The sequence below is a fragment of the Rhodovarius lipocyclicus genome (assembly GCF_009900765.1).
GTDB classification, from domain to species: Bacteria; Pseudomonadota; Alphaproteobacteria; order Acetobacterales; family Acetobacteraceae; genus Rhodovarius; species Rhodovarius lipocyclicus.
Genome location: NZ_JAAABL010000002.1, coordinates 393,234 through 448,592 on the forward strand (window position 1 = coordinate 393,234; position 55,359 = coordinate 448,592).

At 71.1% G+C, this 55,359-nt stretch carries 53 protein-coding genes (2 of these 53 running past the window's edge); 28 read left to right on the forward strand and 25 right to left on the reverse strand.

The features are described from left to right. The 4 genes in view from tssL to GT007_RS04700 are tightly spaced (at most 1 nt apart) and all read left to right on the forward strand, a layout consistent with a single transcriptional unit that may run on beyond the window. A protein-coding gene (gene tssL, locus GT007_RS04685; protein WP_160120389.1) for a type VI secretion system protein TssL, long form crosses the window boundary here: on the forward strand, positions 1-882 show its 3' portion. The gene continues 516 nt to the left of window position 1, outside the view; 882 of the gene's 1,398 nt are visible here — the last part of the coding sequence; its start codon lies off the left edge, out of view; the stop codon is at positions 880-882. Between the two features lies 1 nt (position 883). Continuing rightward, a complete protein-coding gene (tssM, locus tag GT007_RS04690; protein WP_160120390.1) occupies positions 884-4,351 on the forward strand; it encodes a type VI secretion system membrane subunit TssM in 3,468 nt (1,155 codons plus the stop codon). Continuing rightward, a complete protein-coding gene (tagF, locus tag GT007_RS04695) occupies positions 4,348-4,830 on the forward strand; it encodes a type VI secretion system-associated protein TagF (protein WP_160120391.1) in 483 nt (160 codons plus the stop codon). Before tssM ends, tagF begins: the two co-directional genes overlap by 4 nt. Then, positions 4,815-5,522: a PP2C family protein-serine/threonine phosphatase gene (locus tag GT007_RS04700; RefSeq protein WP_160120392.1), complete on the forward strand. Its 708-nt coding sequence runs from the start codon at positions 4,815-4,817 to the stop codon at positions 5,520-5,522. Before tagF ends, GT007_RS04700 begins: the two co-directional genes overlap by 16 nt. Here the strand turns inward: GT007_RS04700 and GT007_RS04705 are convergent. The 4 genes from GT007_RS04705 to GT007_RS04720 all read right to left on the reverse strand — a co-directional run bounded on the left by GT007_RS04705 (position 5,497) and on the right by GT007_RS04720 (position 8,823). After that, positions 5,497-6,759 (reverse strand): AmpG family muropeptide MFS transporter, encoded by a 1,263-nt coding sequence (locus GT007_RS04705; protein WP_160120393.1) that lies wholly within the window; start codon positions 6,757-6,759, stop codon positions 5,497-5,499. The genes GT007_RS04700 and GT007_RS04705 overlap by 26 nt on opposite strands. Before the next feature lie 37 nt (positions 6,760-6,796). Then, positions 6,797-7,303, reverse strand: coding sequence for a hypothetical protein (locus GT007_RS04710; protein WP_160120394.1), 507 nt, complete (start codon positions 7,301-7,303; stop codon positions 6,797-6,799). A gap of 84 nt (positions 7,304-7,387) precedes the next feature. Continuing rightward, complete coding sequence (locus tag GT007_RS04715; RefSeq protein WP_160120395.1) at positions 7,388-7,936, reverse strand: lipocalin family protein; 549 nt, start codon at positions 7,934-7,936, stop codon at positions 7,388-7,390. Further along, complete coding sequence (locus GT007_RS04720; protein WP_160120396.1) at positions 7,933-8,823, reverse strand: polysaccharide deacetylase family protein; 891 nt, start codon at positions 8,821-8,823, stop codon at positions 7,933-7,935. Before GT007_RS04720 ends, GT007_RS04715 begins: the two co-directional genes overlap by 4 nt. An 82-nt stretch (positions 8,824-8,905) precedes the next feature. Here GT007_RS04720 and cydD point away from each other — a divergent pair, with 82 nt between their 5' ends. The 5 genes from cydD to GT007_RS04745 all read left to right on the forward strand — a co-directional run bounded on the left by cydD (position 8,906) and on the right by GT007_RS04745 (position 15,578). Next, entirely contained in the window at positions 8,906-10,585 is a 1,680-nt protein-coding gene (gene cydD / locus GT007_RS04725; RefSeq protein ID WP_236571516.1) for a thiol reductant ABC exporter subunit CydD, read from the forward strand. Positions 10,586-10,588: 3 nt separating this feature from the next. Continuing rightward, complete coding sequence (cydC, locus tag GT007_RS04730) at positions 10,589-12,226, forward strand: thiol reductant ABC exporter subunit CydC (protein WP_160120397.1); 1,638 nt, start codon at positions 10,589-10,591, stop codon at positions 12,224-12,226. A gap of 82 nt (positions 12,227-12,308) precedes the next feature. Continuing rightward, the gene (locus GT007_RS04735) at positions 12,309-12,716 is read left to right on the forward strand and encodes an OmpA family protein (RefSeq protein ID WP_160120398.1); all 408 of its coding nucleotides are present in this window, start codon (positions 12,309-12,311) and stop codon (positions 12,714-12,716) included. Positions 12,717-12,719: 3 nt separating this feature from the next. Further along, a complete protein-coding gene (recQ, locus tag GT007_RS04740; protein WP_160120512.1) occupies positions 12,720-14,516 on the forward strand; it encodes a DNA helicase RecQ in 1,797 nt (598 codons plus the stop codon). 90 nt (positions 14,517-14,606) lie between these two features. Beyond that, complete coding sequence (locus tag GT007_RS04745; RefSeq protein WP_236571506.1) at positions 14,607-15,578, forward strand: MBL fold metallo-hydrolase; 972 nt, start codon at positions 14,607-14,609, stop codon at positions 15,576-15,578. 3 nt (positions 15,579-15,581) lie between these two features. On the opposite strand, the gene GT007_RS04750 is transcribed toward GT007_RS04745, so the two are convergent. Further along, positions 15,582-16,094: a MarR family winged helix-turn-helix transcriptional regulator gene (locus GT007_RS04750; protein ID WP_160120400.1), complete on the reverse strand. Its 513-nt coding sequence runs from the start codon at positions 16,092-16,094 to the stop codon at positions 15,582-15,584. A gap of 133 nt (positions 16,095-16,227) precedes the next feature. Here GT007_RS04750 and GT007_RS04755 point away from each other — a divergent pair, with 133 nt between their 5' ends. Beyond that, entirely contained in the window at positions 16,228-16,944 is a 717-nt protein-coding gene (locus GT007_RS04755) for a hypothetical protein (RefSeq protein WP_160120401.1), read from the forward strand. 32 nt (positions 16,945-16,976) lie between these two features. On the opposite strand, the gene GT007_RS04760 is transcribed toward GT007_RS04755, so the two are convergent. From GT007_RS04760 to GT007_RS04770, 3 genes are read right to left on the reverse strand one after another with little or no spacing between them, the layout of a single operon-like run. Continuing rightward, positions 16,977-18,887, reverse strand: a complete 1,911-nt coding sequence (locus GT007_RS04760) for a serine/threonine-protein kinase (RefSeq protein WP_160120402.1) — start codon at positions 18,885-18,887, stop codon at positions 16,977-16,979. Further along, positions 18,884-19,780: a hypothetical protein gene (locus GT007_RS04765; protein ID WP_160120403.1), complete on the reverse strand. Its 897-nt coding sequence runs from the start codon at positions 19,778-19,780 to the stop codon at positions 18,884-18,886. The genes GT007_RS04760 and GT007_RS04765 overlap by 4 nt, the downstream gene beginning before the upstream one ends. Further along, positions 19,777-20,739 (reverse strand): OmpA family protein, encoded by a 963-nt coding sequence (locus tag GT007_RS04770; protein WP_160120404.1) that lies wholly within the window; start codon positions 20,737-20,739, stop codon positions 19,777-19,779. Before GT007_RS04770 ends, GT007_RS04765 begins: the two co-directional genes overlap by 4 nt. A gap of 199 nt (positions 20,740-20,938) precedes the next feature. Here GT007_RS04770 and GT007_RS04775 point away from each other — a divergent pair, with 199 nt between their 5' ends. After that, positions 20,939-21,325, forward strand: coding sequence for a carboxymuconolactone decarboxylase family protein (locus GT007_RS04775; protein WP_160120405.1), 387 nt, complete (start codon positions 20,939-20,941; stop codon positions 21,323-21,325). Then, positions 21,322-22,161 carry an aromatic amino acid exporter YddG gene (gene yddG, locus GT007_RS04780; RefSeq protein ID WP_236571507.1) on the forward strand — a complete coding sequence of 280 codons (840 nt, stop codon included), beginning with the start codon at positions 21,322-21,324 and terminating at the stop codon, positions 22,159-22,161. The genes GT007_RS04775 and yddG overlap by 4 nt, the downstream gene beginning before the upstream one ends. Before the next feature lie 271 nt (positions 22,162-22,432). Here yddG and GT007_RS04785 read toward each other — a convergent pair whose 3' ends face one another. Then, positions 22,433-23,602 (reverse strand): M20 aminoacylase family protein, encoded by a 1,170-nt coding sequence (locus tag GT007_RS04785; RefSeq protein ID WP_160120406.1) that lies wholly within the window; start codon positions 23,600-23,602, stop codon positions 22,433-22,435. Positions 23,603-23,687: 85 nt separating this feature from the next. Here GT007_RS04785 and glpK point away from each other — a divergent pair, with 85 nt between their 5' ends. Then, a complete protein-coding gene (glpK, locus tag GT007_RS04790) occupies positions 23,688-25,154 on the forward strand; it encodes a glycerol kinase GlpK (protein WP_160120407.1) in 1,467 nt (488 codons plus the stop codon). Here glpK and GT007_RS04795 read toward each other — a convergent pair. From GT007_RS04795 to pip, 4 genes are all read right to left on the reverse strand, one after another. Further along, positions 25,138-26,148 (reverse strand): tripartite tricarboxylate transporter substrate binding protein, encoded by a 1,011-nt coding sequence (locus GT007_RS04795; protein WP_160120408.1) that lies wholly within the window; start codon positions 26,146-26,148, stop codon positions 25,138-25,140. The genes glpK and GT007_RS04795 overlap by 17 nt on opposite strands. Positions 26,149-26,257: 109 nt before the next feature. After that, positions 26,258-26,875 (reverse strand): hypothetical protein, encoded by a 618-nt coding sequence (locus tag GT007_RS04800; protein WP_160120409.1) that lies wholly within the window; start codon positions 26,873-26,875, stop codon positions 26,258-26,260. Then, positions 26,875-27,375: a prolyl-tRNA synthetase associated domain-containing protein gene (locus tag GT007_RS04805; RefSeq protein WP_160120410.1), complete on the reverse strand. Its 501-nt coding sequence runs from the start codon at positions 27,373-27,375 to the stop codon at positions 26,875-26,877. The genes GT007_RS04800 and GT007_RS04805 overlap by 1 nt, the downstream gene beginning before the upstream one ends. Next, positions 27,375-28,322: a prolyl aminopeptidase gene (pip, locus tag GT007_RS04810; RefSeq protein ID WP_160120411.1), complete on the reverse strand. Its 948-nt coding sequence runs from the start codon at positions 28,320-28,322 to the stop codon at positions 27,375-27,377. The genes GT007_RS04805 and pip overlap by 1 nt, the downstream gene beginning before the upstream one ends. A gap of 81 nt (positions 28,323-28,403) precedes the next feature. Between pip and GT007_RS04815 the strand changes: the two genes are divergently transcribed. Further along, complete coding sequence (locus GT007_RS04815) at positions 28,404-29,180, forward strand: hypothetical protein (protein WP_160120412.1); 777 nt, start codon at positions 28,404-28,406, stop codon at positions 29,178-29,180. Between the two features lie 27 nt (positions 29,181-29,207). Here the strand turns inward: GT007_RS04815 and GT007_RS04820 are convergent, their stop codons facing one another. Next, entirely contained in the window at positions 29,208-30,203 is a 996-nt protein-coding gene (locus GT007_RS04820) for a CarD family transcriptional regulator (protein WP_236571508.1), read from the reverse strand. Positions 30,204-30,713: 510 nt separating this feature from the next. On the opposite strand from GT007_RS04820, the gene phnC reads away from it, so the two are divergent. Genes phnC through phnE (GT007_RS04840) form a run of 4 tightly spaced genes read left to right on the forward strand, consistent with a single transcriptional unit; the run spans position 30,714 to position 34,296 of the window. Next, entirely contained in the window at positions 30,714-31,535 is an 822-nt protein-coding gene (phnC, locus tag GT007_RS04825) for a phosphonate ABC transporter ATP-binding protein (RefSeq protein WP_160120413.1), read from the forward strand. 19 nt (positions 31,536-31,554) lie between these two features. Next, complete coding sequence (phnD, locus tag GT007_RS04830; RefSeq protein WP_160120414.1) at positions 31,555-32,565, forward strand: phosphate/phosphite/phosphonate ABC transporter substrate-binding protein; 1,011 nt, start codon at positions 31,555-31,557, stop codon at positions 32,563-32,565. A gap of 4 nt (positions 32,566-32,569) precedes the next feature. After that, entirely contained in the window at positions 32,570-33,469 is a 900-nt protein-coding gene (phnE, locus tag GT007_RS04835) for a phosphonate ABC transporter, permease protein PhnE (protein WP_160120415.1), read from the forward strand. Beyond that, positions 33,466-34,296 carry a phosphonate ABC transporter, permease protein PhnE gene (phnE, locus tag GT007_RS04840; RefSeq protein WP_160120416.1) on the forward strand — a complete coding sequence of 277 codons (831 nt, stop codon included), beginning with the start codon at positions 33,466-33,468 and terminating at the stop codon, positions 34,294-34,296. Before phnE (GT007_RS04835) ends, phnE (GT007_RS04840) begins: the two co-directional genes overlap by 4 nt. A 265-nt stretch (positions 34,297-34,561) precedes the next feature. Here the strand turns inward: phnE (GT007_RS04840) and GT007_RS04845 are convergent, their stop codons facing one another. From GT007_RS04845 to GT007_RS04855, 3 genes are read right to left on the reverse strand one after another with little or no spacing between them, the layout of a single operon-like run. After that, positions 34,562-35,113, reverse strand: a complete 552-nt coding sequence (locus GT007_RS04845; protein WP_160120417.1) for a pyridoxamine 5'-phosphate oxidase family protein — start codon at positions 35,111-35,113, stop codon at positions 34,562-34,564. After that, the gene (locus tag GT007_RS04850; RefSeq protein ID WP_160120418.1) at positions 35,113-36,039 is read right to left on the reverse strand and encodes a beta-keto acid cleavage family enzyme; all 927 of its coding nucleotides are present in this window, start codon (positions 36,037-36,039) and stop codon (positions 35,113-35,115) included. Before GT007_RS04850 ends, GT007_RS04845 begins: the two co-directional genes overlap by 1 nt. 57 nt (positions 36,040-36,096) lie before the next feature. Further along, positions 36,097-38,139, reverse strand: a complete 2,043-nt coding sequence (locus tag GT007_RS04855; RefSeq protein WP_160120419.1) for an NAD(+) synthase — start codon at positions 38,137-38,139, stop codon at positions 36,097-36,099. Positions 38,140-38,482: 343 nt separating this feature from the next. On the opposite strand from GT007_RS04855, the gene GT007_RS04860 reads away from it, so the two are divergent. From GT007_RS04860 to GT007_RS04880, 5 genes are all read left to right on the forward strand, one after another. Further along, entirely contained in the window at positions 38,483-39,307 is an 825-nt protein-coding gene (locus tag GT007_RS04860) for a TauD/TfdA dioxygenase family protein (RefSeq protein ID WP_160120420.1), read from the forward strand. Positions 39,308-39,440: 133 nt separating this feature from the next. Continuing rightward, positions 39,441-40,541, forward strand: a complete 1,101-nt coding sequence (locus GT007_RS04865) for a S1C family serine protease (protein WP_160120421.1) — start codon at positions 39,441-39,443, stop codon at positions 40,539-40,541. Positions 40,542-40,655: 114 nt separating this feature from the next. After that, positions 40,656-41,336 carry a winged helix-turn-helix domain-containing protein gene (locus GT007_RS04870; RefSeq protein ID WP_160120422.1) on the forward strand — a complete coding sequence of 227 codons (681 nt, stop codon included), beginning with the start codon at positions 40,656-40,658 and terminating at the stop codon, positions 41,334-41,336. 7 nt (positions 41,337-41,343) lie between these two features. Then, on the forward strand, positions 41,344-42,777 hold the full coding sequence (locus GT007_RS04875) for a sensor histidine kinase (protein ID WP_236571509.1): 1,434 nt from the start codon (positions 41,344-41,346) through the stop codon (positions 42,775-42,777). A gap of 122 nt (positions 42,778-42,899) precedes the next feature. Then, positions 42,900-43,211, forward strand: a complete 312-nt coding sequence (locus GT007_RS04880; RefSeq protein ID WP_160120423.1) for a hypothetical protein — start codon at positions 42,900-42,902, stop codon at positions 43,209-43,211. Position 43,212: 1 nt separating this feature from the next. Here GT007_RS04880 and GT007_RS04885 read toward each other — a convergent pair whose 3' ends face one another. Further along, positions 43,213-43,656 (reverse strand): MmcB family DNA repair protein, encoded by a 444-nt coding sequence (locus tag GT007_RS04885; RefSeq protein ID WP_160120424.1) that lies wholly within the window; start codon positions 43,654-43,656, stop codon positions 43,213-43,215. After that, positions 43,653-43,940: a 4a-hydroxytetrahydrobiopterin dehydratase gene (locus GT007_RS04890; protein ID WP_160120425.1), complete on the reverse strand. Its 288-nt coding sequence runs from the start codon at positions 43,938-43,940 to the stop codon at positions 43,653-43,655. Before GT007_RS04890 ends, GT007_RS04885 begins: the two co-directional genes overlap by 4 nt. A 25-nt stretch (positions 43,941-43,965) precedes the next feature. Between GT007_RS04890 and GT007_RS04895 the strand changes: the two genes are divergently transcribed. Continuing rightward, on the forward strand, positions 43,966-44,355 hold the full coding sequence (locus GT007_RS04895; RefSeq protein ID WP_160120426.1) for a metallopeptidase family protein: 390 nt from the start codon (positions 43,966-43,968) through the stop codon (positions 44,353-44,355). Positions 44,356-44,359: 4 nt separating this feature from the next. Here GT007_RS04895 and GT007_RS04900 read toward each other — a convergent pair whose 3' ends face one another. The 5 genes from GT007_RS04900 to GT007_RS04920 all read right to left on the reverse strand — a co-directional run bounded on the left by GT007_RS04900 (position 44,360) and on the right by GT007_RS04920 (position 48,119). Then, a complete protein-coding gene (locus tag GT007_RS04900; protein WP_160120427.1) occupies positions 44,360-44,773 on the reverse strand; it encodes a DUF4149 domain-containing protein in 414 nt (137 codons plus the stop codon). A gap of 136 nt (positions 44,774-44,909) precedes the next feature. Beyond that, complete coding sequence (gene ahcY / locus GT007_RS04905) at positions 44,910-46,313, reverse strand: adenosylhomocysteinase (RefSeq protein ID WP_160120428.1); 1,404 nt, start codon at positions 46,311-46,313, stop codon at positions 44,910-44,912. A 404-nt stretch (positions 46,314-46,717) separates the two neighbouring features. Further along, a complete protein-coding gene (locus GT007_RS04910) occupies positions 46,718-47,074 on the reverse strand; it encodes a gamma-butyrobetaine hydroxylase family protein (RefSeq protein WP_160120429.1) in 357 nt (118 codons plus the stop codon). Next, positions 47,075-47,272, reverse strand: coding sequence for a Trm112 family protein (locus GT007_RS04915; RefSeq protein WP_160120430.1), 198 nt, complete (start codon positions 47,270-47,272; stop codon positions 47,075-47,077). Positions 47,273-47,315: 43 nt separating this feature from the next. Beyond that, the gene (locus GT007_RS04920) at positions 47,316-48,119 is read right to left on the reverse strand and encodes a universal stress protein (RefSeq protein ID WP_160120431.1); all 804 of its coding nucleotides are present in this window, start codon (positions 48,117-48,119) and stop codon (positions 47,316-47,318) included. A 230-nt stretch (positions 48,120-48,349) separates the two neighbouring features. Between GT007_RS04920 and GT007_RS04925 the strand changes: the two genes are divergently transcribed. The 4 genes from GT007_RS04925 (at position 48,350) to GT007_RS04940 (ending at position 54,395) form a co-directional block, all read left to right on the forward strand. Then, positions 48,350-50,167 (forward strand): cellulose biosynthesis cyclic di-GMP-binding regulatory protein BcsB, encoded by a 1,818-nt coding sequence (locus tag GT007_RS04925; protein WP_160120432.1) that lies wholly within the window; start codon positions 48,350-48,352, stop codon positions 50,165-50,167. A gap of 4 nt (positions 50,168-50,171) precedes the next feature. Further along, positions 50,172-52,067, forward strand: coding sequence for a glycosyltransferase (locus tag GT007_RS04930; RefSeq protein ID WP_160120433.1), 1,896 nt, complete (start codon positions 50,172-50,174; stop codon positions 52,065-52,067). Beyond that, complete coding sequence (locus tag GT007_RS04935) at positions 52,064-53,227, forward strand: hypothetical protein (protein ID WP_160120434.1); 1,164 nt, start codon at positions 52,064-52,066, stop codon at positions 53,225-53,227. The genes GT007_RS04930 and GT007_RS04935 overlap by 4 nt, the downstream gene beginning before the upstream one ends. A gap of 79 nt (positions 53,228-53,306) precedes the next feature. Continuing rightward, positions 53,307-54,395: a TRAP transporter substrate-binding protein gene (locus GT007_RS04940; protein ID WP_160120435.1), complete on the forward strand. Its 1,089-nt coding sequence runs from the start codon at positions 53,307-53,309 to the stop codon at positions 54,393-54,395. A 239-nt stretch (positions 54,396-54,634) separates the two neighbouring features. On the opposite strand, the gene GT007_RS04945 is transcribed toward GT007_RS04940, so the two are convergent. After that, a protein-coding gene (locus tag GT007_RS04945) for a hypothetical protein (RefSeq protein WP_160120436.1) crosses the window boundary here: on the reverse strand, positions 54,635-55,359 show its 3' portion. 76 nt of this gene lie beyond the right edge of the window; only the last 725 of its 801 coding nucleotides appear in the window; its start codon lies beyond the right edge, outside the window; the stop codon is at positions 54,635-54,637.

The following is a 55,359-nucleotide window of genomic DNA, read 5'->3' on the forward strand; positions in this document are numbered from 1 at the left end:
AAGGACCCCGGCCGCTTCCGGGGCGCGCTGGAGGTGATGTACCTCGCCATCTCCTTGGGGTTGCAGGGCAAGTACCGGCTGATGCAGCGCGGCCCGGCGGAGCTGGACCGCGTGCGGGAGGGGCTGTTCGAGCTGCTGCGCCAGCTGCGCGGCGAGTATGAGCGCGAACTGTCGCCGCATTGGCGCGGGGTGGACGCCCCGCATCGCGGCCCGGGGCGGCAGGTGCCGGGCTGGGTGGGCCTCGTGCTGGCGGCCTTCCTGCTCGGCGGCGGCTGGTATTACGTGGCGTCCTCGCTCAGTGCTTCCTCCGAGGGGCTGTATGAGCGCATGGCGGCGCTGCCGCCCGGGGCGCTGCCCGCCATCGACCGCAGCGCGCCGCCGGTGCCGCCCGCGCCGCCGCCGCCCCTTCCGCCGCCCCCGCCCAACACGCCGCCGCGCCCGGATGCGCTGGCCACGCTGCGGCAGTTCCTGGCGCCCGAGATCCAGCAGAACCTGGTGACGGTCGAGGGCGACGCCCAGCGCATCCTGGTGCGCATCAAGGGCAGCGGCATGTTCCCGTCGGCGTCGGCGACGCTGGACCCGCGCTTCAACGACCTGATGCGCCGCATCGGCGAGGCCCTGCGCACCGAGCCCGGCCGGGTGCAGGTGCTGGGCCATTCGGACAACCAGCCGATCCGTTCCGCGCGGTTCCCGACCAATTTCGCGCTGTCCCAGGCGCGCGCGGAATCGGCCATGGCCATGATCGTGGCGGCCAATGGCACGCCCGCGCGCTTCTCCGCCCAGGGCAAGGCGGACAGCGATCCGGTGGCGAGCAACGCCACCGCGGAGGGCCGGGAGCAGAACCGGCGCATCGAAGTGCTGCTGCTGCGGGAGGGCCGCTGAGATGCGCGCTTTCGTTTCCATCCCCGCCTTGGCCTCGCTGGTCGCGGTCATCCTGATCGGCGTGCTGCTGTGGCTGTTCCTGCCCCTGTTGGGTGAGGCCTTCGACGCCATCTGGCTGCGCGCGGTCATCATCGCGGTGCCGGTCATCGTCTGGGCGCTGGTGTTCTGGCTGATCGGCCGCAAGCGGGAGCAGCGCGACGAGGCGCTGGTGGAGGCCGCCGCCGCGCCCCCCAACCGCCGCGAGGAAGCCACCGCCGAGGAGGACGCCCAGCTGCGCCAGCGCCTGAGCGAGGCGCTGACCAAGCTGAAGGCCGTGGCCAGCAAGAAGGGCAACCACCTGTATGAGCTGCCCTGGTACGCCATCATCGGCCCGCCGGGTTCGGGCAAGACCACGGCGCTGCTGAATTCCGGCCTGGAATTCCCGCTGGCGGAGGGCAAGATCTCCGGCGTCGGCGGCACCCGTTTCTGCGACTGGTGGCTGACCGAGCGCGCGGTGCTGATCGACACTGCCGGTCGCTACACCACCCAGGACAGCGACGCGGAGGCCGACCGCGCGGGCTGGGAGCGCTTCCTCGACCTGCTGCGCACCAACCGGCCGCGCCAGCCGCTGAACGGCGTGCTGGTGGCCTTCGGCATCGACATGCTCTCGAAGCTGGACGACGCCCAGCGGCAGGAACACGCCCGCACCATCCGCCGCCGCGTCAAGGAGCTGGAGACGAAGCTCGGCCAGCGGCTGCCGGTGTATTTCCTGGTGACCAAGGCCGACCTGCTGCCCGGCTTCACCGAGTATTTCGACGATCTGGACAAGACCCAGCGCGACCAAGTCTGGGGCTTCACCTTCCCCATCACCGACAAGCCCGAGGGCCCGATGCCGGGCTTCGAGGGCGAGTTCACCGCGCTGATCGAGCGCCTGATCTCCCGCCTGCCGGACCGGTTGCAGGCCGAGCGCGGCCAGACCCAGCGCGCGGCGCTGGCGGGTTTCCCCAGCCAGTTCGCCTCGGTGCAGGAGGCCTTGCAGGGCTTCGCGCAGCTGGCCTTCGGGGGTTCGCGCATGGAGCCCGCGCCGATGCTGCGCGGTGTCTACTTCACCTCCGGCACGCAGGAGGGCACGCCGCTGGACCGGCTGGCGGGCGCGCTGTCGCGCAGCTTCGGCCTGGATGCCGCCCGCCCCGCCCGCGCGATGGCGCAGAAGGGCCGGGCCTATTTCCTCGGCGGGCTGCTGCGCAACGTGGTGTTCAATGAGGCGCGGCTGGCCGCCAATGACCGGGGCCGTGAGCGCCAATGGCTGATGCTGCGGGTGGGCTGCTGGCTGCTGGCGCTGCTGGTGCTGCTGGGCGGCGGCGCCTGGGGCTGGACCGCCATGCACGCCGAGCAGCTGCGGGCCGAACGGCTGGCCGCCGCCATCGCCCAGGCCGAGCAGGCCGCGCGCGGCGCCCCGCTGGATAGGGTGCAGAGCCCCGATCTGGCCTCGGTGCTGGCCTATCTGGAGACCACCCGCGCCCTGCCGCCCGCCGTGGGCCAGGACCAGGGCGCGCTGGGCATGAGCCAGGAGGAGATCCTGGCCGCCGGCGCCGACAGCGCCTATCGCCGCGCGCTGGACCGCGTGCTGCTGCCCCGCCTGCTGGCGCGGCTGGAAGCGCAGATCCGCGAGGGGCTGCAACGCCCGGATTTCCTGTATGAGGCGGTGCGCGTCTATCTGATGCTCGGCCGCCAGGGCCCGCTGGACAAGGCGCTGGTGCGCGAATGGTTCGTGCTGGACTGGCAGGCGGCCTTCCCGGGCGCCGTGAACCAGCCGGGGCGCGACGCGCTGGCCCGGCATCTGGATGCGCTGCTGGATGGGCCGCTGGTGGCCTATCCGCTGGATGGCGCGCTGGTGGATTCCGCGCGGCGCATCTTCTCCCGCCTGCCGCAGGCCCAGCGCAGCTATGCGCGCCTGCGCGCCATGCCCAATGAGGCCCCGGGCTGGACCCCCGCCCAGGCGCTGGGCCCGGCAGGGCAGCGGTATTTCGTCCGCCCCTCCGGCCGCGCGATGACCGAGGGCGTGCCCGGCCTCTACACCATCGAGGGTCTGTATGGCGGCGTGCTGCCGCGCCTGTCCCAGGCGGTGCGGGAGGCCGCGAGCGAAGCCTGGGTGCTGGGCCCCGAGGCCGCCCTGGCCCAGGCCGCCGACCCGCGCCAGCTGGAACGCGACATCCTGTCCCTCTACGCCCAGGAATACATCCGGGTGTGGGAGGCGATGTTGCAGGATCTGGTGCTGCCGCCCTTCCCGAACATGAACGCGGCGGCCGAGGGGCTGAACCTGCTCGGTGCGCCGAATTCGCCGATGAAGGAGCTGCTGCGCAGCATCGCCCGCCAGCTTTCCGTGGGCACGGCGCCGGAGGGTTCGGCCCCCGCCGCCGTCCAGGGTGCCGCCGGTGCGGCCGCCGCGGCGGCGCAGGGGGCCGCTGGCCGCTTGCAGGCCGCGCTGGGCGTTTCCGCCGCCAACCCGGCGGCCACCGTGGCCCAGCTGGTGGAGGCCCGCTTCCAGCCGCTGCGCGACGCGGCGGGCCAGCCGATCGACGGCATCCTGGCCATCCTGAACGACCTGTATGTGCAGGTGGCGCGGCTGGCCAACGCCCCCCCGGGCACCGTGCTGCCGCCGAGCCCCGGCCTGGACCCGGGCCAGCGCCTGCTGGCGGAGGCCCAGCGCCAGCCGCAGCCGCTGCAATCCTGGCTGCAGGCCATGGCGCAATCCGTGAACCGCGTGCGCGCGGGCGGTGCCGCGGCGGCGATCGCTGCGGCGGGCGGGCAGGCCATGGGCCCGCTGTGCCGAGGGCTGGAGACGCGCTTCCCCTTCCGCCGCACCCAGACCGCGACGGATATGCCGGCGGATGACTTCATCCGGCTGTTCGCCCCGGGCGGGGTGATGGACAGTTTCTTCGCCCAGCACATCCGCCCCTATGCCGACACCACCCAGCGCCCTTGGCGCCCCGTGGCGACGGATGGGCTGCCGCCGCCGATCTCCTCGGCGGATCTGGTGCAGTTCCAGCGGGCGCAGGCGATCCGCGACGCTTTCTTCCCCTCCGGCACCGCCAGCGGCTTCCGCTTCCAGCTGATCCCGCAGGGGCTGGGGGTGGGGGCGAATGGCGCGACGCTGGAGGCGATGGGCGCCCGCAACGCCCTGATGCCCGGTGGCGGCGGCCGGCCCATCGAGATGATGTTCCCCGCCCTGCACCCCGTCACCTTCACCTTCGACCCGGCCTCCAGCCGGGGGGACCTTGCTTATGACGGGGCGTGGTCCACGCTGAAGCTGGTGTTCCTGGGGCGGCTGGTGGCCACCCCGGCGCCGGACCGCTTCCGCCTGACCGTGACCCAGGGCGAGCGCAGCGCGGAATTCATCCTGCAGGCCGCCAGCAGCGTGAACCCCTTCGCGCTGCGGGAATTGTCCGAGTTCCGCTGCCCCACCCTGCAACCGCCCGCCCCGGGATGAGCGGGGCGCCGGGCCTGTTCGGCAAGCTGCCGGCGCATGGCGATTTCGTGCGGCGGAACCTGCCGCGCGACTTCGTTGCCGCCTGGGATGCCTGGCTGAGCGAGGGCATCCTGGCCCTGGACGGCGCGCTGGTGCCCGGCGCGTGGCGGTTCCACCTGCCGGCCGGGGCCTGCGGCGCCGAACCCGTCGCCGGGGTGGTCATGCCCAGCGAGGACATTGTGGGCCGCCGCTTCCCCATCACGCTCGCCGCCACCCTGCCGCCGGGCTCCTTCGCCCCGGCGGAGGATTGGTACGTGGCGCTGGAGGCGGTGCCGCTCGATGGCCCGGCCGATGCCGTGCTCTCCCTGTTGCCCCCGCCCATGGAAGGCGCCGGGGAGCTGATCGGCCTGTGGCGGCCGGGAGTGGCGCCGATGCCCTTCACCGCCGGCTATGCCGCGCTCGCCACCGCCGAGGATCAGGCCCCATGCCCGAACCCCTGACCAGCAGCGCCGCCACCGACAAGGGCCGGGTCCGCAGCCGCAACGAGGACCAGGTGGTCTGCCGGCCGGAGATCGGGCTGTGGGCGGTGGCCGATGGCGCGGGCGGGCATGGCTCGGGCGATGTGGCGAGTGCCGCGATCGCCGAGGCGCTGAACGCCATCCCGCCCGGCCTGTCGGCCGCCGAGATGCTGGCCCAGCTGCGCCTGCGCCTGGCCGCCGTGCATGCCGAATTGCTGGAAAAGGCCGCGGCGCGGGAACAGGGCGGCACCATCGCCAGCACCGTGGTGGTGATGCTGGTGCGCAGCGAGCATTACGCGGCGCTCTGGGCCGGGGACAGCCGGTTGTATCTGCTGCGCGGCGGCACGCTGCTGCGCGTCACGCGCGACCACTCCCTGGTGCAGGAGATGGTGGACGCCGGCGACCTGACGCCCGAGGAGGCCGAGCACCACCCGCGCGGCAACATCATCACCCGCGCCGTCGGCGCCGGGGAGGAGCTGGAGCTGGACAAGGTGGTCGGCCGGGTGGAGCCGGGCGACCGCTTCCTGCTGTGCAGCGACGGGCTGTTCAAGGATCTGTCGGAGGCGGAGATCGCCGCCCTGCTGGCCGATGGCGGGGACGCAGCGGCGCTGGTGGAGGCCGCGAACGCCGCCGGCGCGCGCGACAATGTCAGCGCGGTGGTAATGATTGCGTAGCCGCGGGCAGCCGCCGCAGCAGGAACAGCATCACCCCCAGCGCCGGCAGCGCCGCCACGGTGGTCAGCACGAAGAACCAGCTCCAGCCCAGATCCTGCGCCAGCACGCCGCCCGCGCCCCCCAGCGTGCGCAGCGGCACCGAGGCCAGCGAGGACAGCAGCGCGTATTGCGTGGCCGTGAAGGCACGGGCCGTCAGCGAGGAGAGGTAGGTGAGGAAGGCCGCATCCGCCAGGCCGTCGGTGAAGTTCTCGATCCCCACCTGCACGAACAGCATGCCCATGCTGGGGGCCCAGCCGAGCACGACGTAGAGCAGGTTGGACAGCATCTGGAACAGGCCGGTGATCACCAGCGCCCGGCCCGTGCCCAGCCGCGCCACCACCCAGCCCCCGGCCAGCGCTCCCGCCAGGGTGGCGAACATGCCGAAGAAGCCGGAGACGGCGGCCACCTGTTCGCGGGCGAAGCCCAACTCCCGGTAGAAGGGGGCGGTCATGACGCCCGCCAGCGCCTCACCCAGCTTGAACAGGCCGACGAAGAGCAGGATGGCGATGGCGTGCCGGCGCGTCAGGAATTCGGTGAAGGGCTGCACCACGCCCAGCTTGATCCGCGCGCCCCAGGGCAGCGGGGCCTGCGGCGGGCGCGGCACCTCGCGCCCCAGCAGCGTGCCCAGCACCCCGGCGCCGATCAGGGCGGCGCAGTACAGGAACACCCCGTCCCACCCCAGCACGCCCACCAGCGCCAGCCCGCCGGAGGATGAGGCGAGCAGCGCCCCGCGATACCCCCAGACATAGGCGGCCAGGCCATAGCCCTGCTGTTCCTCCTCCAGCATCTCGATGCGCCAGGCATCCACCACGATGTCCTGGCTGGCGGAGAGGAAGGCGATGAGCACGGCGATCGCGGCCGTCACCTGGGCGGCGCTGGCCGGGTTGGTCTGGCCCATGGCGATGATGGCCAGCATCAGCGCGGGCTGGATCAGCAGCAGCCAGCCGCGCCGGCGCCCGAAGCGCGCCATGCCCGGCGGCGCGATCTGGTCCAGCGCCGGGGACCAGAGGAACTTGAAGCTGTAGGACAGGCCGATCCAGGCCGTGAAGCCGATGGCGGCCAGCGACAGCCCGCTTTCGGAAAACCACTGCCGCAGCACGAAGCCCGACAGCGGCAGCGGCACCCCGGCCGAAAACCCCAGCAGCAGCAACACCAGAAAGCGGCGGTCGCGCCAGAAGGGCAAGGGCTTGGGCTTCATGCCTCAGGGCGTAGCGGCCCGCTGGCGGCGCCGCAAGCTACAGCGACCAGGGCGTGCATTCCGACTTCGGTTTCATCTTGCCCACTACCCGCAGCAGGAAGCTGACGCTGCCGCTTTCCGCGCCCACCGGCCCGCCGCACAGCTTCCAGATCAGGGTCAGGCAGGGAATGGATTCGGCCATCTTGCCGTCCGGGTCGAACAGGCCGACGCCCACGCAGCCTTCCAGATGGTGCGGGCGGCTGGCGGGGTGGAACAGGATGTTCTTTTTCTTGGTCGCCTCCGCGTCTTTCCCCAGCCAGGGATTGATCACGTAGGAATCGTATTTCTTGTGCCAGTACATGGTGGAGGGCGTGTAGTCCTGGTCGCCGGCCATGTGCACGTAGCCGTCCATGCGCTCCATGGTCTCGAACTCATAGCCGCCGACCTGCAGCTTGCCGACCAGCCCATGCGCCGCCGCGGAGGCGACACCCTGCTTCTGCGGCACGTGGCGGATGTACTGGTTGCCCCTGATATAGGTGATGACGGTATCCGCCACGGCGCCCATCCCTTCTTTCCTGGATGGGCGCCAATAGAGCATCCGTATTCCGATTAACAATCCTTCATATTAATGCCTGTGACCGATTTAATGTCATGGTGCGGTGCGCTGCAGCCGCTCCACCGGAAAGCCCTGGCCGCGCGCGATCTCCACCGCGCGGGCGTAGTCGGCGGGCGCCATCTCCGGTGTGCGGGACAGCAGCCACAGCATATCCCGGTCAGGGGTGCCTACCACGGCCCAGCGATACTCCGGGTCCAGCCCGATCACCCAGTAATCGCCGTGGAAGGGCCAGAAGAAGGCGACACGCAACCGGGCATTGCCGCTGCCGGGCTGGGGCGTGCCGATGGCGGTCGCTTCCCTCACCGTGCCGCCATCCAGCGCGTTGCGGCAGCGGTTGGTCACGTCGATGCGGCCGTCCGGGCGGGCGGTGTAGGTGGCGGTCACGCCCTCGCAGCGCAGGGTGGGGCCATCCTGGAAGCTGACGGGCAGGCGCGCGACCTCATGCCACACCCCGGTGTAGCGGGAGAGATCGACCGCGGGCACGGTCGTGGGCAGGCCGGGGGCGGGCTGGGTCGGCACCAGGGCGGAGCAACCGCTCAGCAGCAGGGCCAGGGCCAGGGAGCGGATCATAGGGCGGATCATGTGGGAATGCTTCCTTCCGGCAGGCTCGCCGCGTGGTCGAAAATGGCGCCGGCGGTGGTGAACCAGATCTCCCGCCGGCGGGCCAGGATCCTCTTCAACGCGCCACGCAGCATGGAGATGCGATAGGGCTGACCGATAATATAGGGATGCAGGGCGATCCCCATCACCTGCGGCACGCCGTCGCGCACCTGGCGCAGGCGCTCGGTGAAATCCTCCACCAGCATCTCGGCGAATTGGGCCATGCCGTCCTTGCGGGCGACGATGGCCGGGATGTCGTTGGCTTCCTGCGGATAGGGGATGGCGAGCAGCCGCCCGGCGCGGGTGGCCATCCACACCGGCATGTCGTCCATGCACCAGTTCAGCGTGTAGCGGTAACCGGCCTCGGCCAGCAGGTCGGGGGTGGCGTGGCTCTCCGCGATCCAGGGGGAGAGCCAGCCGCGCGGGGCCGCGCCCTCCCGCGTCGCCATGGCCGCGGTGGCTTCGGCGATCAGGGCGCGCTCCTCGGCCTCGGGCAGGGTGGATTGGCGTTCGGAATTGGTGCGGCCGTGGCCCGCCATCTCATCGCCCCGGGCGCGGTGGGCGGCCACCAGCTCCGGCGCGTGGTCGTACATGGCGCTGTTGAGCAGCACGGTGGCGGGCAGTTTCAGTTCATCCAGCAATTGCAGCAGGCGCCAGGCGCCGACGCGGTTGCCATAGTCGCGCCAGGCGTAGTTCAGGATATCCGGCTGCGGCCCGCCGGGGGCGAGCTCGGCGCCCAGCCCCTCACCGAAGGCGAAATGTTCCAGGTTCACGCCCAGATAGACGGCCAGTTTCGCCCCGTTTGGCCAGCTCCAGCTGGGCCGCCCCACCCAGGGGTGGTAGGGGAAACGTCCATGGGTGGCGAGCATGCGCTGTTCCTGATCCGGTACCCGGGCTATCTGGCGGCAGTGGGCTGATACGGCAAGCACGGGGGTGTGATCCTTGGCTGAGGTGCTGCGGGTGGACAGGGCGGCGGCGAAAGCCGGGCGTGCGCTGCTGGGGCAGGAGCTGCGGCGGCTGGGCGGGCGTGCCTGGCTGCCCATCGTTCTGGGGCTGAGCGTGGCGGCGGCGGGGGTGGCGCAGGCCTTCCTGCTGGCGCGGCTGGTCGCGGGGCTGATGGGCCTCGGCAATGGCGGCTGGCCCGACCTGGCCGGGGCCGCGGCCCTGGCCCTGCTGGCCGCCGCCCTGGTTTCCGCGCAGGAGATCGCGCAGGGTGCCTCCGGCCGCGCCGCCCGGGCCGGGCTGCGCGCGCGCGTGTTCGCGGCCCTGCTGGCCGCCGGCCCCGCCGACGGGCGCGCGGCGGGCGAAAAGGCCTCCCTGGCGGTGGAACGGGTGGAGGCGCTGGACGGGTATTTCTCCCGCTGGCTGCCCGCCGCGGTGCTGGCGCTGCTGGTGCCGCTGGGGATCATCGTGGCGGTCTGGGCCTTCGACTGGGTGTCGGGGCTGGTGCTGGCGGTGATGGGGCTGCTGGTGCCGGTGGGCATGGCGGTGGCGGGCATCGGCGCCGCCCGCGCCAGCCGTCGGCAGTTCGACGCGCTGGCCCGGCTGTCCGGCCGCTTCACCGACCGGGTGCGCGGCCTGTCCACCCTGGTGCAGTTCAACCGGGCCGAGGACGAGGCCCAGGCCCTGGGCGCCGCCGCCGAGGAACTGCGGCTGCGCACCATGCGGGTGCTGCGGGTGGCGTTCCTCTCCTCCGGCTCGCTGGAATTCCTGGCCGCCGGCACGCTGGCCTATCTGGCCTGGCGGCATGGCGCGCTGCTGGGGGCCAGCCATCCCAACCCGGTGACGGCGCTGTGGTGCATCCTGGTGGTGCCCGCCTTCTTCCAGCCGCTGCGCAATTTCTCCGCCGCTTATCATGAGGCGCAGTCGGCGCGCGGGGCCGCCGCCGCCCTGGCGCCCCTGCTGGCCGAATCCGAACCCCCCGGCCTGCTGCTGGAGGAAGTGCCGCCCTTCGTCGCGCTCTCCTTCACCGAGGTGAAGCTGACCTACGCCCCGGAGCGCCCGCCGGCGCTGGATGGGCTGAGCTTCTCCCTGGCGGCGGGCGAGACGCTGCTGCTGTCGGGGCCTTCCGGGGCGGGCAAATCATCGGTGCTGGCGCTGCTGCTGGGGTTCCGGCGGCCCGATAGCGGGCGCATCGCCATCAATGGCCAGGACATCACCCGCCTGCGCCCGGCGGAGCTGCGGCGCATGGTGGCCCATGTGGGCCAGCGCCCGCACATCTTTGCGGGCACGATCGCCGAGAACATCGCCGTGGCCCGCCCCGAGGCCGGCCGCGCCGCCATCGAGGCCGCCGCCGAGGCTGCCCAGGTGCTGGCCTTCACCGACGACCTGCCTGATGGGCTGGACACGCGCGTGGGCGAGGGCGGGCACGGCCTGTCCGGCGGCCAGGCGCAGCGTGTGGGCCTGGCCCGCGCCTTCCTGCGGGAGGCACCGCTGATCCTGCTCGACGAACCGACCGCCTCCCTGGACCCGGGGACGGAGGAAGTGGTGCTGGAGGCGATCCGCAGGCTGTGCCTGGGCCGCACCGTGCTGATCGCCACCCATTCCGCCGCCGCGCTGCGTGGCCTGCCGGGCCGGGTGCTGGCGCTGGAGGGCGGGCGCGCCGCCGGCCGGCGCCTGGCGGGGGAGTGAACCATGCGGCATGACCTGATGCGGATCTGGGCGTTGTGGCGCCCGCGGGGTGGCTGGCTGCTGGCCGGGCTGGGCGTGGCGGTGCTGTCGGCCCTGTCGGCCGTGGCGCTGCTGGCGCTGGCGGGGCAGGGCGTGGCGGCGGGCGTGGCCGGGGCAGGGGGGGCGGCCGCCTTGCTGCTGACGCGCCCCATGGTGGCGATCCGTCCGGCCCTGCGCTGGGCCGAGCGCATGGTCAGCCACGAGGCCACCTTCCGCGCCCTGGCCGACACCCGCGTGTGGTTCTTCCGCCGCCTGGCGGAGCGCATGCCAGGCGGCCTGGGCCATGCCGGCGCCGGTGAGGCGCGGGGCCGCATGATCGCGGATATCGAGGCGCTGGACGGGCTGTATCTGCGCGCCGTGCTGCCCGCCGTGGCGGCGGCGGCGGTGGTGCTGGCCGTGGCGTTGCTGCTGGGCGCGGCGCCGGGGCTGGCGGCGCTGGTCGCGCTGCCGCTGGCGCTGGCCATCCTGCTGCCCATCTGGCTGGCGCGCGGCGCGGCCCCGGCCGCCGAGGCCGTGACCGTGGCGCGCGGCGCCGTGCACCGTGCCGCGCTGGACCCCTTACTGGGCCTGACCGAGACCCTGGCCAATAACGCCGAGACCCGCGCGGCCGAACGGCTTTCCGCCGCCACCGCCGCCATGCATGCCGCCGAGCGCAGGCTCTCCCGCCGTTCCGCCCTGGCGGGGTCGCTGGGCACGCTGTGCGCCCAGGCGGCGCTGCTGGGCGCGCTGGGATGGGCGGTCGCTGGCTCGGGCGGGCTGGCGCTGGCGGTGCTGGGCTTGTTCCTGGCCCTCGCGGCCGGCGAGACGCTGGCGCTGGTGCCCCGCGCGGGCACGGCGCTGGCCAGCGCGGGGGCCGCCGCCCACCGCCTCCTGGCCATGGCCGACACGCCCCCGCCGGTGGCCGAACCCGCCACCCCCGCCCCCATGCCCGCCGGCAACACCCTGCGCTTCGAGGGCGTGGATTTCGGTTGGGGCGAAGGCCGCGACACCGTGCTGCGCGGCCTCGATCTGGAATGGCGGGAGGGTGAGCGCCTGGCGCTGCTCGGTGCCTCCGGCGCCGGGAAATCCACCATCGCGCGGCTGATGCTGAAATTCGCCGCCCCCCAGGCGGGGCGCATCACGCTGGGCGGGCAGGATATCGCGGGGCTCGCGGCCACGGGCCTGCGCGGGCGCATCGCCTGTCTCTCTCAGGATGCGCGCATCTTCGAGGGCAGCGTGGCGGAGAACCTGCGCATCGCCGCCCCCGGCGCGCCCGATGCCGCGCTGTGGCGCGTGCTGGCCCAGGTGGGCATGGCCGAGCTGATCCGCGCCCTGCCGAACGGGCTGGACACCGATTGCGGGGAGGGCGGTGCGCGCTTCTCCGGCGGGCAGGCCCGCCGCATCGCGCTGGCCCGGGCCCTGCTGCCCGCCGCCCCGCTGCTGGTGCTGGACGAACCCGGTTGGGGGCTGGACGCCGAAACCGAACGCGCTTTCCTGACCGTGCTGGAGGAAGCGACACGCGGCCGTTCCGTGCTACTCATCACTCACCGGCTGGTGGGGGTGGAAAAACCCGACCGGGTGTTGCGGCTGGTGGGCGGCAAGCTGTTTCCCGCCACCGCATGACGAAGCCCTCATCCGCAACCCGTTGACGCTGCACGGGTGATCGTTCATCGGATTATCCCCATCCCCCCCCTCGGAGAATCGCATGGACCGCCGCCTCCTTCTGCTGGCCCCCCTGGCCCTCGCCCTTCCGGGCTGCGAGGCCATCAACAGCGCCCTGATGGGCGGTGTTTCCAGCCAGCCGCCCGCGATCGTCTTCTTCGAGGGTTTCAGCGCCGACATCCCCGACAGCGCGCAGGATGTGCTGCGCGGCGCGGCCGCCACCGCCGCCCGCTATCCCGCCGCCCGTGTGCTGGTGATGGGCTTCGCCGGCCCCACCGGCGGCCAGGCCTATAACCAGCAGCTGTCGCAGCAGCGCGCCGCCGCTGTCGCCGCCAAGCTGCGTGAGCTGGGCGTGGCGCCGGAACGCATCGCCATCCAGGCCCGCGGCCCCGTCTCCTTCGATCTGGTGGAGCTGGAATCCCGCCGGGTGGAAATCCGCTTCGGCGAATAAGTGATGGAGAACCCGGCGGAACTGCTGCGCCGGGTCTTCGGCCATGAGGGCTTCCGTGGCCTGCAGGCCGGGATCGTCGCGCATGTGATGGAAGGCGGCAGCGGCTTGGTGCTGATGCCGACCGGCGGCGGCAAGTCGCTGTGCTATCAGGTGCCCGCGCTGTGCCTGCCGGGGTTGGCGGTGGTGGTTTCCCCGCTCATTGCCCTCATGGAGGACCAGGTGGCCGCCCTGCGCCAGCAGGGCGTGGCCGCCGCCGCGCTGCATTCCGACCTGGATGAGGATGAGCGCTTCGAGATCCGCCGCGCCATGGCGCGGGAGGAACTGCGCATCCTCTATGTCTCGCCCGAGCGGCTGCTGATGGACGGCATGCTGGAGAACCTCTCCCGCCGCCGGATCAGCCTGTTCGCGATCGACGAGGCGCATTGCGTCAGCCAGTGGGGCCATCACTTCCGGCCCGAATACCGGAACCTGACGGCGCTGGCGGAACGCTTCCCCGGCGTGCCGCGCCTGGCTTTGACCGCCACCGCCGACGAACGCACGGTGGAGGATATCCGCCACCAGCTGGCCTTGCAGGACGCGCCGGTGTTCCGCGGCGGCTTCGACCGGCCGAACATCTTCATCGCCGCCGAACCGCGCGAGCAGGAGCGCGCCCAGCTGCGCGCCTTCATCAAGCGTGCGTCGGACGGGCGCGGCGCGGGCATCATCTATTGCGCCACCCGCCGCAAGACCGAGGACACCGCCGCCTGGCTGAAGCTGGAGGGGCATGATTCCATGGCCTTCCACGCCGGCATGGAAAGCAGCGCCAAGCGCGAATCCCACCGCCGCTTCGCGCGCGGGGACGCGGTGATCATGTGCGCCACCATCGCCTTCGGCATGGGCATCGACCGGCCGGACGTGCGCTGGGTGGCCCACACCGACCTGCCGAAAAGCCCCGAGAGCTGGTACCAGGAGATCGGCCGCGCCGGTCGCGACGGGCTGCCGGCCCAGGCGCTGCTGCTGTATGGCGCGGGCGACATCGCGCTGGGGCGGCACCGCATCCAGGAATCCCCGGCCGCCGAGGAGCAGAAGCGCATCGAGCGCTCGCGGCTGGAGGCCATGGTGGCCATCGCCGAATCGGCCACCTGCCGCAGGCGCGCCCTGCTGCGCTGCTTCGGCGAGGATCTGGAGCAGGATTGCGGGGCCTGCGACGCCTGCGCCACGCCGCCCAAGCTGTGGAACGGCACCATCCCGGCGCAGAAGCTGATCTCCGCCGTGCTGCGCACCGGGCAGCGTTTCGGGCTGGGGCATATCATCGACGTGCTGCGCGGCCGCATGACGGACAAGGTGGCCCAGCACGGGCACGACCAACTGCCCACCTTCGGCGTCGGCAAGGACCTGCCGGACCCCACCTGGCGCGGCGTGGCCCGGCAGCTGGTGGCCCAGGGCGCCCTGGACGTGGCGGTGGAGAACCATGGCGAGCTGCTGCCGACCGAGCAGGCGCGGCCCATCCTGAAGGGCGAGGCGCAGGTGATGCTGCGCGCCGACCTGGTCAGCGCCAAGGCCAGTGCCAACCGTGAGAGCAACGCCCCGGTCAGCGGCACCGACCCCGTCTTCGACGCGCTGCGCTATTGGCGGCGGGAGGAAGCGCGGAACCAGGGCGTGCCGGCCTATGTCATCTTCCAGGACCGGACCCTGGCCGAGATCGCCTATCGCAAGCCGCGCAGCCTGGATTCCCTGGCCGATGTGCCCGGCGTGGGCGCCAGCAAGTTGGAGAAATACGGCGACGCGGTGCTGGAGGTGCTGCAGGAGGCCGGCGCCTAGCCCGCCCACGCAAGCGTCACTTGCATGGCGCGGCTGGCCCGCGCTTCATTTCCCTCAGCGCCGCGCAGACGGCGTGTGAGGAGACGTGACATGCTGAATCGCCGTGCCCTGATTGGCGCGGGCGCCTTGCTGCCGCTCGCAGCCCAGGCCGCCGCCCCCTTCGCCAACACCCAGGTTCCGGCCTGGTACCGCTTCCGCTGGGGCGATTTCGAGGCCACCGTGGTCTCCGACGGCGTGCTGCCGCTGGGTGAGCCCGCGGGGGGCTTCCCCACCTCGCCCCCCGGCGAGGCCCGGCGCCTGCTGGAGGCCGCCTTCCTGCGCCCCGACAATGTGATGCTGGAACAGAACTGCCTGGTGCTGAACACCGGCCGCCAGCTGATCCTGTTCGATACCGGCATGGGCGAGAGCATGGGCCCGGCCAGCCAGATGTTCGGCCCCACCACCGGCCGGCTGATGGCGAATTTGCGCGCCGCCGGCATCGACCCCGCCGCGATCGACATGGTGGTGCTGACGCACCCGCATTGCGACCATTGCTGGGCGCTGGTGGATGCCAACGGCAACCGCAACTTCCCCAACGCCCAGGTGGCGCTGAGCGAGGTGGACCTGCGCTACTGGACCGACGACAACAACAAGCGCGGCCCCGAATTCATGACCGCCTTCATCGACGGCGCGAAGCGCAACCTCGGCGCCTATCGCGACCGCATGGTGATGGTGCGCGATGAGGGCGAGGTGGTGCCGGGCGTCACGGCCCTGTTCGCGCCAGGCCACACGCTGGGGCACCATTGCTATGCCATCACCAGCCAGGGCCGCACGCTGATCAACTCGGGCGATCTGGCGCATCACCATGTGCTGCTGCTGCGCCAGCCCATGTGGGAATTCGCCTATGACACGGACCCGGCGCTGTCCGCGCGGTCCCGCCGGCGGATGCTGCAATCCGTGGCGCAGGATGGCCACGCCATGCTGTCCTACCACTTCCCCTGGCCGGGCATGGGGCATGTGACGCGAGAGGGCGAGGGCTTCGCCTGGCACGGCGCGCCCATGAACGTGACGGGCGTGGGGTGAGCGTTAATCCTCTCGCCCGACGGTGATCTTGCGCAGCAAGATGAGGAATTCCTGCTGCTCCTCGGGCGAGAGATGGGCCAGCAGCGTCGCGTTGGCGCCCGCGCCGGCGCGGCGGGCCTCATTCACCAGGCGATCGCCCTCGGGGGTGATGGCCAGCACCAGGGTGCGGCGGTCCATCGGGTCCTTCTCGGTGCGGACCAGGCCGCGCAGCACCAGGCGGCGGGCCACGCCCTGCACCGTGGCGGGGTCCATGGCCACCAGCCGGCCCAGCCGGTTCTGGGTGGCGCGGCCCAGCTCGGCCAGCTTGCTGAGGGCGGCGAATTGCGGCGCGGTCAGCGCCAGCCCGCCCGCGCATTCCTGGAACAGCGCCTGATGGCGCTGCAACGCCCGGCGCAGCAGATGCCCCGCGGACAACTCCAACGGGTATCGCACCCGGGCCTGCTCCGGGGCCTGGGTGGTGTCGGTGTCCTCGGCCTCGGCCGGGGTGTCGAACTGCGCATGTGGGGTAGCGCTCATCATCTATCCGAATGCCCGCCCGGCGGGCATGGCGTCAAGAGCGTGTCTTGGTGTGCTGCCCGCGAAGCGGGCGGTGTGCCCATGATCTGCCCGGATTGCGCCGGACCCATGCCGCCCGGCGGGAAAACCCTGTATGGCTGAAGGCCCATCCGCACAGGCCGAGCCCATGACCGCGCTGCTGACCATCACGAGCCTGCCCACCGCCCTGGCCGAGGCCTGGGAAACCGGCATCCCCTTGGCACCGCCCCCTGCCGATCTGCTGCCGGCGAATTTGGACGCGGCGGAGGAGATGGCCGCCGAGTTGACCGAAAAGCTGGGCCTGGCGGTGTGCGGCGTGCGCGTGACGGAAGCCGGGCTGCTGGGCCCCTTGCCGCCGGCGCGCATTGCCCAGGCCGGGGCCACGCTGCCCTTCGGCACCTTTCCGCTCGGCCGCGCGGCGCCCGCGCTGCTGTGCGTGCTGGCGGAGGCGCTGGAGATCGACGGGCAGGGGCCGCCAATGCTGTCCGCCCTGCATCCGGCGCTGGATCTCTCGGCCAGCCGCTATCAACAGGGGCCGGTGGACGATGCGGCGGCGGTGGCGGACCTGCTGGGGCTGGGCCATGTGGTCGCGGGCGCGGCGGCACCTGCCGCACTGCCCGCCGCCGCCGGGCTGGGCGGCGATGCGCTGGCCCCCGTGGAACTGGCCCCGCTGCTGGCCCGCGCCGCCGAGGCCACCCGCCGCGCCGGCGGGCTGCCGGCGGGGGCTGTGCTGGTGCTGGTCCTCGACAAGCGCGGCACGGCGCTGGAGGCCCCGGGTGAGGTGTCCGCGCAATGGGAAGGGCTGGGCGCGGTCAGCGCCCGCCTGGCCTGAACGGTCAGGGCTCCCCCTTTAGGGCGCCCCGGTCAGGGCGCCATCGTCTCCACCGTCGTCGCCCGCGCGGCCACCCGGCCATTGCGGGCGCGCACCGCCTGCACCGCCGGGCCCAGGGCGCGGGACAGCTCGTCGATGCTTTCCTCGAACGGGCGCTGCTCGGCGAAGAGCGGCGCGTCGCTGACCACCATCAGCACCATCTCCAGCCCATAGGGCGGGCCGATCACCCAGGGGAAGTTGGGGGCGGTTTCGCTCATGGCGGCGCGCTGGCCGGGGGTCATGCGCATGTCGGTCAGCAGGCGCAGCGCCTTGCCGTCATGCATCACGAACCACAGGTTCACCACGCCGGACCAGTCGGGGGCCGTCAGGCTCAGGGTCAGGCGGTCGCCGTCGCGCACGCGGCGGGCGCGGGGTTCCACATCCGGGTTGCCGCCGGGCGGGGCCAGCACGGGGCGCAGGCTGCGGATCAGGGCGCAGTATTGCGGCTCGATCACCTCCACCGCGCTGTCCAGCGTGGCGCCGGCGACGGCCAGGCTGTTGTGCAGGGTGGACAGCTCCTGCGGCAGGCTGACCCCGGTCAGCCGCACCTGGGTGCCGTTGCGCGTCGCCCGCACCCAACCGCAGGAGAGGTGGTTGTCCATGCCGCGGATGGCCGCGTCGATCGCGGTTTCGCGTGAGCCGGGCTGCGAGGCCTCATTCTGCGGGCGCGGCGGGTTGGGTACGGGCAGTGGCGTGGGCGCCGGGGCTGGCGCCGGAAGCGGTGCGGGTGCCGGGGCCGGTGCGGGGGCAGGCGCGGGCGTCGGGATGGGCGTGGGCACCGGGGCGGGCGGAGCCTCCACCACCGCGGGCGCGCGGTTCATCCACCAGAAGGCCCCGCCGCCACCGCCCAGCAGCAGCACGGCGGCCACGCCCGCCAGCAGCAGGCCCTTGCCGCCGCCCTGGGGGGCTGCCGGCGCAGGCGTCGCACCCGGCCTGGGCGCTGTGATGATGCGGGGCTTGGGGCCTTCGCCCACCTGGCCCAGCACCACCGGCTCAGCCGGGCCCAGGGGGGGCGGCGGGGGTGGGGGCGCGGCGGCAGGCGCCTGGGTGGCGGCGGCCAGGGCGGCCGCGAAAGCCCTGGCATCGGCGAAGCGCGCGCTGGCCTCCTTGGCCAGGGCCAGGGCGATCACGCCGTCGAAGCCCGGGGGCGTCGCCGGGGCCTTCTCGCTGGGCGGCGTGGGGTCCTGGTGCAGGATCTTGTACTGCGCGGCGGCATAGCCGCCGGGGAAGGGCTTTTCCCCCGTCAGCATCTGGTACAGCACCACGCCGGTGGCCCAGATGTCGGAGCGCTGGTCGGCGGCCTCGCCCCGGAACTGCTCGGGCGACATGTAGCTGGGCGTGCCCAGCTGGCTTTCGCCCACTGTCGTCAGGTCCTCGTCGCCGTCATTCACGTCGCGGCGCAGATGCGCGATGCCGAAATCCGCGATCTTCACCCGCCCCGGCGGGTCGGCCCGGGTCAGCATGATATTGGCGGGCTTGATGTCCCGGTGGACCACCCCCTGCTCATGGCAGAAGGCCAGCGCGTCCAGCACCTCGGCGATGATGCGCTGGGTCTCGGGGATGTCGAAATGGTGCTGCTTGTCGAGCAGGTCGCGCAGGGTGCCGCCCTCGACCAGCTCCATCACCATCCAGGCGGCCTCGGAATCCTCGCCGAAATCATAGATGGCGACGACGCCCGGATGCTTCAGCCCGCCGGCCGCCTGGGCCTCCCGCCGGAAGCGCTGGAAGGATTCCTGGCCGTTGCGGTCCCCGGCGGGGGGGACGTTCATGATCTTGATGGCCACGCGGCGGCGGATGGTGGCGTCGAAGGCCGCGACCACCCGGCCCATCGCGCCCACGCCCAGCTCGCCTTCCACGCGATAGCGCGCGGGCAGGCCGGCGGGGATGCCCGATGGTGCCGTCATGGCTGTTGCAGCCCTTGTCGCATCATGGCGCGCAGCTCCTCGGCGCGGGCTTCCGTCATGCCCGCCTGGGCCGCGGAGAAAAAGCGCGGGTCCCGGGTGAACAGCAGATAGGCCTGCATCTCGTTGATCATCAATTCCTCATTCTGCGCATCGTAGCCCACGCTGCCAAGGAAGCGGCGGAAGGCGGCGCGCTCGGCTTCGGTGAAACTCGCGTGCCACAGGCCGCGCACATGCCGGGCATAGCCCGCCTGGGTGAAATAGATGCCGTGCCCCAGCTCATGCCCCAGGATCGCGGCGCGGGTGCCGGCATCCATGCGCGGCCCCAGCCCCGGGATGGTCAGCACCGCCACGGGCGCGTCGCCCGGGGCGGCGGCGGCGATGCTGTCCACCATCAGGGCCAGGCGCTGTTCGGCGGGCGTCAGCGCCTCGCCGCCCGCGGTGGCCAGGGCCAGGAAGTGCCGGATATCCGAGAGCAGGTAGTTGTGGCCGACATAGAATTCCTCGGCCGTGGTGTTGCCGGCGGCGATCAGCTGTTCCAGCTCCGGCATGCTCAGCACGCGGTCGCGGGGCGCGCCGGCCTTTTCCACCAGGGCGGCGATGCGGTTCATCGCGGCGCCCTGTTCCGGCAGGCCCGGGAAATCCACGATGAAGACGCGCGGGTTGCCCGCTAGCTGGAACAGGGTGGGGGCCGCGCTGGCGGCGCGGGTGGCGATGGCCGCGGCATCCGCCGTGATGATGGGCGTCAGCAGGGTGGGGGCCGCCAAGGGGACGGGTGCCTCAGGCGGCGGCACGGGCACGGCCGGGCGCGGGCGCGGCCAGGCGAGCCAGGCCAGCGCCGCCAGCAGTGCGAGGCCCGCCGCCCCGCCGGCCCACCAGAGGCGGCGCGGGATCAAGGCCCGAGGTTGAGGATCTGCACGCGGCGGTTCCGGCGTTCCGGCACTTCATCCGGGGTGGGGACCAGCGGCTGGGTTTCGCCCAGCCCCACCACCATCAGCCGCTGCGGCGCCACCCGGGCGCGGTTCACCAGGAATTCCCGCACCGCATCCGCCCGGCGTTCCGACAGCACCTGGTTGGCGAAGGCATCGCCCACCCGGTCCGTATGGCCCTCGATCCGGAAGCGGAAAGCCTGCAGCTGCGGCGAGTTCAGTGCCACGCCGAGGCGCGCCAGATCCTCCATCGCACCCGGTTCCAGCTTGGCGGAGCCGGTGGCGAAATTCACCTGCAGGCTGATGGCGGGCACGTCGGCGGGGGCGGTGGTGGCCGTCAATGCGCTGGGCGGCGGTGGCGGCGGCGTGGCCGGGCGCACCGGGGCCATGGGCGCGCCGGGCTTCACGCTGACCGGCGCCTGGGGGCGCGGCACCGGCATCGGCGCCGGGGTGGGGCTGAACGCCTGGGGCGGCGTCGCCGTGCCGCCCTGGCCGAGGGAAGGCGCAGGGGTTGGAACAGGCACAGGCGCGGGGATGGGGGCGGGCTGGACCAGCTGCGGCGGCGCCTGAACGGGTGGGGCGGGGGCCGGCTCGGGCGTGGGGGCCGCCAGGCTGGGGGCGGGCGCCGGGGCCGGGGTCAGGCTGGGCGCCGGGGCCTGGGGTGCCTGGACCTGGGGCGCGGGTGTCAGTGTGGGGGCCGGCGCGGGGGTCAGGGTCGGGATGCTGGGGGCGGGCGCCGGGCTGTCGCCGCCCGGGCGCACCATGCCGCGCGTGGTGTCGTCCACCACCCCGGGCTCGACCGGCCGGCGGGCCAGGCTGTCGATCATCTCCTGCGTGCGGCGGTCGATCTGCGCGCTCGCCGGGGCGGCGCCCAGCGCCAGCACCACGCCGGTCAATGCCGTGCACAAAGCCAGTTGGGTTCGCATGGCTGTCTCCTCAAGCCGTGATGTCGCGCCACCCGGCGGGTGCAATCTATCAGTCCCGGCGGCGGCGATCATGGTTCGAATGCCGTATGCGGCCAGCAAAACCGCCAATCGGGTCAGGACTATGGCGGAAACCCGCACGGCCTGATGAAGTTGCGGCCCCCTCTTGAAGGCCCCCGCCCCTCCTGCGCCTATATCCACCATGACAGCGTTGACGGAATACGCGGACGCCGCCCCCGAAGTGCGCGCCGTGTTCGAGGACATCATGGCCACGCGCGGCGTGCCGGACGTGAACAATTTCTGGAAGGCCCTGGCGGTGCACCCGCCCACCCTGGCCCGCGTCTGGGCCAATCTGAAGCAGGTGATGGCCCCCGGCGCGCTGGACCCGCTGGTGAAGGAGATGCTGTACCTCGCCGTCTCCGCCACCGCGGGCTGCCAGTATTGCGTGGCCAGCCACACCGCCGCCGCCCGCGCCAAGGGCATGGATGACGCGATGCATGGCGAGCTGCTGGCCGTGATCGCCATGGCCGCCGAGACCAACCGACTGGCCGAGGCCCTGCGTGTGCCGGTGGACCCGCAATTCCAGTGAATACCGCGACTCTGGCGGGCTGCGGCGCGCTGGCCTTTTGGGCGTTCCTCGCGGTGCTGGCGCGCATGGCCTTGGGCGTGCCGCCCCTGCAATTGACCGCGCTGGGCTTCGCCGTGGGTGGGCTGTTGGGGCTGGGCTGGATCGCGGCGCGGGGGCGGCTTTCGGCCCTGCGCCAGCCGCCCATCGCCTGGCTGCACGGGGTGGGCGGGCTGTTCGGCTACCACGCCCTGTATTTCGCGGCCCTCGGCTGGGCGCCCCCCGCCGAGGCCAATCTGCTGAACTATCTGTGGCCACTGCTGATCGTGCTGCTTTCCGCGCCGCTGCTGGGCTTGCGGCTGGGGCCGCAGCGGTTGCTGGGCGTCGTGATGGGCTTCGCCGGCAGCCTGGTGCTGCTGGCCGGCGGCGCGCGCTTCGCGCCCGAGGCCTGGCTGGGCTTCGCGCTGGCCCTGGCCTGCGCCTTCACCTGGGCGCTGTATTCTGTGCTGGCGCGCAAGCTGCGGGATGTGCCGAATGAGGCGGTGGCGGGGTTCTGCCTGGCCTCCGCCGCGCTCGGCCTGCTGGCCCATGCCTTGTTCGAGAGCTGGGTGTGGCCCGATGCCCGGCAATGGCTGGCGATCGCGCTGCTGGGCGCCGGGCCGGTGGGGGCGGCGTTCTTCCTGTGGGATGTCGGCATGAAACGCGGCGACCCGCGCCTGCTGGGCACGCTGGCCTATGGGGTGCCGGTGGCCTCCACCCTGCTGCTGGCCCTGGGTGGCGAGGCTGCGCTGGACCTGCGCCTGCTGGCCGCGATGGCGCTGGTGGCAGGCGGCGGGGTGATCGCGGCGCGGGCGCGGTGAGGAAGGCTCAGGGGCTTTGCTCCCGGACCCCCAGTCAGGGGCGCTGCACCTGACGACCTCGCCAAAGGCCGAAAGGCCCTTGGAACCCAGGAGTTTGGCGCCCATTCTGACAGGTGGGCGCCAATTATATTATAAATATCAATAAGAAACGCGCTGCCAGGATGTGGCGCCAACGGCTCGGGGTCCAGGGCCGCTACGGTCCTGGCGGGGTTCCAAGGGGCAGAGCCCCTTGGTGGGGTTCAGGGGCAACGCCCCTGACCGCCCGCCCCCTTCAAGCCTTCAGTTCCTGCTCCACGATCGCGCTGAACACCTCGATGCCATACGGGATCGCGTCGTCGTTGAAGTCGTATTTCGGGTGGTGAACGGGCACGGAGCCCTTACCGTCCGCCGCCTTCTGGCCCAGCTTGAAATAGCAGCCCGGCCGTTTCTCCAGCATGTAGGAAAAATCCTCGGCGCCCATCACCGGCGGCACCTTGGTGTGCACGGCGGCGGCACCCAGCACGCGGGTGGCGGCGCGGGCGGCCTTTTCGGTCTCGGCGGCGTGGTTCACCGTGACCGGATAGCCGCGCTGGTAGTCCACCTCGATGGTCGCCTCGTGCTGCTCGGCCACGGCGGCGGCGATGCGGCGGATCTTCGCCTCCACCAGGTCGCGCGTGGCGTTGCTCAGCGTGCGGATGGTGCCGGCGATCTCGGCGGTTTCCGGGATCACGTTGCGGGCGGTGCCGGCGTGGAACATGCACAGGCTGATCACGGCCGATTCCAGCGGGTCCACGCCGCGGCTGACGATGGATTGGATCGCCACCACCAGCTGGCTGCCGACCACCACCGGGTCGATGCTGATATGCGGCCGCGCGGCATGGCCGCCACGCCCGGTGATGCGGAACACCACCCCATCGGCCGAGGCCATGATGGGCCCGGAGACGCATTTCACCTCGCCCAGCGTCAGGCCGGGGTCGTTGTGCAGGCCATAGACGCTGTCGCAGGGGAAGCGCTCGAACAGGCCTTCCTCGATCATCACCTTGGCGCCGCCGCCGCCTTCCTCCGCGGGCTGGAAGATGAAGTTGACGGTGCCGGAGAAATTCTTCGTCTCGGCCAGATGTTTGGCCGCGCCCAGCAGGATGGCGGTGTGCCCGTCATGCCCGCAGGCATGCATGCGCCCGGGCGTGGTGGAGGCATGGGGCAGGCCCGTTTCCTCCGTCATCGGCAGGCAGTCCATGTCCGCGCGCAGGCCGATGCTGGGGCCGCTGCCGTTGCGCAGCACGCCCACGAGGCCGGTGCCGGCGATGTTGCGGTGCACCTCGATGCCCCATTCGGCCAGCTTCCCGGCCACCAGGTCGCTCGTCTTGTGTTCCTGAAAGCCCAGCTCCGGGTTGGAGTGGATGGTCCGGCGCCATTCGCCCACTTCCGGGGCGAGGGCCGCGATGCTGTTGCTGATGGGCATCCCGATGCTCCCCTGTTCGGGCGGAGCCTGCACCTCGCCCAGAGCCGTCACAAGTGCTTCACTGCGTTCAAAATGGGGGCGGAATATGCTGCTTGCACTGGACCAGGGCACCACATCCACACGCGCGATCCTGTTCGATACGGCGCTCGCCCCCCGCGCCACCGCCCAGCGCGAACTGCCCCAGCATTTCCCCAGCCCCGGCTGGGTGGAGCACGACGCCGAGCAGATCCTGGCCCACGCGCAGGAGGTGCTGCGAGAGGCCGCCAGCGCCGCCACTGCCCCCATCGCCGCCCTGGGCATCACCAACCAGCGGGAGACGACGGTGCTATGGCGGCGGGACACCGGCCAGCCCATCCACCGCGCCATCGTCTGGCAGGACCGCCGCACGGCGGAGGCCTGCGGGCGGCTGCCGGCGGCCCTGATCACCGAGCGCACCGGCCTGCTGCCCGACCCCTATTTCAGCGCCAGCAAGCTGGCCTGGCTGCTGGACACCATCCCCGGCGCGCGGGCGGATGCCGAGGCCGGGCGGCTGTGCTTCGGCACCATCGACAGCTTCCTGCTGTTCCGCCTGACCGGGGGGCTCGTGCACGCCACCGACGCCACCAACGCCTGCCGCACCCTGCTGTGGAACATCCACACCGGGGCGTGGGATGACGAGCTGCTGCGCCTGTTCGACATCCCCCGCGCCGTGCTGCCCGAGGTGCGCGATTGCGCGGCCGAGTTCGGCGAGACCACCGTGCTCGGCCGCCCGCTGCCGATCCGGGGCATGGCGGGGGACCAGCACGCGGCCACGCTGGGCCAGGCCTGCTTCGCGCCGGGCATGGTCAAATCCACCTATGGCACCGGCTGCTTCGCCCTGCTGGTGACGGGGGACGCCCCGGTCATGAGCCGCCACCGCCTGCTGACCACGCTCGCCTGGCAATTGAACGGCAAGCGCACCTACGCGCTGGAGGGTGCGATCTTCAACGCCGGCAGCACCGTGCAATGGCTGCGGGACGGCTTGGGCATCATCGCCTCCGCCGCCGAGGCGACGGAGCTGGCGGCCCGCGCCGACCCCGCCCAGCGCGTGCATCTGGTGCCGGCCTTCACCGGGCTGGGCGCGCCCTGGTGGGATGCGGGGGCGCGGGCGGCGATACTGGGGCTGACGCGCGGCGCCGGCCGGGCCGAGATCTGCCGCGCGGCGCTGGAGGCCGTGGCCTTCCAGACCGAGGACCTGCTGGCCGCCATGCGCGCCGATACGGGCGCGCCCATCACCACCATCCGCGTGGATGGCGGCATGGCCCGCAGCGACTGGACGATGCAGGAGCTGGCCGACATCACCGGCGCCATCGTGGACCGGCCGACCGTGACGGAAACCACGGCGCTCGGCGCCGCTTGGCTGGCCGGGGTGCAATCGGGCCTGCTGCCGGGGCCTGGGGAAGCGGCCGCGCATTGGCGGCTGGACCGCCGCTTCATCCCGCGCGGCGGCCGGGCGGAGGCCGCCAAGCGCCACGCCGCCTGGCTGGAGGCGGTGGCCCGGGTGCGCAGCCAGGCGGCTATCCCGCCAGGCTGATCCCCCGCAGCAGCTCCGCCTTTTCCGCCACATCCCGCCCCAGCCGGGCCGCGAACACATCGGCGCTGGCGTGATAGGCCTCGGGCTGCAGGGCGTTGCGGGCGGCGGCGCGATAGGCGTCCTCCGTCGCCACCGCGGCGCAGGCGGCTTCCAGCAGCGCGATGCGCTCGGGCGGCGTGGCCGCCGGCGCCAGCAGCCCGCCGAAGCTGGTGGGTGCCACGTCGAAGCCTTGCTCCACCGCCGTCGGCACATCCGGGAAGGCCGGGTTGCGCGCGGTGTCGAACACCGCCAGCAGCCGCATGTCGGCCCGGCCGGAAGCCGAGGCGAGCACGATCGCCGCCACGTCGATCCGCCCGGCCAGCACCTCCGTCATCACGGCGCCGTCGCCGCGATAGGGCACATGGGTCATCTCCACCGCCGCCGCACGGGCCCATTGCAGCATGGCCAGATGCGGGATGGAGGCGATGCCCAGACTGCCATAGGTCAGGCTGCCGGGCGCGGCCTTCGCCGCCGCCACCAGATCCCGCAGGGAGCGGAAGGGCGAATCGGCCCGCACCGCGATGGCCTGCGCGTTGGAGAACATCTGATAGACCGGCCGCAGGGATTCCGGCCGCAGGCCGGAGCTGGGCTGGGTGACCGGCAGCACCGACAGCACCAGGGCGGGCGCGAAGGCCAGGGTGTAGCCATCCGCCGCCGCGCGGGCCACGGCGGCGGCGCCCACCGCCCCCGCCGCGCCGTCGCGGTTCACCACCACCACCGGCTGGCGCAGCCGCGGCGCCAGCCCGGCGGCCATGGCGCGCGCCAGCAGATCGGTGGCGCCGCCCGCCGCATAGGGGTTGATCACCTGGATGGGGCGGGCCGGAAAGGCCTCCTGCGCCAGGGCGGGCCCCAGGGAAGGCCCCAGGGACGGCAAGGCCAGCAGCCCGGATGCAAGAAGATGACGGCGCGCGAGGCCCACGCTGACCGCCCGGCGCGGCCGCTGACCATGATTCATGTCGTTTCCACTCCCCGGCTCTTTGGCCGTGGGAATGGCTATAGGCAGCCGGGCCAGGACAGGGCGAGCGGAAAGCGCGATCTGTCCACCAGGTGGACGGCCTTGGGCCCTACAACGCCTCGCGCTGCACAGCACCTGGCGGCGGCGGGGCGGCGCGTTCGCCCTCCACCAGGAAATCCCGCAGGCCGCGCCGCACTTGGAACTCGAATTCCGTGTTCAGGTCGAAGGTGGCCCGCCGCAGCAGGCTGTTGGCGACGGCGGTGCGGGAAGCATTGGTGCTCTCGGCCGGCGCGGTGCGGCGCACCTCGGCCTCGACGAAGCCCAGGCGGCGTTCGGTGCGGTCCCGGATCTCCAGCCGCGCGGCCAGGGTGCAGACCAGCCGCTCACCGGGGTCGCCCGCGAACAGGCCGCCCTGGCGGGGCAGGCGCTCGATCGCGATGGAGGCGCGGCTGGCCACGAAGCGGGCCGTGTTCTCCGTGCCGAAGGCCGCCACGCGGTCCCGGCCCATGGTGCGCACGGCCTCGGCCGCGCTGGGGGTCAGCATGCGGCCCAGGTCGCCCGGGCCGGTGCCGGGGTCGGTGGGGTCGATGTCCACGCTGGCCACATTCAGCCGCAGGCGGGGCAGGTAGCCATAGGAGATATCCGGCCCCACCGGCGCGGGCGGGGGCGGGTTGCCGCAGGCGGCCAGGCCGGCGAGCGGGGTCAGCAGCAAATGGCGGCGCTTCATCAGGGTTCCCCCTCGGGTAATTCCAGCACCAGCACCTGGTGGCCGAGGCCCTCCAGGAAGCGGCGCAGTTCGGCGGGCAGTATGGCAGTGCTGGCGGTGTTGCGCAGCGGGTGGCACCACAATGGGTCTTCACCGTAAGCGATCGCGGCGTCCAGCACGAAGCGCACGCTGCCCGGGGGTGCGTTGACCAGGCCCAGCGGCGTGACGCTGCCGGGTTCCACGCCCAGGGCGGCGCGCAGCTCATCGGCGCTGGCCATGGCCACGCGCGGCCAGCCGGCCATGCGGGCCAGCTGGTTGACCGACACCCGCCGGTCCTCCTTCAGCGTGGCCAGGCAGAAGGGCCCGGCCTCCTTCTGCGGCTTCAGGAACAGGTTCTTGCAGTGCAGGCCGGGCAGCTCGTCGCGCACGCCCTCGCTTTCGGCCACGGTGAACACCGCGCGGTGTTCCACCGTGCGCGCGGCGATACCCGCCGCCGCCAGCATCTCCAGCGCCTTGTTCATCAACGCCGCCGGAATCGCTCGACAGCCGCGACCAGGGCGGTGCGCACCCCGGGCTCCAGCGCGGAGTGGCCGGCATCGGGGATGATGGTCAGCCGCGCGCGTGGCCAGGCGGCCGCGAGGTCGAAGGCGGTTTCGGCCGGGCAGACCATGTCGTAGCGGCCCTGGACGATCTCGGCCGGGATGCCCGCCACCCGGTGCATGTGGCCGAGCAGCCCGCCCTGCGGCAGGAACAGCTTGTGGGCGAAGTAATGCGCCTCGATCCGCGCGAGGCCGAGGGCCGTGCGGTCCTGCGCGAAGCTCGCCACCGTGTCCGGGCTGGGCAGCAGGGTGGAGCAGGAGCCCTCATACCCGCTCCAGACGCGGGCGGCGGGCAGGTGCACGCTGGGGTCGGGGTCCGTCAGGCGCTTCAGATAGGCGCCCAGCAGGTCGCCACGCTCCTCCTCCGGGATGAACTCGGCGAATTGGGTCCAGGCATCGGGGAAGACCCGGCGCAGCCCGTTCAGGAACCACTCCACCTCGGTATCGCGGCCCAGGAAGATGCCGCGCAGCACGGCGCCGATCACGCGCTCCGGGTGGGCCTGGGCATAGGCGATGGCCAGGGTGGAACCCCAACTGCCCCCGAACAGCAGCCATTTCTGGATGCCGAGGAAGTTCCGCAGCACCTCGATATCCGCCACCAGATGCGGCGTGGTGTTGGCCGCGAGCGAGCCGAGCGGCTTGGACCGCCCCGCGCCGCGCTGGTCGAAGATGATCAGCCGCCAATGCGCGGGGTCGAAGAAGCGGCGGTGCACCGCCCCCGCCCCCGCGCCGGGCCCGCCATGCAGGAACAGCACCGGCTCGCCGGCGGGGTTGCCCACCTGCTCCCAGTACATGGTGTGGCCATCGGACAGCGGCAGGTAGCCGGTCTCGAAGGGGGCTATATCGGGGAACAAATCGCCTCTTGGCATGGATTCGTTATCGGGCCTTGGCGCTTGTCTTTCAACATCCCCCTTTGGGTTTGTCGCGCGACATCCTAATTGTTAGCGATCATGCCCACCCCGGATCCCGTCCAAGGCACCGAAACTCGCCGCCACGCCCCCGGCATGGTGGCCTGCGCCGTGTGCGGCACCGAGAGCCGGCAGCCCGCCTTCCGACCCATCCCGCCCGAACAGGCGCCCGACCTGGACATGCGCCCGGGCGAACCGCTGCGGGGTTCCATCGACCGCTGGCTGCAGCAATGCCCGCGCTGCGGCTATGCCGCACCCGATATCAGGCAGGCCAGGCCCTCCGCGCCGCGCGTGGTGGCGGCGGCGCCGTTCCGCTCCCTGGTGGGGGATGCCAGCATCCCGCCCCTGTGCCGCCGCTTCCTGGCCTGGGCGCATGTGCTGGATGAGACGGGCGCGATGCATGAGGCCGCGGAGGCCATGCTGCAGGCCGCCTGGACCGCCGATGACCTGAACCGCCCCGATCTGGCCCAGGCGTGGCGGATGGATGCCGTGGCGCTGTGGCGCGCCGGCCCGCCGCTGGAGGCGCCGCAATCCCTGCGCGTGATCGACGCGCTGCGCCGCGCGGAGGCCTGGGAAGCGGCGGAGGACGCTGTCTCCCACCTGCGGGCCACCCAGCCGGATGAGGATGTGCGGCGGGTTCTGGTGCTGGAATCCCGGCTGATCGAGGCCCGGGACGCGGGGCGGCACACCGTGGCCAGCGCCCTGCCGCCGCCGGCCCGGCGGCCGCATGTCTCCCATCACAAGGTGGGCGCGCGGGGCCCAGGGGTGTTCGGTGTGGTGTTCGGGTGGTTCAGGCGCCTGTTCGGGCGGAAGGGCTGAAGGGGCGCGGCCCCTTCAGCGGAAGGATCACTCCTCCTCCTCGTCCTCTTCCTCGATGATCGGCTCGGCGGCCTTGCTCTTGTCGCCGCCCTTTTCCGCGCCGCGCATATGCGTGATCAGCCGGTCGATGGCGGTCAGCTTGTCGGTCTTCTCGATGGCGGCGAATTCCATGGCCAGGCGGTCCAGCGCCTGCTCATAGATCTGCCGCTCGGAGAAGGACTGGTCGGGCTGGCCCGCGTTGCGGAACAGGTCGCGCACCACCTCGGAGATCGCGATGGGATCGCCGGAGTTGATCTTCGCCTCATATTCCTGGGCGCGGCGCGACCACATGGTGCGCTTGATGCGGGCGCGGCCGCGCAGCGTGTCCAGCGCCTGCTTCACCACGGCCGGGCCGGCCAGCTTGCGCAGGCCCGCGGTCGCGGCCTTGTTGGTGGGCACGCGCAGCGTCATCCGGTTTTCCTCGAAGGTGACGGTGATCACCTGCAAGGATGTTCCGGCCACATCCATGTTTTCAATGCCCTGGACGGTGCCCACGCCGTGGGTCGGGTACACCACCATATCACCAGCTTTGAAATCGACTTTCACGGGAGGCCCTTCGGGAGAGACGGTCGGGGCGCCGGCCTGGTGTTCGGCCATGCCTGCGCCCCGCCGGGCATGCATCGGATGCCGCGCCGATAGACTGAAAGCGGAGCGAAGGCCAGCCATCCCGGGGCGCGAGGACGGATTTCCTGGCGCCCCCCGGCCGGAAACGGCGGGGGAGGGGGGCTCGGGCGGCGGTGCCGCCATGGGGGCCTCCCTTGGGGCTTCCACGGCTGCCTCCACCGGCGCCGGGGCCGGCTGCGCCCGGCTCATCAGCGCGGCGGCCGCGGCGGCGGAGGACAGAACCTTCCGGCTGCCGGTGGCCGGCGTGTCCTTCGCGGGCTTGGCCTTGGCCGGCTTCGCGGGCGCGTCCCCCTCGGGGGCGTCGACCGGGGGCAGGGCCTTCGGCTTGGCGGTGGCGGTCTTCGCGGTGGGGGGGGTCATGATGCTGGCCTTGATGGCCGGTTCGGCGGCCGGCTTCGGGATGGATGTGGCCCTGGCTGAGGGATCTTGGGCTGACGGGTTCCGGGCAGCGGCATTCCGCCCGCCGGGGGGCTTTGCCGACATCCGCGTTGTACCCGCCATAAGCCAGCCTTTCAGGCGCCGGTGAGACAGCCCCGAAGGGAGCCGGCGCTGTGAGTGTCGATGTCCGGGCCTTGCCGGATGACGGGGAACCCCCGTCCGGCCATACCCGGAGTTCCGCTAGTTCCATTCGGGCAGCCACCCGATCCGGTCCCGCCGAGGCGTTGATTTCTCAAGCCTTGGCCGGGTGCGACTGCCTCGGTTTCCGCGTTACGCAACATAACACAAATTTGCCCAAGGGTCACGCGCTGAAAACGCACGGAAATTGCGCGGGCCACCCGGATGAATTCTGCCATCATCCCTTCGCGGAACTGTCATCGCCGTGCAACACAATCGCTCTAACCCCCCGGTCCAGCAGACCGGGACGATTCCATGCTCAGGCTTCAGGGTGTTTCCCGCCGTTTTGGCGCGGTGCATGCGGTGCAGGATGTTTCGCTGGAGATTCCGGCGGGGCAGATGCTCGGCGTCATCGGCCGGTCGGGCGCGGGCAAATCCACCCTGCTGCGCATGATCAACCGCCTGGCCGAGCCCAGCGACGGCCGCATCACCTTCGAGAACACCGACATCACCGCGCTGAAGGGCCAGGGCCTGCGGGACTGGCGCACCGGCTGCGCCATGATCTTCCAGCAATTCAACCTGGTGCAGCGGCTGGATGTGCTGACCAATGTGCTGATCGGCCGGCTGAACCATCGCCGTGGCCTGCTGGCGCATCTGGGCAGCCTGTTCGCGCAGTTCAGCGCCGAGGAACGCGCGGCCGCCCTGGCCACGCTCGACCGTTTCGGCCTGCTCTCCACCGCCCTGCAACGGGCGGACACGCTCTCGGGCGGGCAGCAGCAGCGCGTGGCGATCTGCCGCGCCCTGATGCAGAACCCGCGCCTGATCCTGGCCGATGAGCCCATCGCCAGCCTGGACCCGCAAAATGCCCGGCTGGTGATGGACACGCTGCGCCAGGTGAACCGGCAGGATGGCATCACCGTGCTGGTGAACCTGCACCACCTGGATGTCGCGCGCGCCTATTGCGACCGCCTGGTGGCCATGCAGGCCGGGCGCGTGGTGTTCGACGGCACCCCCGCCGAACTGACCCCCGCCCGGGTCGAGCAGATCTACGGCGTTTCCGAGGCCGAATTCCACGGCGACATGCCGGAAGCGGCCGAGGCCCCCCTTTTCCCCGTTCCGGCGGCAGCGCTCGCCTGAACATCCCAGGAGAATTCCCATGACGATCTCCCGCCGTCTTCTCGGCGCCGGCTTGGCCGGTGCCTCCCTGCTGCCGGGCCTGGCCCGCGCCCAGCAGGCCAGCCAGCCCCGCATGCGCCGCAGCCTGGACGCCGATGTGGCCATGCCGCGCGCCGGCCGCCGCGACTGGGCCGCCCAGGTGCCCCAGATCCGCATCGGCCTGCTGGGCGGTGAGAACGAGGCCGACCGCCTCGGCCGCTTCGACGCCTATCGCAAGCTGATCGAGGACACCTTCCAGGTGCCCGTGCGCCTGTTCCCCGCCAGCGACTACGCGGGCGTGCTGCAGGCCTTCTCCGCCAAGCAGATCGAGATGTCCTCCCTCGGCGCCTCCGGCTATGCCGGCGCGTGGCTGGACACCAATGGCGGGCTGGAACCGCTGGTGGTGCCCGAGGAGAATGACGGCTCCATCGCCTATGTCTCCGTGCTCGTGGTCCGCGCCGACAGCGGCATCACCAGCCTGGAGCAGATGCGCGGCAAGTCCCTCGCCTGGGCCGACCCCAACTCCACCTCCGGCTACCTGATCCCGCGCTTCGCGCTGCGCCAGCAGGGCATCGGCGTGGAAGCCGGCCAGTATTTCTCCCGCACCGGCTTCGCCGGCGGGCATGAGCAGGGCGTGGTCGCCGTGCTGCAGCGCCAGTACGACGGCGCCGTCACCTGGGCCTCGGGCCAGGGCGACCCGGCCCAGGGCTTCAGCCGCGGCAACCTGCGCGCGATGGTGGACAAGGGCATGCTGAAGATGGCCGACATCCGCATCATCTGGACCTCCACCCCCATCCCGAACGGCCCGCTGGCCGTGCGCACGGAACTGCCGGCCTCCTTCAAGGAGGACCTGAAGATGTTCCATCTCGCCCTGCCCAAGTCCCACCCGCAGATCTATGAGCAGGTCGAGCGCGGCGGCGGCATGGGCTATCGCGAGGCGACGCACGACCTGTTCCAGATGATTGTCGACCTGCGCCGCGACGAAGCCGCGCAGCGCCGCCGCCGGAGCTGACCCCATGGGTGCCGGAATCGCGGCCGGGGCCGATACGGGCCCCATCTCCTCGCAGGAAGCCGCATTCCGGGCTCAACGGGCGGAACGCCGCCGCGCCAGCCTGGTGGCGTTCTCGATCCTGGCCGTCTGCCTGCTGGCGGCGGCCTGGGTCAGCGAGTTCTACCCCTCTAGCCTGATCGCGGGGGCGCCGCGCATCGGCGAATACTTCCAGCGAATCGCTCCGCACCTGGAACTGCGCCACCTGCTGGCCGGCACCGAAACCGAGGGCAGCCTGGCCTTCTGGTTCTACCGGCTGGACAGCTGGTTCCTGCTGATCCTGGAAACGGCGAACATGGCGGCCCTGGGCACGCTGGGCGGGGCGCTGCTGGCCCTGCCGCTGTCCTTCCCGGCCGCGCGCAACCTGCGCGCCCCCAACCTGGTGCGCATCGCCTGCCGCCGGGGGCTGGAAGCCATGCGCACCGTGCCCGAGATCGTCTTCGCGTTGATCTTCGTCTGGGCCTTCGGCGTGGGCGCGCTGGCGGGCATCCTGGCCATCGCGGTCCACACCGCGGGCGCGCTGGGCAAGCAATTCGCCGACGCGATGGAAAACACCGAGATGCGGCCCTGGGAGGGCGTCTTCGCCGCCGGCGGCAGCTGGCCCCAGGCCTGCCGCTACGCCATCCTGCCCGCCGCCTTGCCCGACCTGCTCTCCACCGCGCTGCTGCGCTTCGAGATCAACATCCGCTCCGCCAGCGTCATCGGCTTCGTGGGCGCCGGCGGCATCGGCCAGGAACTGTACCAGGTGATCAGCTTCAACAATTACGAGGAAGTCAGCGCCATCATCGTGCTGCTGATCATTACGGTCAGCTGCGTGGACCTCATCTCCGAACGGTTGCGCCGCCGGGTGATCGAGGCCGTGGCATGAGCACCTCCGCCGCCGAGATCGCCGCCTGGCGCGCCCGCATGCCGCGCGCCTTCGGCCCCAGCCCCGCCGGGCAGGCCCTGCGCGCCGGCGCCGCCGCGCTGTTCCTGGCCTGGCTCGGCCTGTCCCTGTGGCATTTCGACGTGACGCCCCAGCGCCTGTGGAACGGCCTTTCCGGCCTGCTGGTCATCCTGCGGCTGATGATCCCGCCCTCCCCGGGCGAGCTGTGGATGGATATCCTCAAGGGCCTGGCGGAAAGCCTCTCCATGGCCTTCCTCGGCACCTTCATCGCGGCGCTGCTCGCCGTGCCGCTGGGCTTCCTGGGGGCGCGCAACATCGTCACCAACACCCTCGCGCGCTTTTCCGTGCGCCGGGTGTTCGACGGCTTCCGCGGCGTGGACCAGCTGATCTGGGCCCTGGCCTTCGTCCGCGCTGTGGGCCTTGGCCCGCTGGCCGGCGTGCTGGCCATCGCCACCGCCGATATCGCCGTGCTCGCCAAGCTCTACGCCGAAGCCATCGAGAACGCGGAAAAGCGCCAGGCTGAAGGCATCGCCGCCGCCGGTGGCTCCCCGACCCTCGTCATCCGCTTCGGACTGCTGCCCCAGGTGCTGCCCATCATGATCGGGCACGCGCTGTACTTCCTGGAAAGCAACACCCGCAGCGCTACCATCCTGGGCGTGGTCGGCGCCGGCGGCATCGGCCTGCAGATCGCCGAACGCATCCGCGTGCGCCACTGGGACGAAGTGGCCTTCATCATCATCCTGCTGATCATCATGGTCGCCGCCATCGACTGGCTCTCCAGCCGCCTGCGCCGCAAACTGATCGGGTAGCGCTGATGGGAAGGCGGCGTGCGAGAGGGGCTTTGCCCCCCTCGCGCTCCCCCCACCAAAGGCCGAAAGGCCCTTGGAACCCAATTTATTGGAAGTCTGGGGAGGGGGCACGAAGCGCCCGCCGGGCCAGACTGCCAGCCGGTGCCCCCTCCCCAGACTTCCAACTTAAACTGATGGGGTCCAGGGGCCTTTCGGCTCCTGGCGGGTGGGGTGCGGGGAGGGCAGAGCCCTTCCCGCCTCCGTCCTTCCCATCAGCACCACCGGCTCAGCGATGCGGGTCGCGGTCGGGCAGGATGTCCTTGATGTAGTCCCGGCTTTTCCAGGCTGGGGCCAGGGCCGGGTCCAGGTAGGCCGAGGCTTCGCCGGTGGCGAGGTTGGGGATGTAGCGCGGGCAGTTGGGGAAGATGTCGGTGGCGGTGACGCGCACCTGCTTGCCTTCCACCCGGGCCTGGCCGCGGATGCGCAGCCGTAGTGAGGCCCCGTCGAAGCGCATGAACAGCAGGGCGCAGCCGGGGTTCAGCGCCAGGTTGCCCAAGGTGAGGTACATGGAGTTGCCGTCCAGCTCCTCCCATTCCAGGCTGGCCGGGCCGGTGACGCGCACGAAGCCGGGCGCGCCGCCCTTGAAGCTGACATCCATCTGCCCTTCGGCGCCGCTGGCGATGAAGAAGAAGGGCGAGGCCTCGATCAGGCTGATGTCGTCGGGCCAGAATTCCTCGTGCCGGCGGTGGCGTTCCAGCGCGTCCGCCACGCGGCGGCCGTCGAAGGCATCCTGCAGCGCGCGGTTGCCGGGGTGATAGAGGCGCGAGGGGTCATCCATCAGAAGGCCACCCGGTCGCCGCCCTTCAGGGCCAGGATCTGCCGGGCTTCGTCGGGGGTGGCGATGCTGTGACCGAGGTCTTCCAGGATGCGGCGGATCTTGGCCACCTGCTGCGCGTTGGAGGTGGCCTGCTGGCCCGGGCCAAGCCACAGCGAATCCTCCAGCCCCACGCGGACATTGCCGCCCAGAAGGCCGGCCATGGTGCAGAAGGGCATCTGGTGCCGCCCGGCGGCCAGCACGGACCACACATACTGGTCGCCGAACAGCCGGTCGGCGGTTTCCTTCATGAAGTGCAGGTTGCGCGGCTCCGCGCCCAGCCCGCCCAGGATGCCGAAGATGGACTGCACGAACAGCGGCCCCTCCACCACCTTCCGGTCCAGCATATGGGCCAGGTTATAGAGGTGCCCGATGTCGTAGCACTCGAATTCGAAGCGGGTGCCGTGGTCCTTGCCTAGGCGTTCCACCACCTGCTCGATATCCTGGAAGGTGTTGCGGAAGATGAAGTTGGTGGTGTTTTCCAGATAGGGCTTTTCCCAGTCGAACTTCCATTTCTTCACCCGCGCGGCGCTGGGCGCGATGTTGAAGTTCATGCTGCCCATGTTCAGGCTGCACATCTCGGGGCTGGCCCGCAGGGGGGCGGCTAAGCGCTCGTCCAGCGTCATGCCCAGCCCGCCGCCGGTGGTGATGTTCACCACGGCGTTGGTGTTCTGCTTGATGCGCGGCAGGAACTGCATGAACACGGCCGGGTCGGGCGTGGGGCGGCCGTCGATCGGGTCGCGCGCATGCAGGTGGATGATGGCGGCCCCCGCCTCGGCGGCGGCGATGGATTGCTCGGCGATCTGCTCGGGCGTGATGGGCAGGTGGTCGCTCATGCTGGGGGTGTGGATGGCCCCCGTGATGGCGCAGCTGATGATGATCTTGGCCATGGTCCGCTCCCTGATTTTCCAGGGAGCATGACCGCGCTTCAGGCTTCCGGCAACGCCTCAGACATCGGGCACCTCGCGCTCCAGCGCCTCCAGCCAGGCATCGGCCAGCCCGTCGGAGGGCGCGCGCCAATCCCCGCGCGGGGAGAGCGAGCCGCCCGAGGAGATCTTCGGCGCGTTGGGCACGGCGCTGCGCTTGAACTGGCTCTGCCCGAAGAAGCGGCGCAGGAAGACGCGCAGCCAATGCTTGATGGTGGGCAGGGCGTAGCTGTGGCGGTCCTCGCCCTCGATCCCGCGCGGCCAGGCGCCGCGGGCGGCATCGCCCCAGGCCGACAGGGCCAGGAACGCCACCTTGCCGGGCGAGAAGCCCCAGCGCAGCGTGTGGAACAGGTGGAAGTCCTGCAGCTCATAGGGGCCGATGATGGCCTGGGTGGATTGGATCACGCCGTCCGCGCCGGGGGGCACCAGCTCCGGGCTGATTTCCGTGCCCAGTATGGTCTCCAGCGCCGCGCAGACATCCGGCCCGTACAGGCCGGTGCCGATCACCCAGCGGATCATGTGCTGGATCAGCGTCTTGGGCAGGGAGGCATTGACGTTGTAGTGCGACATATGGTCGCCCACGCCATAGGTGCACCAGCCGAGCGCCAGTTCCGACAGGTCGCCCGTGCCCACCACCAACCCGCCCGAATGATTGGCCAGGCGGAACAGGTAGTCGGTGCGCAGCCCGGCCTGCACATTCTCGAAAGTCACGTCGTACTGGTTCTGGCCGGCGCTGTAGGGGTGGTCCAGATCCTTCAGCAATTGCGTCGCCAGCGGGCGGATATCCACCTCCCGCGCATCCACCCCCAGCCCCTTCATCAGCGCCCAGGCCGAGGATTTGGTGCCCGCGCTGGTGGCGAAGCCCGGCAGCGTGACGCCGATGATGTTCGCGCGCGGCAGGCCGAGTCGGTCCATGGTGCGCGCGGCCACGATCAGCGCCTGGGTGGAATCGAGCCCGCCCGACACCCCGATCACCAGCTTCTTCAGCCCCGTCGAGCGCAGCCGCGTCATCAGCCCGCTGACCTGGATGTTCCAGGTCTCGTAGCAATCCTGGTCCAGCTTCTCGGGGCGGGCGGGCACATAGGGGAAGCGCGGGATCTCCCGCAGCAGGGGCAGGGCGCCCGCCGGCGGGTCCAGCCGGAAGGGGATGCGGCGGAAATCCAGCGCCTCGCCCAGCCCGGCGTCGCGGAAGCTGCCCACCCGGCGGCGTTCCTGCACCAGGCGCTCCACGTCGATATCCACCAGCAGCATTTCGGGGCGGTCGGAGAAGCGGGCGCCCTCGCCCAGCAATTCCCCGTATTCGAAGGCCGAGAGCTGGCCGTCCCAGGCGAGGTCGGTGGTCGATTCCCCCGCCCCGGCCGCGGCGTACAGATAGGCCGCGATGGCGCGGCGGGATTGCGCGTCGGCCAGCGCGCGCCGGTCCTCGGCCTTGCCGACCGTAACCGGGCTGCCCGAGAGGTTGCACAGGATGGTCCCGCCAGCCAGCGCCCCCCGGGAGGAGGGGGGGATGGGTGTCCAGAGATCCTCGCAGATCTCGACATGCACCACCGCGTCCGGGTTGTCCTCGGCGGGCAGCAGGATGTCGGTGCCGAAGGGCACGGCCTGGCCGGCGATCGTGATCTCCCGCGCGGTGGCGGTGCTGGCGGGGGCGATCTGCCGCTTCTCGTAGAATTCGCGGTAGTTGGGCAGGTAGGTCTTGGGGATGGCGGCCAGGATGCGCCCGGCCTGGATCGCCACCGCGCAGTTGAACACGCCCGAGCCCTGCCGCAGCGGCGCGCCCAGGATCAGCAGGGCCGGGATCTCCCGGCTGGCGGCCGCCACCTCGGCCAGGGCGGCTTCCACCGCGTCCAGCAGGGTGGTCTGCAGCAGCAAATCCTCGATGGAATAGCCGCACAGCCCCATTTCCGGGAACAGCACCACGCGCGCGCCGCGCGCCGAGGCGTCCCGCGCCATGGCGATGCTGGCCCGCGCATTGGCGGCCGGATGGGCCAGCGCCATCAGCGGCGCGCAGAGCGCCGCGCGGACGAAGCCATGGCGATAGAGATTGTCGAAGGGCAGGCTCATGATCCGGGCAGAGTCGGGTGTTGCGGCGCCGGGGTCAATCTCTGGCTTGTGGCTGACACGAAACGGCCCGGCCGCGTTGCCGCGCCGGGCCGCCGGCGGGGACCTGCCGGGAATTCGGCCCCCACCCCGTGCCTGAACCCATCGTGCCGGGAAGCCGACGGGTGCTGGTGCGCGAAGGCTGGCAGCTTTCCCCCTGCACGGAGATGGGCCCGCCGTGAACACTTCGCCATTTCCGCCCGGGGGCCATTTCCGCCCGGGGGCATTTCCGCCCCGGCTTGTCCTGGTCCGGCCCGCGCGCCACTCTGGCGCCAAGAGCTTTTGGCGAAAGAACCGGGGAAACGTCATGAAGATCCGCAAGTTGGGCGGCGCGATCGGCGCCGAGATCCTGGATGTCACGCTTTCGGGCGACATGCCGCACGGGCAGGTGGCGGCCATCCGCGCCGCCTGGCTGGAGCATGGCGTGGTGTTCTTCCGCGACCAGGACCTGCCGCCGACCGAATTCGCGGCCCTGGCCCGGCGCTTCGGCCAGCCGGTGGAATACCCCTTCGTGAAGGGCATCGAGGGCTTTCCCGAGATCATCGAGGTGAAGAAGCTGCCGCACGAGAAGGTGAATTTCGGCGGCGTCTGGCACACCGACACCGCCTATCTGGACGCACCCCCCATGGCCACCATGCTGGTCGCGCGTGAGGTGCCGGAGGCTGGCGGCGACACCCTGTTCGCCTCCCTGCGCCTGGCGTGGGAGGGGCTGTCGCCCGCCCTGCAGGCCGTGCTGCGGCCGCTGCGCGCGCACAACACCTCGGCCAAGGCGGATGTGAGCAAGACGCGGGAGGACCGGCTGAAGGACAGCGGGCGGGAGGAGGCGCGCAAAAGCTACGACGCCCTGCACCCCGTCGCCCGCACCCATCCGGAGACGGGGCAGATCTCGCTGTATGTGAATGCCGGCCACACCGCGCGCTTCGAGGGGATGAGCGAGGAGGAAAGCGCCCCCCTGCTGGACTATCTGTTCCGCCACAGCGTGAAGCCGGAGTTCACCTGCCGCTTCCGCTGGGCGCCCGGCAGCCTGGCCCTCTGGGACAACCGCTGCTGCCTGCACTACCCGCTGAACGACTATCACGGGCATTTGCGCCTGATGCACCGCATCACGCTGGCAGGGGATGTGCCGGTCTGAGAATAATTTGTTCCGGCGCGGGCATCATGTCAGCCACCCGGATGATGATCTTGTTCCAAGCACCATATTAACTGAGGTTGTAACCATCATGGCCCCGACTCGCTCGGAGCCCAGACAGACCAGCGTGAAACACATGTCGTCAGCCGTCCCTTCGCCAGCCAGCCGCATCTCCTCCGTCCTGCCCCGCCGCCGCGCCCTGCTTGCCGGGCTGCTGGTGGCGCCCGCCATGCCGTTGATCGGCTGCGGCACCCCGGCCGTCGCCCAGCGCGGCGGCCTGCCCGATTTCGCGGATCTGGCGGAGCGCGTCCTGCCCGCCGTGGTGAACATCGCGGTGCAGAGCGAGACAACGACCGTGCCCCCCGAATTCCGCGGCACGCCCTTCGAGCGCTATTTCCGTGGCCGGCGCGAGCGCACCCAGGGGGCCGGCAGCGGCTTCGTGGTGGACCCGGCGGGCTATGTGGTCACCAACAACCATGTGGTGGGCTCCGCCACCCGCGTCACCGTCTCCCTGCAGAACGGCACCGAGCTGCCGGCCCGTGTGGTCGGCACGGATGAGCTGATGGATCTGGCGTTGCTGAAGGTGGAGCCGCGCCAGCCGCTGCCGGCTGTGCCCTGGGGTTCCTCGGGCGCCATGCGGGTGGGGCAGTGGGTGCTGGCGGCGGGCAACCCCTTCGGCCTCGGCGGCACTGTCACCTCCGGCATCGTCTCCGCCCGTGGGCGGGAGATCGGGGCCGGCCCCTTCGACGACTTCATCCAGACCGACGCGGCCATCAACCCGGGCAATTCCGGCGGGCCGCTGTTCAACATGGCGGGTGAGGTGATCGGCATCTCGACGGCCATCTACTCGCCCTCCGGCGCCTCCGCGGGCATCGGCTTCGCCACGCCGTCCGACCTGGCGCGGCCGGTGGTGGAGCAGTTGCGCCGCGACGGCCGCGTGGATCGCGGCTGGCTGGGCGTGTCCGTGCAGGACCTGGTGCCGGAGGACCCGCGCGCCGGCCGCCGCGCCGTGCTGGTGACCGATGTGGTGCGCAATGGCCCGGCCGCGCGCGGGGGCTTGCGCGCCGGCGATGTGGTGCTGGCGGTGAATGGCGAGCGCACCGAGACATCCCGCGCGCTGGTGCGCTATGTGGCGGCGCTGCCGCCCGGGCAATCGGTGCGCCTGTCCGTGCAGCGGGATGGGCGCAGCATGGATACGTCCGTGCAGGTGGGCCGCCGCCCGCCCGGCCCGGGGTGAGGAATTGTTGAGTGATACGGCGGTTGACTGAATTTTTCTTGCACAGCCGACCGGCTTGAGGGTCAAAGCAACTGGGTTACACTACTGTTATCCGGTTTCAACGAGGAATCCTGCATGCGCATCCTGCTGGTGGAAGACGACGCCGAAGTGGCGCGCTTCGTGAAGAAAGGCCTGCAGGAAGCCGGGCATACGGTGGAACACGCGGGCAATGGGCGTGACGGGCTGTTCCTCGCGGCCTCCGAGCAGTTCGACATGCTGGTGCTGGACCGCATGCTGCCCGGCGGGGTGGATGGGGTGCGAATCGTCGAAACCCTGCGCGGGCAGGGCAACCGCACCCCGGTGCTGTTCCTCTCCGCGCTGGGCGCGGTGGATGAGCGTGTGAAGGGCCTGAAGGCCGGCGGCGACGACTATCTGGTCAAGCCCTTCGCCTTCGCCGAGCTGCTGGCGCGCGTCGAGGCCCTGGCCCGCCGCCCGACCGTGGATGCCCCGGCCACCCGGCTGCGCGTGGCGGACCTGGAACTGGACCTGCTGTCGCGCACCGTCACCCGCTCTGGCCGCAAGATCGACGTGCAGCCCCGCGAATTCCGCCTGCTGGAGCACCTGATGCGCCATGCCGGCCAGGTCGTGACCCGCACCATGCTGCTGGAGAAGGTGTGGGACTATCACTTCGACCCGCAGACCAATGTGATCGACGTGCATGTCTCCCGCCTGCGGCAGAAGCTGGACAAGGGCTTCGACAAGCCGCTGATCCACACGGTGCGCAACGCGGGCTACATGATCCGCGCCGAGCCCTGAGCCGCCGGTGACGGCGGGCAGCCCCCTCGGCGCGCCGAACCGCATCCTGCCCTATCGGGGGGCGGCACCCCCGCGCCTGACCCAGAGCGCGGGTTTCCGTTTCGCCGCCTTCTTCACCCTGATGTTCCTGGTGGCGGCGGTCGTCCTCGTCTCCGTCATGTGGTGGGCCACGGCCGGCGCGCTGGACCGGCAATTGGTGGCCGCCATCCGCGCGGACACGGTCGCTCTGACCGAGCGCTGGCGCGAGGGCGGGCAGCTGGCCCTGCAGGACGCCATCCAGGAACGCATCGCGCTCGATATCTCCAACGAGGCGATCTATCTGCTGCTGAGCGACCATGGGGAGCGCCTGGCCGGCAATCTGGAGACCTGGCCCGCCGAGGCCAATTCCGACGAGAGCTTCCTGCGCATCCGCATCATGCATGACGGCATCCCCACCGATGCCCGGCTGCTGCGGCGCGACCTGCCGGGCCTGCGCCTGCTGGTCGGGCGGGATGAGAGCGAGCGGCTGCAACTGCGTCTGACCCTGACGGAGGGCGTGGCCTGGTCGCTCGGCGCCTCGCTGATCGTGGCGTTGCTCGGGGCCTCATTGATCCGCCGGGCGCTGGACCGGCGGCTGGAGCCCACCTTCGTCACCGCGCTCGGCATCGCGGGCGGCGACCTGTCGCGCCGCGTGCCGCTCAGCGGGCAGGGGGATGAGTTCGACCGGCTGGGGGAGAGCATGAACACGATGCTCGACCGGATCGAGTCCCTCATGCAGGGGGTGAAGGGCGTCTCGGATGCCATCGCGCATGACCTGCGCACGCCCATCGCCCGCGCCCGCTCCAAGCTGGAGGAGGGGCTGATCAACGCCCAGGGCCAGGACGAATTGCGGGCGGCGATGGAGCAGGGCATCCAGGATCTGGACGGCATCAGCCGCATCTTCCAGGCCCTGCTGCGCATCACGGAGGCCGAGGCCGGCGCCCGCCGCGCGGCCTTCGCGCCGCTGGACCTGTCGGAGATGCTGCTCGATGTCTCCGACTTCTACGGCGCTGCGGCCGAGGCGCGGGAGCAGCGGCTGGAGACCGATTTCCCCGCATCCCTGCCCATGGTGGGGGACCGGGACCTGCTGATGCAGGCGATGGCCAACCTGTTGGATAACGCGGTGAAATTCACCCCCCCGGGCGGTGTCCTGCGCCTGACCGCTAGGCGGCTGGAGGATGGGGTGGTGGAACTGGCCGTCAGCGACAGCGGGCCCGGATTGTCGGCCCAGGACCGGGCCCGGGCCGGGGTGCGCTTTTTCCGCGCGGAGCCTTCGCGGCATATGCCGGGCTATGGGCTGGGGCTGTCGCTGGTGCGGGCGGTGGCGCAGCTGCATGGCGGCACCGTGCTGCTGGAGGACGCGATTCCCGGCGCCTCGCCGCCCGGCCTGTGCGTGCGGCTGCTGCTGTCCGGCAGCACATAAAGCTTGCACTGGCAGCTATCGATCACCAAAATGAAGTTATGCTTCTGCGTAAGTCATTCCTTGCGGTTTTCCTGGCAGCGCTGACCCTTTCAAGCCTTCCGGCCATGGCGCAGGGGCGCCGTGTGGACAATCGCCCCAGCCCGACCGATGGCGCCTATATGGGCGGCGGCATGGTGGTCCCGGAAAGCTCGGTCACGATTACCCGTCAGCAGCCGGCCTCCCCGAGGCTGGAAGCCGCGCCCGTGCCCAATTCCCGCATCGAGGCGCCTCGGGTCGAGCCCCAGCAGGATGTGGCGCAGGTGCAGCCGACCTTCATCGCCCCGCGCCTGCCCGGCCGTGGCCACGCGCAGGAAAACGGCTCCCCTGGTTCGTTGCAGGAGCGGCTGTTCCGCCCGGCCCCGGGCGCGCAGCTGCGCATCCCGCTCACCTGGTAGGCTACTCCACCCGCAACGCCCCCATCAGCGCGACCGCCGCCTCCGGGTCCTGAGCCAGGGCCAGGCGGCGGCCTGACAGCAGCGCGTAGCGTTGCAGCAGCGATCGCCGCCGCGCGGGGGCCAGCGGGTGGTGCGGGGCCTGGCGCACCAGGGCGGCCTCCGGGCCGTCGGCCACGATCAGGCCGGTGTCGCCGGGCAGCACCCCTTCGGGGAAATCCAGCCCCACGGCGAAGTACAGCCGGTCGCACCAGGCGCGGTATTCGGGCCATTTGCGGTCGGTCTGGAAATCCCGCAGGCCGGATTTGGCCTCGATCACCAGGAATTCGCCGGCGGGCGTCAGCACCCACAGATCGGCGCGGCGGCCATCGGGCAGGGGGGCCTCGGCCACCGGCGCCCAGCCATGCAGCAGGCACAGCCGCGCCGCCGCCCGGCAGATGGGGGTCACGGCAGGGCGTCGATGGCGCGGGCCAGGGTCACGTCGCGCTCCGACAGCCCGCCCGCGTCATGGGTGGTCAGGGTGATCTCCACCTTGTTCCACACATTGCGCCAGTCCGGGTGATGGTCCTGCGCCTGGGCCAGCAGCGCCACCCGGGCCATGAAGCCCCAGGCGCCCACGAAATCCTCGAACCGGAATTCCCTCCGGATGGCGTCCTGGCCCGGCACCAGAGCCCAGCCGGGCAGGGTGTCGGGCAAGGCCGCCCGGGCCGCCGCGTTCAGCTTCTGCACCATGGCCGGTCTCCGCTATGCTGTGGGGATGAAGCATACCACCGCGCCCACCACCGAGGACATCATCGCCCTGGCCGAGGAGGCGCTGGCCGCCATGCCCGATGAACTGCGCGAGCCCGTGCGGGGTTGCGCCATCGTCGTGGAGGAAGCCGCCGATGACGAGACATTGGCGGAGATGGGCCTCGAATCCCCCTGGGAACTGACGGGCCTGTACCGCGGCACCCCGCTGACGCAGAAATCCGTGCTGGACGTGCAGACCCAGCCCGACAGCATCACCCTGTACCGGGAGGCGATCCTGCTGGAATGGATCGACACCGGGGAGGATCTGGCCCGGCTGGTGCGCAATGTGCTGATCCATGAGATCGGCCATCACTTCGGCCTGTCGGACGACGATATCGACCGGCTGGAGGCCGAATAAGCCTTCAGAACCCGCCCAGCACCGCCATGGTCACGCCCATCTGCAACAGGTTGGCGACCACCGAGAGCCGGTGCAGCCGCCGGAACCGCCGCTTCGCGGCCTCATCCCCGGCCAGGGACAGGTCCCGCTGTTCATTGATGCGCGGCATCAGCGCCAGGCGCAGCCACAGCGCCACCGCCGCCACCCCGCCCATCAGCGCCGAGGCCATGCCCGACAGCGGCAGCAGCGCCACAGCCCCGGCCAGCGCCGTGCCCAGGATGTACAGGTAGTACAGCGGGAAGATCGCGCGGATGAACCGCGCGGCGTGCTCGGGCGGCAGGCGCGAGAAGGTCAGCGGTGCCACGCAGAACGAAAAAAAGGCCATGCCCCCCAGGCAGAGGGACACGGCCAGCAGCGCGATGAACGGAAGGATTCCCATGCGCCGCAGTGTGGCGCATAGGAGCCTCGCCGTCGACGGCGGGTGATGCCCCGCCACATCAAGGCCGCGAATGCGGCCCGCCGGCAGTCCGGCGAAAGCCAAGGCGGCGGATGCCGCCGCCCGGCAGCCTCGAATATCAGTAGCGGTAGGCTTCGGCCTTGAAGGGGCCGGCGGTGGTCACGCCGATGTAGTCGGCCTGCGCCGCGCTCAGCTTGGTCAGCTTCGCGCCCACCTTCTCCAGGTGGAGGAAGGCCACCTTCTCGTCCAGGTGCTTGGGCAGCACATAGACCTTGTTCTCGTACTTGCCCGGGTTCATCCACAGTTCCAACTGCGCGAGCGTCTGGTTGGTGAAGGAGGCGGACATCACGAAGCTGGGGTGGCCCATGGCGTTGCCCAGGTTCACCAGCCGGCCCTCGGAGAGCAGGATGATGCGGTTGCCGGCGGGGAACTCGATCTCGTCCACCTGCGGCTTGATGTTGGTCCACTTGAAGTTGCGCAGACCGGCGACCTGGATCTCGCTGTCGAAGTGGCCGATGTTGCACACGATCGCGCGGTTCTTCATCTGGCGCATGTGATCGACGGTGATCACGTCGATGTTGCCGGTGGCGGTCACGAAGATGTCGGCCTTCGGCGCGGCATCGTCCATGGTCACCACGTCATAGCCTTCCATCGAGGCCTGGAGCGCGCAGATGGGGTCGACTTCCGTCACCATCACGCGGCAGCCGGCGTTGCGCAGGCTGGCGGCGGAGCCCTTGCCCACATCGCCATAGCCGCACACCACAGCCACCTTGCCGGCCATCATCACGTCCGTGCCACGGCGGATGGCGTCCACCAGGCTCTCGCGGCAACCATACAGGTTGTCGAACTTGGACTTGGTGACGCTGTCGTTCACGTTGATGGCCGGGAACAGCAGCTTGCCTTCCTTGGCCATGTTGTACAGGCGGTGCACGCCCGTGGTCGTCTCCTCGGAGACGCCCTTGATGCTGGCGGCCAGCTTGGCGAACCAGCCCGGCTTCTGCACCAGCAGCTTCTTGATCAGCGCGAAGAAGACGGTCTCTTCCTCATTGGTGGCGCCGTCCAGGAAGGCCACGTCGCCCTGCTCGGCGCGCAGGCCGTAATGGACCAGCAGCGTCATGTCGCCGCCATCGTCCAGCAGCAGGTTCGGCTCGCCGCCATCGGCCCATTCCAGGGTCTTCTGCACGTAGGCCCAGTATTCCTCCAGCGTCTCGCCCTTCACGGCGAAGACGGGCACGCCCGCTTCGGCGATCGCGGCGGCGGCGTGGTCCTGGGTGGAGAAGATGTTGCACGACGACCAGCGCACATCGGCACCGAGGGCCACCAGCGTCTCGATCAGCACGGCGGTCTGGATGGTCATGTGCAGGCAGCCGGCGATGCGGGCGCCCTTCAGCGGCTGGGCCGCGCCGAATTCGGCGCGGGTCGCCATCAGGCCGGGCATTTCGTCCTCGGCCATCTCGATCTCCTTGCGGCCCCAGGCGGCAAGGGAGAGGTCCTTCACGATGTATTCGCTGGCGAGGGGCATGCGGCGGCTCCGTGTGCTGGATGTGAGCCGGGCGGTAGCATGCGGGGCAGCCGCACGCAATCACCCATAAGGATATCTTTATGTGTTGTTTACCAAGGCCGCGAACGCGGCCCGCCGGCAGTCCGGCGAAGCCAAGCGAACCGGAGGTTCGCGCCCGGCGTCTGAGGGCATGGAAAGGTGTTGTTTACCAAGGCCGCGAACGCGGCCCGCCGGCAGTCCGGCGAAGCCAAGCGGACCGGAGGTCCGCGCCCGGCGTCTGAGGGCATGGAAATGTGTTGTTTACCAAGGCCGCGAACGCGGCCCGCCGGCAGTCCGGCGAAGCCAAGCGGACCGGAGGTCCGCGCCCGGCGTCTGAGGGCCTGGGAAAAACGAGTGCTGCAGGTCGAAGAATTCGACCGGCAGCATTACGGATCGCGGCGCAGCCCACGCACAGCCAGCGCCTGCTCATAGGCGGCCCAGCGGGCCTCCTGCTCCTCACCCAACTGGCGCAGATAGGGCCAGGAGTAGATGCCGCTGTCGTGCAGGTCGTCGAAGGCGATGCGCACGGCGTAATGGCCCACCGGCTCGATGCGCATGATGCCCACATGGCGCCGGCCCGCGACCGTCACCTTCTGGCCGGGCCCATGGCCCTGCACCTCGGCCGAGGGGCTTTCGACGCGCAGGTATTCAGCGGGCAGGGCGAAGCGGGCGCCGTCCGGGAACTCCACCTCCAGCACCCGCGCCTCACGCCGGTAGCGCAGGGCGGTGGGGGCGGCGCTCACTCAGCCTTCCAGCTTGCGCGCCTCGGAGGGCAGCATGATGGGGATGCCGTCCCGCACCGGATAGGCGAGGCCCGCCTGTTCGCTGATCAACTCATTCGCCGCGCGGTCATAGCGCAGCGGCCCCTTGGTGACGGGGCAGACCAGGATCTCCAGCAGCTTGGGATCGAGGGGCGCGTTCGGGGCTTCGGTCGTGCTCATGCGCGCGGTGTAGCAGGAAAAGGGGCGCGGCGGACAGAGACCGTCAGCCGTGAATGAAGACGGGGCAGGGGGCGTCGCGCAGCAGCCGCGCCACCGGGCTGCCCAGGATCAGCCCGGCCAGCCCGCCCCGGGGCTCCACCCCCAGGGCCAGCAGGCGGGCGTGGCGGGTCCGGGCCTCCGTCAGCAGCAGGGCGGGGGAGTATTCGGGGGTGGCGAAGCCCTCGGCCAGGGCGCCATGGGCACGCAGATAGGCGGCGGCTTCCTCGGCCAGGGCCTCGTCCTCGGCCAGCACGGTGGTGGGGTTGCCCGCGGCCAGCCCCAGCAGCGCCAGCAATTGCAGGCTGCGCTGGGCGGGGATGGAGGCATCGAGCCCCACCACCACCGGGCCCGGGGCGGGATGCCAGCCGGGCGGCACCACCAGCAGGGGGCGGGCGCCGTCGCGCACCAGCGCCTCGATCGCGGGGGCCAGCCCGTCCTCCGCGTCCTCCCGGCCCAGCGTCGAGTCGCGGCCCAGCACTATCAGGTCATGCGCGATGCCGGCGCGCAGCAGGGCGGGTTCGGGGGCCTGGTCCAGCCGCAGCAGGTCGAAGGGCGTGTCGCCGGCGGCGGCCTGTGCCTCGGCCAGCACGCGCTCGGCCTCCTGCTGCTGGCGGGCGCGTTGGGCGGCGTCGCGGCGGGCGGCGAAGGCGCCGCTGCCGGCGGGCATGGCCTCCGGCGCGCCGGGCGGGTCCATGATCTGGGCCGCGGTCAGCGCGGCGCCGCTGGCGCGCGCCAAGCCCAGCGCCAGGTCCCGCGCGGCGGCGGCGCCGGTTGTATCGTCCAGCACAAGAAGGATGTTGCGGAGCATGGCGGCAGGATAGGCGGCTCGGGCGCCGCGCAGAAGCACCCCTTTCGGGCGGCGGCGCGCGGACGCGGGGAGCATTTATTACGATAAATTTACAAAACGACTCTCAATTCTCGTTCTTTGTTCTTAATTTTGGGATAACGCAAAATTGAACCGGGTGTATGATGCATGCGGTGGGTTTGAACCGGTTCGGCGCGCGCCGCGCGGGCACGCCGGCGGGAGGGGATGCGAGCATGCAGAAACGTCATTCCGTGCTGGGGGCGATGGCCGGTCTGGCCGTTGCCCTGGGCGCCTTCGCCGCCGGCCCCGCGCCAGCCGATACGCTGGAGGATCTGGGCTTCGTCAACGGCCTGGTGCTGCAGGGCTCCCGCTCCACCCGGGAAGTCTATTTCCCCATGCCGGCCAACCCGCTGCGCCCGGAATTGCGGGTGGAGGTGAACCCCAGCCCGCTGCTGGACCAGCTTTCCTCCGTCCAGGTGCTGGCCAATGACTTCCCGGTGGCCTCCATCCCGCTGCGGGATGGCCAGACCACCCACACCATCCCCATCCCGCCCGCGCTGGCGCAGTACGACTATCTGCGCATCCGCTTCGCCGCCGACCAGGCGCTGCAACGCGACGTGCTGTGCTTCGACAACGACACCCCGGCGGTCTGGAGCCACATCCTGCCGCAGACGCGGCTGACGGTGGACGCGGATGGTGAGGAAGGGGTGGGCGTGGTCTGGCGCCGCCTGACCGGCACCGTGCCGATCTCCCTGCCCACCTCCCCCACCATGCAGGATGTGGAAGCGGCGCTCGCGCTCTCTGTCTCCCTGGTCGGCCGTGGCGCCAAGCCCGTGATGGTGGGCCCTGGCGACAGCACCGCCCGCATCGTGATCGGGCGCGGCAGCGCGCCGCTGGCCGTGGAAGCCATGCCCGGCGGCGGCACCCGCCTGCGCGTGGCCGACAGCGCCGCCGCCCGCGCGCTGACCGAGGCCTCCGGCGCCATGCGCGTGATCCCGGCCGCCGTGGGCGTGGGCGCCGCCACCTCCCTCGCCGCCACCACCGACCGCGTGACCTTCGCCGATCTCGGCGTGGGCCTGTCGGAGGTGAACGTGTTCAGCGAGGGGACCATGGATGTGGAGATCCCCTTCAACAACCTGCCCCCGGGCCGCCGCCCGGTGGCGCTGCGCCTGTTCGGGCGCGGCCCGGTGATGCCGCCCAACAACGCCATGAGCGTGACCATGCGCGTGGGCCAACGCATCATCTGGAGCGAGACATACCGCGACCTCGTCTCCATGAACGGCGTGCTGATCCCGCTGCCGGAGGAATTCACCCAGCACCGCATGTCCATCCGGCTGCGGCTGGCGCGCATCGGCTTCCGCCCGGCCTGCGACAGCAGCTTCCTGTTCGCGCTGAGCCCCGCGAGCGAGGTGGTGCTGGGCGAAGGCTTCCCCCGCCCCACCGACTTCAACGGCTTCTACGTCTCCGCCGACCGCCCCGCCCTGGTGCGGGTGGACGTGCCCTCGCATGAGGCGGTGGCGAGCATCCCCGCCATGGCCACCATCCTCAGCCGCGCCGGCGCCCGCGCCCATGCGATCGAGGTGAATTCCGGCACCCGGCTGGACCGCCCCTTCCTGCTGCTGGCGCGCACCGCGCCGTCCGAGCTGAATGTGCGCGGCCTGCTGCGGCCCGATCTCGGCCGGGTGGTGCTGCAGGATGAGCGCAACGGCGCCCGCGTCGAGATCTCCCCCGCCGCCGGCCTGACGGTGATCCAGGTGGCCGAGGCCGGGGGCATCCCGGGCCTGTGGTTCTCCCCGGGCTCGGAGCGCAGCCTGGCCACGCCGGCCGTGCTGTCCACCGGCAATGTCGCGGTGCTGGACGGCTCGCGCCTGCCGGCCTCCTTCGACACCCGCCGCCAGCAGGTGAGCGTGGAGGAAGCCCGCACGCTGGAGGCGCGCGGCGCGCTCTCCTTCCTCTCCCAGTGGCGGACGGAACTGTTCATCGCCGGCTGGGTGCTGCTGACCGTTCTGGTGCTGCTGGCCGTGCTGCGCATGCGCAGGAAGAAGGGGTGATCCCATGTCCGCTTCGCACACCCTCCAGCAGGAGGAAGCGACCCTCGCGCATCTGATGTTGCGCGGGCGGCTGGACCAGGAGGCACTGACCCGCGCGCGGGACAACGCCACCAGCTGGAAGACCTCGATCGGTGAGGCGCTGGTGGCCGATGGCGCCGTCAGCCCGCGCGACTGGGCGCTGGCCACCGCGGCCGGCACCGGCCTGCCGCTGGCGGACCTGATCGCCGAGCCGCCCGATGCCTCCATGCTGGATGCGGCTGACCGGGAGCATTACCTGGCGCTCGGCGTGCTGCCTTGGAAGCGCGCGGCCAATGGCGCGCTGATCCTGGCCGCCCAGCGCCCGGCGGCGCCCGATGTGGTGGAATGGGCCGCCCGGCGCTATCCGCACGAACGGCTCGGCTGGGCCGTGACGGCCAAGTTCGACATCCTGTGGGCGTTGCAGAAGCGCTTCGACCAGCTGGCCGACCAGGAAGCGCGCGAGGCGCTGCACATCGCCACCCCGGAACTGTCCGCCAAGAAGGTGCTGACCATCTCCCAGGCGGTGGCGGGCTGGGCGCTGGTCTCGCTGTTCATCCTGGGGCTGATCCTGGCGCCGACGGCGACCATGGTCGGGCTCTCGGCCGCCATCACCGTGCTGTACCTGCTGTGCTTCGGCTTCCGCTTCCTGCTGACCTGGAAGGGCAGCCACCACAGCGTGGATGTGAGCGTGACGGAGGAGGAGATCGCGGCGCTGAAGGCCGAGGATCTGCCGACCTATACGGTGCTGGTGCCCATGTACAAGGAGGCGGAGGTGCTGCCGATCCTGGTGCATTCCATGCGCCGGATGGACTATCCGCTCGCCAAGCTGGACGTGAAGCTGGTGCTGGAGGCCGACGACACCGAGACCATCGAGGCCGCCAAGGCCCTGAAGGCCGAGGGCATCTTCGAGATCGTCCGCGTGCCCACCAGCTATCCCAAGACCAAGCCCAAGGCATGCAACTACGCCCTGCGCTTCGCGCGCGGCGAATACATCGTGGTGTTCGACGCGGAGGACATCCCTGAGCCCGACCAGCTGAAGAAGGCGGTCGCGATGTTCAAGCGCAGCTCGGACAACGTGGCGTGCATCCAGGCGCGGCTGAACTATTTCAACCGCCGCGAGAACTTCCTGACGCGGATGTTCACGCTCGAATACTCCAACTGGTTCGACTATCTGCTGCCGGGGCTGCACGCGCTCAAGATCCCCATCCCGCTGGGCGGCACCTCCAACCATTTCCGCACCGCCGTGCTGCGCGGCGTGGGCGCCTGGGACCCCTATAACGTGACGGAGGACGCCGATCTGGGCGTGCGCCTGACGCAGCAGGGCTATCAGGTGGCGGTGATGAACAGCACCACCTTCGAGGAAGCCAATGGCGTCCTCAAAAGCTGGATCAACCAGCGCAGCCGCTGGATCAAGGGCTACATGCAGACCTGGCTGGTGCATATGCGCCGGCCGGTGCAGCTGTACCGGCGCCTGGGCGGTTCCGGCTTCTGGGGCTTCCACTTCTTCATCGGCTTCCCGGTGCTGACGGCGGTGCTGAACCCGGTGCTGTGGCTGACCACCGCGGTGGGGCTCGTCTTTGGCTCCGATATCGTGTCGCCGCTGTTTCCGGCGCCGATCATCTACTTCGCCATCTTCAACCTGGTCGCGGGCAACGCGATGTATGTCTACATGACCATGGTGGCGGCGGCGAAACGGGGCTGGTTCAGCCTGATGCCCTGGGCGCTGCTCGCGCCGGTCTATTGGGTCATGCACTCCGTCGCGGCCTATAAGGCGCTGTGGCAGCTGATCGTGAAGCCGCATTTCTGGGAGAAGACCCAGCACGGCACCAGCAAGGTCACGCAGAACCAGTTGGCCGGCATCGCCCAGCAGGGGGCCTCGTGAGCAGCCAGTCGGTCGCGGAGGAACGGCGCTCAGCCTATGTCGAGCGCCGGCCCATGCTGCCGACGCTGCTGCTGACGGGCTTCTGCTTCCTGCTGTTCGCCCTGGCCGCGGACCGGCTGATGGAGCGCAGCAGCCTGCCGGAGCGCCTGGCCGAGACCTGGGCCTTCGCCGAGGACCCGGCGGCCCTGGCCGGCCAATGGTTCAGCGCCCTGCTGCTGTTGCTGCTGCACGCCATCCCGCGCAGCGGGCCGCAGACGCTGCTGCTGGTCACGGTCACCACCGGGGCGGGGCTGATGGGCCTGCTGCACTGGCGGCTGGTGGGGCGCGGCTGGCCCACCCTGACCGCCACGCTGGTGGTGCTGGCGGTGGCGCTGAACCCGGTTTCGCTGATCCTGATCACCTCCGGCTCCACCCTGCTGCTGGCCACCATCATGATGGCGCTGGTGGGGGTGGCGTTCGACCGTGCTTCCAGCGTCGGCGACAGCCAGTCGCTGATCGCGCTCGGCCTGGCGCTGGCGGGCATGATCATGACCACGCCCACCGCCATCTATATCCTGGCGCCGCTGCTGGTGCTGCTGCCGCTGGCGTTGCGGGATGTGCGCGATGGCGCCTCGGCCGTCGCCCTGTTCCTGCTGACGCTGTTCCCCACAGTGGTGGCGCTGGCGGGCATCCTGGTCGCGGCCGCCACGCTGGGTGAGCCGCCGAAATTCGCCTTCCTGCGCTGGTCCGCCCCCATGCATGGGGTGGAGGCCGTGGCCGGCACCCCTTGGCTGGCCGAGCATGGCGGCAGCTTCTGGGTTCCGCTGGGGCTGCTGCTGGGCTGGATGGTGGCCGCGGTGCCGTTTTCCGTGCTGCCCCTGCTGCTGGCGGTGGTCACGGCGGCCGAGCGCGCCCGCCCGGCCTTCGCCCTGATGGCGCTGATCGTGGCGCCGATCGCGGGGGCCCTGGCCACATCGCGCTGGCACATAGCTGACCCGCTTTGGGCGGCGGCGGCGGGGTTTGCCTTCTCGCTCGGCTGGCTCGCATCGCGCGTGCTGCGCCCCTGGGAGCGCTTCCTGGGCTTCATCCTGTTGATTTTGGGCCTTATTCTGGCCTGGAGCCCGCTGTGGATGTGGGATGACGAAGTGCGCGCGGCCTGGAGGGCGACCCTATTCTGGTAAGCATTGCTCACCTTTTAAGGCATGAAATATCGCGCTAAACGCCCGGAACTTTTCGATAATTGCAAGGACCGGACGAAAAATGGAACGCCGCTACATCCTGGGTGCCGCAGCGGCTGCGGCGCCGGTTGCCCTCGCCACCCCCGCGCTGGCCCAGGCCCTGCCCGAGGTGCGGTGGCGTCTGCAATCCTCCTTCCCGCGCGTGTTCGACATCCTGTTCTTCACTGCCGAGCGCATCAGCCAGCGCGTGGCGCAGCTGACCGACGGCAAGTTCCGCATCCAGCCCTTCCAGGCGGGTGAGATCGTCGGCGGCCTGCAGGTGCTGGACGCCGTCCAGGCCGGCACCATCGAGTGCGGCCACACCGCCACCTATTACTTCGTGGGCAAGGACGTGTCCTTCGCGCCCTTCACCGCCCTGTCCTTCGGCCTGACGGCCCGCCAGCAGGTGGCCTGGTTCCGCCATGGCGGCGGCAATGAGCTGCTGGCCGACCTGCTGAAGGACTACAACGCCGTTGGCTTCTCGGCCGGCAACACCGGCGCCCAGATGGGCGGCTGGTTCCGCAACGAGGTGCGCAGCCTGCAGGACCTGCAGGGGCTGAAGTTCCGCATCACCGGCCTGGCCGGGCAGCTGTTCACGCGCCTCGGCGCCGCCCCAGTGCTGACCGCGCCGTCGGACATCTACCCCAGCCTGGAGCGCGGCGTGATCGACGCCGCCGAATTCACTGGCCCGCATGACGACGAGCGCGGCAACTACGTGCGCGTGGCCCGCAACTACTACGCGCCGGGCTTCTGGGAGCCGGGGGCGAACCTGCACCTGCTGATCAACAAGCGCGCCTTCGACGCGCTGCCGGACCTGTACAAGCACGCGCTGGAAATGGCCTGCCTGGAAGCCGATTCCGAAATGATCAGCCGCTACGACCACTTCAACCCGCTGGCCCTGCGCCGGCTGGTGGCGGCCGGCGCCCAGCTGCGCTTCTGGCCGCGCGAAGTGCTGCAGGCCGCCTGGCGCGCGAATGAGGAAATGATCGGCGAACTGTCCAGCCGCAACCCGCGCTTCAAATCCATCATGGACAAGTACCTGCCCTACCGGAACGACCTGTTCCAGTGGTTCCGCGTGGCCGAGAACAGCTACGACAACTTCGCCTTCGCGGCGGCACAGCAGCGCCAGTAAGGCGCGCCCGGCGGGCAAGGCGGAAGCGGTGAAGGGCTCTGCCCTCCCCCGCTTCCCCACCCGCCAAGGGCCGCGAGGCCCTTGGAACCCGGGAGTTGAAAAAAGGCCGGAGGGGACATCGTCCCCTCCGGCCTTTTTCAATTAACTGATGGGGGTCCAGGGGCCACTGGCTCCTGGCGGGGGGAGCGCGAGGGGGGGGGCAGAGCCCCTCTCGCATCCACCGTGCCGTCTGGTGCGCCTTACAGCTGCTGCTCGGCCGCCGCGAAATGGGCTTCGCCATTGCGGCGGGTGCGGGCTTCGCGGCCGGGGTTGCAGTTGTACTCCTGGAACAGGGTGCTGTCCGGGTTCACCACGTCCAGCTTGGCGCGCACGCGGCACACCAGGCGGGCCTGGTTGCGCGGGCTGGCGCCGTGCCAGCGGCGCAGGGCTTCGTCCCAGCCCAGCTCGTGGCCCCAGCGCGCCAGCAACCCGCCGGCCCAGTCGGTGGAGGCACGGGCATCGAGCGGCCAGGTCTCGCCGCGGGCATGGACGCGGGCGTTCACCTGCAGGCAGCCCGCCATCACGGTGCGGCGGCTGGAGGTGGCGCGCAGCAGGGCGGCGGCGGCCTCTCCGTTTTCGGGGATCACGGTGCGGCCGCCGATGTTCATCGCATAGGCATGCAGCCCGCTCTCGGACAGGGCGATGGCGGTCAGCAGGCCGGCGGGCAGGCCGTGGATGGCCTCGGCGCGGCGGGTGCCTTCCAGGCAGGCGGCGCGCGGGCCGCCCATCATCAGGGTGCTGGCGTTGAGCGTGGTGCCCATGGCCACCGGCAGCAGTTCCCGCGGGCGGTCCGGCAGGCGGGGGGCATCGGCGGAGGCGTGGCGGGCGGCGCGCACATGGCGGCGGCTGGCGGTGTGGCGCCCGGCGCGCTGCGTGGCGGCGCGGGAGGTGGTGGCGCGCGGGGCCTGGCTGCGAGTGGCGCGGG

Bases quoted from the DNA above. Each gene is read 5' to 3' on its own strand.
- tssM (WP_160120390.1), top strand. From the start codon at position 884: ATGCGCGCTTTCGTTTCCATCCCCGCCTTGGCCTCGCTGGTCGCGGTC.
- tagF (WP_160120391.1), top strand. From the start codon at position 4,348: ATGAGCGGGGCGCCGGGCCTGTTCGGCAAGCTGCCGGCGCATGGCGAT.
- GT007_RS04700 (WP_160120392.1), top strand. From the start codon at position 4,815: ATGCCCGAACCCCTGACCAGCAGCGCCGCCACCGACAAGGGCCGGGTC.
- GT007_RS04705 (WP_160120393.1), bottom strand. From the start codon at position 6,759: ATGAAGCCCAAGCCCTTGCCCTTCTGGCGCGACCGCCGCTTTCTGGTG.
- GT007_RS04710 (WP_160120394.1), bottom strand. From the start codon at position 7,303: ATGGGCGCCGTGGCGGATACCGTCATCACCTATATCAGGGGCAACCAG.
- GT007_RS04715 (WP_160120395.1), bottom strand. From the start codon at position 7,936: ATGATCCGCCCTATGATCCGCTCCCTGGCCCTGGCCCTGCTGCTGAGC.
- GT007_RS04720 (WP_160120396.1), bottom strand. From the start codon at position 8,823: ATGCTCGCCACCCATGGACGTTTCCCCTACCACCCCTGGGTGGGGCGG.
- cydC (WP_160120397.1), top strand. From the start codon at position 10,589: ATGCGGCATGACCTGATGCGGATCTGGGCGTTGTGGCGCCCGCGGGGT.
- GT007_RS04735 (WP_160120398.1), top strand. From the start codon at position 12,309: ATGGACCGCCGCCTCCTTCTGCTGGCCCCCCTGGCCCTCGCCCTTCCG.
- recQ (WP_160120512.1), top strand. From the start codon at position 12,720: ATGGAGAACCCGGCGGAACTGCTGCGCCGGGTCTTCGGCCATGAGGGC.
- GT007_RS04745 (WP_236571506.1), top strand. From the start codon at position 14,607: ATGCTGAATCGCCGTGCCCTGATTGGCGCGGGCGCCTTGCTGCCGCTC.
- GT007_RS04750 (WP_160120400.1), bottom strand. From the start codon at position 16,094: ATGAGCGCTACCCCACATGCGCAGTTCGACACCCCGGCCGAGGCCGAG.
- GT007_RS04755 (WP_160120401.1), top strand. From the start codon at position 16,228: ATGGCTGAAGGCCCATCCGCACAGGCCGAGCCCATGACCGCGCTGCTG.
- GT007_RS04760 (WP_160120402.1), bottom strand. From the start codon at position 18,887: ATGACGGCACCATCGGGCATCCCCGCCGGCCTGCCCGCGCGCTATCGC.
- GT007_RS04770 (WP_160120404.1), bottom strand. From the start codon at position 20,739: ATGCGAACCCAACTGGCTTTGTGCACGGCATTGACCGGCGTGGTGCTG.
- GT007_RS04775 (WP_160120405.1), top strand. From the start codon at position 20,939: ATGACAGCGTTGACGGAATACGCGGACGCCGCCCCCGAAGTGCGCGCC.
- GT007_RS04785 (WP_160120406.1), bottom strand. From the start codon at position 23,602: ATGCCCATCAGCAACAGCATCGCGGCCCTCGCCCCGGAAGTGGGCGAA.
- glpK (WP_160120407.1), top strand. From the start codon at position 23,688: ATGCTGCTTGCACTGGACCAGGGCACCACATCCACACGCGCGATCCTG.
- GT007_RS04795 (WP_160120408.1), bottom strand. From the start codon at position 26,148: ATGAATCATGGTCAGCGGCCGCGCCGGGCGGTCAGCGTGGGCCTCGCG.
- GT007_RS04800 (WP_160120409.1), bottom strand. From the start codon at position 26,875: ATGAAGCGCCGCCATTTGCTGCTGACCCCGCTCGCCGGCCTGGCCGCC.
- GT007_RS04805 (WP_160120410.1), bottom strand. From the start codon at position 27,375: ATGAACAAGGCGCTGGAGATGCTGGCGGCGGCGGGTATCGCCGCGCGC.
- pip (WP_160120411.1), bottom strand. From the start codon at position 28,322: ATGCCAAGAGGCGATTTGTTCCCCGATATAGCCCCCTTCGAGACCGGC.
- GT007_RS04815 (WP_160120412.1), top strand. From the start codon at position 28,404: ATGCCCACCCCGGATCCCGTCCAAGGCACCGAAACTCGCCGCCACGCC.
- GT007_RS04820 (WP_236571508.1), bottom strand. From the start codon at position 30,203: ATGACCCCCCCCACCGCGAAGACCGCCACCGCCAAGCCGAAGGCCCTG.
- phnC (WP_160120413.1), top strand. From the start codon at position 30,714: ATGCTCAGGCTTCAGGGTGTTTCCCGCCGTTTTGGCGCGGTGCATGCG.
- phnD (WP_160120414.1), top strand. From the start codon at position 31,555: ATGACGATCTCCCGCCGTCTTCTCGGCGCCGGCTTGGCCGGTGCCTCC.
- phnE (WP_160120415.1), top strand. From the start codon at position 32,570: ATGGGTGCCGGAATCGCGGCCGGGGCCGATACGGGCCCCATCTCCTCG.
- phnE (WP_160120416.1), top strand. From the start codon at position 33,466: ATGAGCACCTCCGCCGCCGAGATCGCCGCCTGGCGCGCCCGCATGCCG.
- GT007_RS04845 (WP_160120417.1), bottom strand. From the start codon at position 35,113: ATGGATGACCCCTCGCGCCTCTATCACCCCGGCAACCGCGCGCTGCAG.
- GT007_RS04850 (WP_160120418.1), bottom strand. From the start codon at position 36,039: ATGGCCAAGATCATCATCAGCTGCGCCATCACGGGGGCCATCCACACC.
- GT007_RS04855 (WP_160120419.1), bottom strand. From the start codon at position 38,139: ATGAGCCTGCCCTTCGACAATCTCTATCGCCATGGCTTCGTCCGCGCG.
- GT007_RS04860 (WP_160120420.1), top strand. From the start codon at position 38,483: ATGAAGATCCGCAAGTTGGGCGGCGCGATCGGCGCCGAGATCCTGGAT.
- GT007_RS04865 (WP_160120421.1), top strand. From the start codon at position 39,441: ATGTCGTCAGCCGTCCCTTCGCCAGCCAGCCGCATCTCCTCCGTCCTG.
- GT007_RS04870 (WP_160120422.1), top strand. From the start codon at position 40,656: ATGCGCATCCTGCTGGTGGAAGACGACGCCGAAGTGGCGCGCTTCGTG.
- GT007_RS04890 (WP_160120425.1), bottom strand. From the start codon at position 43,940: ATGGTGCAGAAGCTGAACGCGGCGGCCCGGGCGGCCTTGCCCGACACC.
- GT007_RS04895 (WP_160120426.1), top strand. From the start codon at position 43,966: ATGAAGCATACCACCGCGCCCACCACCGAGGACATCATCGCCCTGGCC.
- GT007_RS04900 (WP_160120427.1), bottom strand. From the start codon at position 44,773: ATGGGAATCCTTCCGTTCATCGCGCTGCTGGCCGTGTCCCTCTGCCTG.
- ahcY (WP_160120428.1), bottom strand. From the start codon at position 46,313: ATGCCCCTCGCCAGCGAATACATCGTGAAGGACCTCTCCCTTGCCGCC.
- GT007_RS04915 (WP_160120430.1), bottom strand. From the start codon at position 47,272: ATGAGCACGACCGAAGCCCCGAACGCGCCCCTCGATCCCAAGCTGCTG.
- GT007_RS04920 (WP_160120431.1), bottom strand. From the start codon at position 48,119: ATGCTCCGCAACATCCTTCTTGTGCTGGACGATACAACCGGCGCCGCC.
- GT007_RS04925 (WP_160120432.1), top strand. From the start codon at position 48,350: ATGCAGAAACGTCATTCCGTGCTGGGGGCGATGGCCGGTCTGGCCGTT.
- GT007_RS04930 (WP_160120433.1), top strand. From the start codon at position 50,172: ATGTCCGCTTCGCACACCCTCCAGCAGGAGGAAGCGACCCTCGCGCAT.
- GT007_RS04940 (WP_160120435.1), top strand. From the start codon at position 53,307: ATGGAACGCCGCTACATCCTGGGTGCCGCAGCGGCTGCGGCGCCGGTT.